49 protein-coding genes and 1 tRNA gene (1 of these 50 running past the window's edge) are annotated in these 51127 nt (G+C 73.6%); 18 read left to right on the top strand and 32 right to left on the bottom strand.

What is annotated here, in order from left to right; genetic code table 11:
* The 22 genes from nucS to argS all read right to left on the bottom strand — a co-directional run.
* Positions 1–13, bottom strand: partial view of an endonuclease NucS gene (gene nucS, locus DNL40_RS13605; RefSeq protein WP_111251804.1) — the beginning only. It extends 683 nt beyond the left edge of the window; only the first 13 of its 696 coding nucleotides appear in the window; the start codon lies at positions 11–13; the stop codon falls past the left edge of the window.
* Between the two features lie 25 nt (positions 14–38).
* The gene (locus tag DNL40_RS13610) at positions 39–458 is read right to left on the bottom strand and encodes a DUF2550 domain-containing protein (RefSeq protein ID WP_111251805.1); all 420 of its coding nucleotides are present in this window, start codon (positions 456–458) and stop codon (positions 39–41) included.
* Between the two features lie 8 nt (positions 459–466).
* Entirely contained in the window at positions 467–751 is a 285-nt protein-coding gene (locus DNL40_RS13615) for a F0F1 ATP synthase subunit epsilon (RefSeq protein WP_111251806.1), read from the bottom strand.
* Between the two features lie 92 nt (positions 752–843).
* Complete coding sequence (gene atpD, locus DNL40_RS13620; RefSeq protein WP_111251807.1) at positions 844–2325, bottom strand: F0F1 ATP synthase subunit beta; 1482 nt, start codon at positions 2323–2325, stop codon at positions 844–846.
* A gap of 69 nt (positions 2326–2394) precedes the next feature.
* Positions 2395–3291 carry a F0F1 ATP synthase subunit gamma gene (locus DNL40_RS13625; protein ID WP_111251808.1) on the bottom strand — a complete coding sequence of 299 codons (897 nt, stop codon included), beginning with the start codon at positions 3289–3291 and terminating at the stop codon, positions 2395–2397.
* A gap of 3 nt (positions 3292–3294) precedes the next feature.
* Positions 3295–4923, bottom strand: coding sequence for a F0F1 ATP synthase subunit alpha (atpA, locus tag DNL40_RS13630; RefSeq protein WP_111251809.1), 1629 nt, complete (start codon positions 4921–4923; stop codon positions 3295–3297).
* Between the two features lie 96 nt (positions 4924–5019).
* On the bottom strand, positions 5020–5832 hold the full coding sequence (locus DNL40_RS13635; protein WP_111251810.1) for a F0F1 ATP synthase subunit delta: 813 nt from the start codon (positions 5830–5832) through the stop codon (positions 5020–5022).
* On the bottom strand, positions 5832–6422 hold the full coding sequence (locus tag DNL40_RS13640; RefSeq protein ID WP_111251811.1) for a F0F1 ATP synthase subunit B: 591 nt from the start codon (positions 6420–6422) through the stop codon (positions 5832–5834). Before DNL40_RS13640 ends, DNL40_RS13635 begins: the two co-directional genes overlap by 1 nt.
* Complete coding sequence (atpE, locus tag DNL40_RS13645; protein ID WP_111251812.1) at positions 6422–6649, bottom strand: ATP synthase F0 subunit C; 228 nt, start codon at positions 6647–6649, stop codon at positions 6422–6424. The genes DNL40_RS13640 and atpE overlap by 1 nt, the downstream gene beginning before the upstream one ends.
* A gap of 104 nt (positions 6650–6753) precedes the next feature.
* The gene (atpB, locus tag DNL40_RS13650) at positions 6754–7554 is read right to left on the bottom strand and encodes a F0F1 ATP synthase subunit A (protein WP_245885934.1); all 801 of its coding nucleotides are present in this window, start codon (positions 7552–7554) and stop codon (positions 6754–6756) included.
* Positions 7555–7771: 217 nt separating this feature from the next.
* Positions 7772–8278, bottom strand: a complete 507-nt coding sequence (locus tag DNL40_RS13655; RefSeq protein ID WP_342766651.1) for a Cg1360 family ATP-synthase-associated protein — start codon at positions 8276–8278, stop codon at positions 7772–7774.
* Positions 8275–9447: a glycosyltransferase family 4 protein gene (locus DNL40_RS13660; protein WP_111251813.1), complete on the bottom strand. Its 1173-nt coding sequence runs from the start codon at positions 9445–9447 to the stop codon at positions 8275–8277. The genes DNL40_RS13655 and DNL40_RS13660 overlap by 4 nt, the downstream gene beginning before the upstream one ends.
* Positions 9444–10166, bottom strand: a complete 723-nt coding sequence (locus DNL40_RS13665) for an L-threonylcarbamoyladenylate synthase (RefSeq protein ID WP_425450786.1) — start codon at positions 10164–10166, stop codon at positions 9444–9446. Before DNL40_RS13665 ends, DNL40_RS13660 begins: the two co-directional genes overlap by 4 nt.
* A 105-nt stretch (positions 10167–10271) precedes the next feature.
* Positions 10272–11186, bottom strand: coding sequence for a peptide chain release factor N(5)-glutamine methyltransferase (gene prmC / locus DNL40_RS13670; RefSeq protein WP_111251850.1), 915 nt, complete (start codon positions 11184–11186; stop codon positions 10272–10274).
* A 40-nt stretch (positions 11187–11226) separates the two neighbouring features.
* Positions 11227–12315, bottom strand: a complete 1089-nt coding sequence (prfA, locus tag DNL40_RS13675) for a peptide chain release factor 1 (RefSeq protein WP_111251814.1) — start codon at positions 12313–12315, stop codon at positions 11227–11229.
* A 143-nt stretch (positions 12316–12458) separates the two neighbouring features.
* Positions 12459–12674, bottom strand: a complete 216-nt coding sequence (gene rpmE / locus DNL40_RS13680) for a 50S ribosomal protein L31 (RefSeq protein ID WP_111251815.1) — start codon at positions 12672–12674, stop codon at positions 12459–12461.
* Positions 12675–12834: 160 nt separating this feature from the next.
* Complete coding sequence (rho, locus tag DNL40_RS13685) at positions 12835–14751, bottom strand: transcription termination factor Rho (RefSeq protein WP_281268463.1); 1917 nt, start codon at positions 14749–14751, stop codon at positions 12835–12837.
* A 264-nt stretch (positions 14752–15015) separates the two neighbouring features.
* Positions 15016–15978, bottom strand: coding sequence for a homoserine kinase (thrB, locus tag DNL40_RS13690; protein ID WP_111251816.1), 963 nt, complete (start codon positions 15976–15978; stop codon positions 15016–15018).
* A gap of 30 nt (positions 15979–16008) precedes the next feature.
* Complete coding sequence (thrC, locus tag DNL40_RS13695; protein ID WP_111251817.1) at positions 16009–17100, bottom strand: threonine synthase; 1092 nt, start codon at positions 17098–17100, stop codon at positions 16009–16011.
* Positions 17101–17107: 7 nt separating this feature from the next.
* Positions 17108–18445: a homoserine dehydrogenase gene (locus tag DNL40_RS13700; protein ID WP_111251818.1), complete on the bottom strand. Its 1338-nt coding sequence runs from the start codon at positions 18443–18445 to the stop codon at positions 17108–17110.
* A 190-nt stretch (positions 18446–18635) separates the two neighbouring features.
* Positions 18636–20054, bottom strand: coding sequence for a diaminopimelate decarboxylase (lysA, locus tag DNL40_RS13705; protein WP_425450787.1), 1419 nt, complete (start codon positions 20052–20054; stop codon positions 18636–18638).
* Positions 20051–21718, bottom strand: a complete 1668-nt coding sequence (argS, locus tag DNL40_RS13710) for an arginine--tRNA ligase (RefSeq protein ID WP_111251819.1) — start codon at positions 21716–21718, stop codon at positions 20051–20053. The genes lysA and argS overlap by 4 nt, the downstream gene beginning before the upstream one ends.
* A 126-nt stretch (positions 21719–21844) precedes the next feature.
* Here argS and DNL40_RS13715 point away from each other — a divergent pair.
* A tRNA-Arg gene (locus tag DNL40_RS13715) sits at positions 21845–21917 on the top strand.
* 148 nt (positions 21918–22065) lie between these two features.
* Here the strand turns inward: DNL40_RS13715 and DNL40_RS13720 are convergent.
* Genes DNL40_RS13720 through DNL40_RS13730 form a run of 3 tightly spaced genes read right to left on the bottom strand, consistent with a single transcriptional unit; the run spans position 22066 to position 24523 of the window.
* A complete protein-coding gene (locus DNL40_RS13720; protein WP_111251820.1) occupies positions 22066–23490 on the bottom strand; it encodes a dihydrolipoyl dehydrogenase family protein in 1425 nt (474 codons plus the stop codon).
* Positions 23487–24062 carry a DUF308 domain-containing protein gene (locus DNL40_RS13725; protein WP_111251821.1) on the bottom strand — a complete coding sequence of 192 codons (576 nt, stop codon included), beginning with the start codon at positions 24060–24062 and terminating at the stop codon, positions 23487–23489. The genes DNL40_RS13720 and DNL40_RS13725 overlap by 4 nt, the downstream gene beginning before the upstream one ends.
* A 29-nt stretch (positions 24063–24091) precedes the next feature.
* The gene (locus DNL40_RS13730; RefSeq protein ID WP_111251822.1) at positions 24092–24523 is read right to left on the bottom strand and encodes an organic hydroperoxide resistance protein; all 432 of its coding nucleotides are present in this window, start codon (positions 24521–24523) and stop codon (positions 24092–24094) included.
* 109 nt (positions 24524–24632) lie between these two features.
* Between DNL40_RS13730 and DNL40_RS13735 the strand changes: the two genes are divergently transcribed.
* The 7 genes from DNL40_RS13735 (at position 24633) to DNL40_RS13765 (ending at position 31523) form a co-directional block, all read left to right on the top strand.
* Positions 24633–25241, top strand: a complete 609-nt coding sequence (locus tag DNL40_RS13735) for a TetR/AcrR family transcriptional regulator (RefSeq protein ID WP_111251823.1) — start codon at positions 24633–24635, stop codon at positions 25239–25241.
* A gap of 250 nt (positions 25242–25491) precedes the next feature.
* The gene (locus DNL40_RS13740; protein ID WP_111251824.1) at positions 25492–26370 is read left to right on the top strand and encodes a hypothetical protein; all 879 of its coding nucleotides are present in this window, start codon (positions 25492–25494) and stop codon (positions 26368–26370) included.
* 105 nt (positions 26371–26475) lie between these two features.
* Positions 26476–27153 carry a GntR family transcriptional regulator gene (locus DNL40_RS13745; RefSeq protein ID WP_111251825.1) on the top strand — a complete coding sequence of 226 codons (678 nt, stop codon included), beginning with the start codon at positions 26476–26478 and terminating at the stop codon, positions 27151–27153.
* Positions 27150–28667: an MmgE/PrpD family protein gene (locus DNL40_RS13750; RefSeq protein ID WP_111251826.1), complete on the top strand. Its 1518-nt coding sequence runs from the start codon at positions 27150–27152 to the stop codon at positions 28665–28667. Before DNL40_RS13745 ends, DNL40_RS13750 begins: the two co-directional genes overlap by 4 nt.
* On the top strand, positions 28667–29575 hold the full coding sequence (gene prpB / locus DNL40_RS13755; protein WP_111251827.1) for a methylisocitrate lyase: 909 nt from the start codon (positions 28667–28669) through the stop codon (positions 29573–29575). Before DNL40_RS13750 ends, prpB begins: the two co-directional genes overlap by 1 nt.
* 70 nt (positions 29576–29645) lie before the next feature.
* Entirely contained in the window at positions 29646–30824 is a 1179-nt protein-coding gene (locus DNL40_RS13760) for a bifunctional 2-methylcitrate synthase/citrate synthase (protein ID WP_111251828.1), read from the top strand.
* A gap of 60 nt (positions 30825–30884) precedes the next feature.
* Positions 30885–31523: a CYTH domain-containing protein gene (locus DNL40_RS13765; protein ID WP_111251829.1), complete on the top strand. Its 639-nt coding sequence runs from the start codon at positions 30885–30887 to the stop codon at positions 31521–31523.
* A gap of 19 nt (positions 31524–31542) precedes the next feature.
* On the opposite strand, the gene DNL40_RS16240 is transcribed toward DNL40_RS13765, so the two are convergent.
* The 3 genes from DNL40_RS16240 to DNL40_RS13780 all read right to left on the bottom strand — a co-directional run bounded on the left by DNL40_RS16240 (position 31543) and on the right by DNL40_RS13780 (position 36016).
* Positions 31543–33318, bottom strand: coding sequence for a D-alanyl-D-alanine carboxypeptidase family protein (locus DNL40_RS16240; protein ID WP_245885935.1), 1776 nt, complete (start codon positions 33316–33318; stop codon positions 31543–31545).
* 287 nt (positions 33319–33605) lie between these two features.
* A complete protein-coding gene (locus tag DNL40_RS13775; RefSeq protein WP_111251830.1) occupies positions 33606–34649 on the bottom strand; it encodes a hemolysin family protein in 1044 nt (347 codons plus the stop codon).
* Positions 34649–36016 (bottom strand): hemolysin family protein, encoded by a 1368-nt coding sequence (locus DNL40_RS13780; protein ID WP_111251831.1) that lies wholly within the window; start codon positions 36014–36016, stop codon positions 34649–34651. The genes DNL40_RS13775 and DNL40_RS13780 overlap by 1 nt, the downstream gene beginning before the upstream one ends.
* A gap of 162 nt (positions 36017–36178) precedes the next feature.
* On the opposite strand from DNL40_RS13780, the gene DNL40_RS13785 reads away from it, so the two are divergent.
* The 3 genes from DNL40_RS13785 (at position 36179) to DNL40_RS13795 (ending at position 42206) form a co-directional block, all read left to right on the top strand.
* Positions 36179–36934, top strand: a complete 756-nt coding sequence (locus tag DNL40_RS13785) for a response regulator transcription factor (RefSeq protein ID WP_245885936.1) — start codon at positions 36179–36181, stop codon at positions 36932–36934.
* A 4-nt stretch (positions 36935–36938) separates the two neighbouring features.
* A complete protein-coding gene (locus DNL40_RS13790) occupies positions 36939–38039 on the top strand; it encodes a sensor histidine kinase (RefSeq protein WP_111251832.1) in 1101 nt (366 codons plus the stop codon).
* Positions 38040–38339: 300 nt separating this feature from the next.
* Positions 38340–42206: a multifunctional oxoglutarate decarboxylase/oxoglutarate dehydrogenase thiamine pyrophosphate-binding subunit/dihydrolipoyllysine-residue succinyltransferase subunit gene (locus tag DNL40_RS13795; protein ID WP_111251833.1), complete on the top strand. Its 3867-nt coding sequence runs from the start codon at positions 38340–38342 to the stop codon at positions 42204–42206.
* 78 nt (positions 42207–42284) lie between these two features.
* Here the strand turns inward: DNL40_RS13795 and DNL40_RS13800 are convergent, their stop codons facing one another.
* Entirely contained in the window at positions 42285–43280 is a 996-nt protein-coding gene (locus DNL40_RS13800) for an aldo/keto reductase (protein WP_111251834.1), read from the bottom strand.
* Positions 43281–43356: 76 nt separating this feature from the next.
* On the opposite strand from DNL40_RS13800, the gene DNL40_RS13805 reads away from it, so the two are divergent.
* Together DNL40_RS13805 and DNL40_RS13810 are read left to right on the top strand one after the other, a co-directional pair.
* On the top strand, positions 43357–44289 hold the full coding sequence (locus DNL40_RS13805) for an aldose 1-epimerase family protein (RefSeq protein ID WP_111251855.1): 933 nt from the start codon (positions 43357–43359) through the stop codon (positions 44287–44289).
* Between the two features lie 96 nt (positions 44290–44385).
* Complete coding sequence (locus DNL40_RS13810) at positions 44386–44985, top strand: GDSL-type esterase/lipase family protein (protein WP_245885938.1); 600 nt, start codon at positions 44386–44388, stop codon at positions 44983–44985.
* A 27-nt stretch (positions 44986–45012) separates the two neighbouring features.
* Here DNL40_RS13810 and DNL40_RS13815 read toward each other — a convergent pair whose 3' ends face one another.
* Entirely contained in the window at positions 45013–45534 is a 522-nt protein-coding gene (locus tag DNL40_RS13815; protein ID WP_111251835.1) for a mycothiol transferase, read from the bottom strand.
* A 139-nt stretch (positions 45535–45673) separates the two neighbouring features.
* Between DNL40_RS13815 and DNL40_RS17030 the strand changes: the two genes are divergently transcribed.
* Positions 45674–45748 (top strand): 50S ribosomal protein bL37, encoded by a 75-nt coding sequence (locus tag DNL40_RS17030; protein WP_099052597.1) that lies wholly within the window; start codon positions 45674–45676, stop codon positions 45746–45748.
* Between the two features lie 84 nt (positions 45749–45832).
* Here the strand turns inward: DNL40_RS17030 and rsrA are convergent, their stop codons facing one another.
* On the bottom strand, positions 45833–46141 hold the full coding sequence (rsrA, locus tag DNL40_RS13825; protein WP_245885939.1) for a mycothiol system anti-sigma-R factor: 309 nt from the start codon (positions 46139–46141) through the stop codon (positions 45833–45835).
* Positions 46138–47043, bottom strand: a complete 906-nt coding sequence (locus DNL40_RS13830; RefSeq protein WP_111251837.1) for a sigma-70 family RNA polymerase sigma factor — start codon at positions 47041–47043, stop codon at positions 46138–46140. Before DNL40_RS13830 ends, rsrA begins: the two co-directional genes overlap by 4 nt.
* An 89-nt stretch (positions 47044–47132) precedes the next feature.
* Here DNL40_RS13830 and DNL40_RS13835 point away from each other — a divergent pair, with 89 nt between their 5' ends.
* The 4 genes from DNL40_RS13835 (at position 47133) to DNL40_RS13850 (ending at position 51061) form a co-directional block, all read left to right on the top strand.
* Entirely contained in the window at positions 47133–47636 is a 504-nt protein-coding gene (locus DNL40_RS13835) for a DoxX family membrane protein (RefSeq protein WP_111251838.1), read from the top strand.
* Positions 47637–47694: 58 nt separating this feature from the next.
* Positions 47695–49098, top strand: a complete 1404-nt coding sequence (gene aroA / locus DNL40_RS13840) for a 3-phosphoshikimate 1-carboxyvinyltransferase (RefSeq protein ID WP_111251839.1) — start codon at positions 47695–47697, stop codon at positions 49096–49098.
* The gene (rsgA, locus tag DNL40_RS13845) at positions 49098–50219 is read left to right on the top strand and encodes a ribosome small subunit-dependent GTPase A (protein ID WP_111251840.1); all 1122 of its coding nucleotides are present in this window, start codon (positions 49098–49100) and stop codon (positions 50217–50219) included. The genes aroA and rsgA overlap by 1 nt, the downstream gene beginning before the upstream one ends.
* Positions 50220–50302: 83 nt before the next feature.
* Positions 50303–51061: an inositol monophosphatase family protein gene (locus DNL40_RS13850; RefSeq protein ID WP_245885948.1), complete on the top strand. Its 759-nt coding sequence runs from the start codon at positions 50303–50305 to the stop codon at positions 51059–51061.
* Positions 51062–51127 lie beyond the last annotated feature (66 nt).

A 51127-nucleotide genomic window follows, 5' to 3' on the forward strand; every position in this document is an offset into this window, starting at 1 on the left:
CGACGAGGCGCAAGGAGTTCCTGTTCTTGCCGGAGTTTCTACAGCACGAGGTCGCGGCGCCCCGGGGGCGCCGCCTCGAGCCAGGAGGCGAGGCCGGCGTACGCCGCAGTGGACATCGACAGCTCGAAGTCCACGCCGTCGTACCGGCACCGCACGAGGTACTGGTCGTGCTGCCCGGCCTGGTCGAGCGGCACCCGGCCGGTGACCACCAGCCGTTCCCGGCTCCACGTCCGGGCCGGGCGGGGCGACAGCGACCAGCACCGGTACCAGTCGATGCGGCCCACCGCGTAGTGGGCGATGCCCAGAGCGAACGCCGCGCTCGGGTTGCCCGCCGAACGGGCGTGGCACGGGAAGGACCCGACCCGTCGCGACAGCGCCCGGAGCCGCGAGGCCGCCACGGCCACCACCAGCGCCGCGACGGCCACGACGGCGACGACGACCCAGGCAGCGGCAGGCACGACGATCCTCAGGCCAGGTGAGACTCGGTGCCCGAGAGGGGCGTGATGTCGTCGGCCACGATGGTCACGAGGTTGTCGTCGACGGAGACGAACCCGCCGCTGACGTGCACCTCGACCGCCGGACCGTCCGTGCCGGTCACCGACACGGTGCCAGCACGCAGCACGGCCAGGACCGGCGTGTGGTTCGCCAGGATGCCGATCTGGCCGTCGACCGAGGGGGCGCTCACCTGACGCGCCGTGCCCGACCAGACCTTGCGGTCGGTGGCCACGAGGTCCACGCTCAGCTCTGCCACGAAGTTGCTCCTATCGCTGGTGCGGTGAGGAAGGGAGGACGGCCCGCGCCCGGGGCCCGCGGGCGAGCCGGGCACGGGCCGTCACGGCGACGTCAGGCGCCGTACTCCTTCTGGATGCGGGCCCAGTTGCGCTCGAGGTCCTCGAGGCCACCGATGTTGTAGAAGGCCTGCTCGGCGACGTGGTCGAACTCGCCCTCGGCGATCTTCTTGAACGCCTCGATGGTCTCCGACAGCGGCACGGTCGAGCCGGCCACACCGGTGAACTTCTCCGCCATGTACGTGTTCTGGGAGAGGAACTGCTGGATACGACGCGCACGCGCGACGACCGTCTTGTCCTCCTCCGAGAGCTCGTCCACACCGAGGATCGCGATGATGTCCTGGAGCTCCTTGTTGCGCTGCAGGATCGACTTGACCTGCGTGGCCACCTCGTAGTGCTCCTTGCCCACGTAGCGCGGGTCGAGGATGCGCGAGGTCGACGTCAGCGGGTCCACCGCCGGGTAGAGACCCTTCGACGCGATCTCGCGGGAGAGCTCGGTCGTCGCGTCCAGGTGGGCGAACGTCGTCGCCGGCGCCGGGTCGGTGTAGTCGTCCGCCGGCACGTAGATCGCCTGCAGCGAGGTGATCGAGTGACCGCGGGTCGAGGTGATGCGCTCCTGCAGGATGCCCATCTCGTCCGCCAGGTTCGGCTGGTAGCCCACGGCCGACGGCATGCGGCCGAGCAGCGTGGAGACCTCGGAGCCGGCCTGCGTGAAGCGGAAGATGTTGTCGATGAACAGCAGCACGTCCTGCTTCTGCACGTCGCGGAAGTACTCCGCCATCGTCAGGCCCGTCAGGGCGATGCGCAGGCGGGTGCCCGGCGGCTCGTCCATCTGGCCGAAGACCAGGGCGGTCTTGTCGAAGACGCCGGCCTCCTCCATCTCGTGGATGAGGTCGTTGCCCTCACGGGTGCGCTCACCGACACCGGCGAACACCGACACACCGCCGTGGTCCTGGGCGACGCGCTGGATCATCTCCTGGATGAGGACGGTCTTGCCGACGCCCGCACCACCGAAGAGGCCGATCTTGCCACCCTGCACGTACGGGGTCAGCAGGTCGATGACCTTGATGCCCGTCTCGAACATCTGGGTCTTCGACTCGAGCTGGTCGAAGGCCGGAGCCTTGCGGTGGATCGGCCAGCGCTCGGTGACCTCGAACTGCTCGCCCTCCTTGAGGTTGAGCACGTTGCCGGTCACGTCGAACACGTGGCCCTTGGTGATGTCACCGACGGGCACCGAGATCGGCGCGCCGGTGTCGGTCACCGCGGCGCCGCGCACGAGGCCGTCGGTCGGCTTGAGCGCGATGGCGCGCACGAGCGAGTCACCCAGGTGCTGGGCGACCTCGAGCGTGAGCGTGAAGCTCTTCTCGCCCTCGCCCTGGGAGGACAGGTCGATCTCGACCGTGAGGGCGTTGTAGATGTCGGGGATCGCGTCCTCGGGGAACTCGATGTCCACGACGGGGCCGATCACCCGCGCGACGCGGCCCACGCCGGGCCCGCTGGTGTGCTCGACCGGGGAGTCCACGGTGGTGGCGGTCATTGCTTGCCTCGCTTCGAAAAGGTCGTCTTGGGTCAGTCTGGTCGTCGCCGTGGCGAGCGGTGGTCTCCGCTACGCCGAGGCGGCGAGGGCGTCCGCACCCGAGACGATCTCGCTGATCTCCTGGGTGATGTCCGCCTGGCGAGCCTGGTTCGCCAGGCGCGTGTAGGTCCGGATCAGGTCCTCGGCGTTGTCGGTCGCCGTGTGCATCGCCCGCTGGCGCGAGGCCAGCTCGGACGCTGCCGCCTCCAGCAGGAAGCTGAAGATGCGGCTGCGCACGTAGCGGGGCAGCAGGGCGTCGAGCACCTCCTCGGGGGAAGGCTCGAAGTCGTACAGCGGCTGCGTGCCCGCGGGCTCGGACACGCCCTCGACCACCTCGAGCGGCAGCATCCGCACCACGCGCGGGCGCTGGGTCACCATGTTGACGAACTGCGTGTAGACCACGTGCAGCTCGCCCACGCCGCCCTCCGCCGCCGGCGCCATGAAGGCGTCGAGGAGCGTCGTGGCGATCTCGTCGGCGACCTCGGGCGTCGGGTTGTCGGAGCCGTACGACCACTGACCCGCGATCTGACGGTTGCGGTACCGGTAGTACGTCACCGCACGACGGCCGGCCACGTACAGGTCGACCTGCTTGCCGTCAGCCGCGAGGCGCTCGAGCAGACGCTCGGCCTCACGGATGATCGCGGCCGAGTACGAGCCCGCCATGCCACGGTCCGAGGCGACGACGAGCACCGCCACCCGGTCGGTGTCGACACGCGGCCTGGTCAGCGGGTGCTCGACCGACGTGTGGGTCGCCACCGCGGACACGGCCCGCGTGATGGCCTGCGCGTAGGGGGTCGCGGCCGCGGTGCGGGCGCGAGCCTTGCCGATGCGGGAGGCCGCGATCAGCTCCTGCGCGCGGAACATCTTCTTCAGCGACTGCGTCGACTTGATCCGCTGCCTGTAGACGCGCTGGGATCCTCCGGCCATGCGTCAGGCCTTCTTGCCCGTGACGATCTGCTCCTGCTCGACCGTCACGTCGTCGTCCTCCGCAGCGCCGCCGATGAGCGGGGTGCCGTCGCCCTTCAGGAAGCCGGCACGGAACTGGTCCACGGCGGCGGCCAGCGCCTCCTCCGTGTCGCTCTCCAGCTTGCCCGACGAGGCGATCGTGGTCAGCACCTCGGAGTTGCGGCGCAGGTGCTCCAGCAGCTCGGCCTCGAAGCGCTTGATGTCCTCGACCGGGACGTCGTCGAGCTTGCCCTTGGTGCCGGCCCAGATGGACACGACCTGCTCCTCGACGGGGAACGGCGTGTACTGAGGCTGCTTGAGCAGCTCCATGAGCGCCGCGCCGCGGGCCAGCTGGCCGCGCGAGGCCGCGTCGAGGTCGGACGCGAACATCGCGAACGCCTCGAGCGAGCGGTACTGGGCCAGCTCGAGCTTCAGCGTGCCGGCGACCTTCTTCATGGCCTTGATCTGGGCGTCACCGCCGACGCGGGACACCGAGATGCCGACGTCCACGGCGGGACGCTGGTCGGCGTTGAAGAGGTCCGACTGCAGGAAGATCTGGCCGTCGGTGATGGAGATGACGTTGGTCGGGATGTACGCCGACACGTCGTTCGCCTTGGTCTCGATCATCGGCAGGCCGGTCATCGAGCCCGCGCCCAGCTCGTCGCTCAGCTTCGCGCAACGCTCGAGCAGGCGGGAGTGCAGGTAGAAGACGTCACCGGGGTACGCCTCGCGGCCCGGCGGGCGGCGCAGCAGCAGCGACACGGCACGGTAGGCCTCGGCCTGCTTCGACAGGTCGTCGAAGATGATCAGGACGTGCTTGCCGCCGTACATCCAGTGCTGGCCGATGGCCGAGCCGGTGTAGGGCGCCAGGTACTTGAAGCCCGCGGGGTCGGAGGCCGGAGCCGCGACGATCGTCGTGTACTCCAGCGCGCCGGCCTCCTCCAGGGCGCCGCGCACCGAGGCGATGGTCGAGCCCTTCTGGCCGATCGCCACGTAGATGCAGCGAACCTGCTTGGTGGGGTCGCCGCTCTCCCAGTTGGCCTTCTGGTTGATGATCGTGTCGATCGCGATCGCCGTCTTGCCCGTCTGGCGGTCACCGATGATCAGCTGACGCTGACCGCGGCCGATCGGGATCATCGAGTCGATCGCCTTGATGCCGGTCTGCAGCGGCTCGTGCACCGACTTGCGCTGCATGACGCCGGGCGCCTGCAGCTCCAGGGCACGGCGCCCCTCGGTGGCGATCTCGCCCAGGCCGTCGATGGGGTTGCCCAGCGGGTCGACCACGCGGCCGAGGTAGCCCTCGCCCACGGGGACCGAGAGCACCTCACCGGTGCGGCGGACCTCCTGGCCCTCCTCGATCCCGGTGAAGTCGCCGAGGACGACGACACCGATCTCGCGCACGTCCAGGTTGAGCGCGAGGCCGAGCGTGCCGTCCTCGAAGCGCAGCAGCTCGTTGGCCATCGCGCCGGGCAGACCCTCGACGTTGGCGATGCCGTCGGCGGCGAGGGTGACACGGCCGACCTCCTCGGTCACCGCCCCCTCGGGCTCGTAGGACTTCACGAAGCTGTCCAGCGCGGAGCGGATGTCCTCCGGCCGGATCGTCAGCTCAGCCATTGCTTGTCTCCTGTCGTAGCCGCGGTGTCGGCGGCCTCACGTTCGTTCTTCGTGCCGGCTGCGTCCGTCGACGCCGGCCGGCTGGGCCTAGTCGGTTCAGCCGGCCAGCCGACGGCGAGCACCGGCGAGGCGGGACAGCACGGTGGAGTCGACGACGTCCGCGCCGACCTGGATGCGCAGGCCGCCCACGACTGCCGGGTCGACAGTCACGTTGAGCTGGACGGCCCGACCGTAGGAGCGCTCCAGGAGAGCCCCGAGGCGGTCCGTCTGCTCCTGCGTGAGCACGGTGGCCGTGGTGACCACCGCGACGAGGCGCCGACGACGCTCCGCGATCGCGTCGCCGACGGCCAGGAGGGACGCCACGAACCGGCGGCCTCGCAGGGACGTCGTGGCACGGCGCGCGAGCACGAGCGTGACCGGGTCGGACTTGCCCGCCAGGAGCGCGTCCACCACGGCGGCGCGACGCTCGGCGGCGGTCGTCGGGTCGGACAGCACCTGCCGTGCCTCACGCTGCCCCTGGAGGGCCCGCGTGACGCGGAAGAGCTCGTCCTCGACCGTCGGCAGCGCGTCGCGGGCCTCGGCCGAGGCCAGCACCGCGTCGACGCCGAGGCGCTCGACCGCGTCGGTCAGGTCCTTGTCCGCGGACCAGCGCGAACGCACCAGCCCGGAGACGAGGTCGACCACGCGTCCGTCGAACCCGGCGAGCACCTGGCCGACGACGCCGGCCTTGGCCTCACCCGGCAGCGACGGGTCCGAGAGCGTACGGCGCAGGGCTCCGGACGAGTCCAGGGCACCGACGACGGCGAACAGCTGCTCGCCGAGCGCCAGAGCGCCCTCGCCCGCGTCGCGCAGCACCGGCTCGAAGCGCTCCTGCGCCGCGGCCAGCGATGCTCCGCTCGTCCCGCGCATCAGCCCTCCTTGCCGGTCGAGGCGCCGGCTCCCGCCGCCTGCGTCGCCTCGAGGTCGTCGAGGAAACGGTCCACGACGCGCGACTGGCGCGCGCTGTCGGCGAGGGACTCGCCGACGATCTTGGACGCGAGCTCGGTGGCGAGCGCACCGACCTCGGCACGAAGCGCCACGGCCGCAGCCTGGCGCTCGGCCTCGATCTGGCGGTGAGCCGTCTCGGTGATCCGAGCCGCCTCCTCGTTGGCCTTGGCACGGAGCTCGGCGACGATCGCCTTGCCCTCCTCGCGAGCCTCCTCGCGGGTGCGGGCGGCGTCGGACCGGGCCTCGGCGAGCAGCGCCTGCTGCTCCTCGAGGGCCTTGTCCGCAGCCTCCTGCGCGTGCTGCGCCTTGGCGATGCCGCCCTCGATCAGCTCGGACCTCTCGTCGAGGACCGCCTGGAACTTCGGCAGCACCACGCGGTAGAACACCACGGCGATGAGCACGAGCAGGATCGCCGACCAGAACCAGTCGTAGAACGGCGGCAGGAAGAGCTCGACCGGGTCTACCTCACCGCCCTCCGCGGCGAGGACCAGCAGGTGATCGGGGGCAGACATCAGTAGATGAAGCCCGCGACGAAGCCCAGCAGCGCGAGGATCTCGACGAACGCCAGACCGATGAGCATCGTGGTGCGCAGCTGACCGGCGACCTCAGGCTGGCGAGCCATGCCCTCGACGGTCTTGCCGATGAGGATGCCCAGACCGATGCCCGGACCCAGGGCCGCGATCCCGTAGCCGATGGTGTTGATGCTGCCGTCGATGGCCGCGAGGGTGGTCAGGTCCACTGTTTCTTTCCTTCCGTCGGGCACCGGGACCAGGCTGGCCCAGGTGTCTCTGTGGTGCGTCTGTGATGCGGTGGTACGGACGTGCTCGGAGGCCGACCCTCAGGTCAGTGCTCCTCCTCCAGCGACATGTTGATGTACGCGGAGGCGAGGATGGCGAAGATGTAGGCCTGCAGCCCTGCGACGAACACCTCGAAGAGCGTGATCGCGAGGCCGCCGGCGAGGGTCAGCGCGCTCAGGACCTTGAGCTCCGGGCCCGCCTCGAGCAGCAGGAAGTGCGTGGCGGCGAAGCACAGGACCAGCATGATGTGGCCCGCGACCATGTTGGCCGTGAGACGGATGACCAGCGAGGCCGGCCGGATGATCAGGATCTGCAGCAGCTCGATCGGCGCGAGGATCACGTAGATCGGCGCGGGGATCCCCGGCGGGAACATCGTGTTGCGCAGGTAGCCGAAGAACCCGTGCTTGCGGATGCCGGCGGCCCAGTAGGCGACGAACACCCACAGCGCCAGCAGGATCGCGACGCCGGCGACCGACGTGCCCGCCAGGTTGAGGCCCGGGATCACACCGGTGAGGTTGAAGGCCAGGATGGTCACGAAGATCGTCGTGATCATCGGCAGGTAGCGGCGCCCGCGCTCGACGCCCATCACCTCTTCGACGATGTTCTTGCGCACGAACCCGAGGACGAGCTCGATCGCCGCCTGGAAGCGCCCCGGCACGACCTTGGCCCGGCGCGCGGCGAGGACGAAGATCGTCAGCAGCGCGATCGTCGCGAGGATCCGGATCAGGTGGAGCCGGTTGAACTCGAACGGGGTCCCTCCGAAGAGGATCGCCGCCGGGAAGAACTCCGAGATCGACGGCACGTGGAAGCCGCCTTCACCCTCGGCGGCGAGCAGCAGAGGCGTCACTGAGGTGGACAGGAGGACTCCCGGATGTCGTGAGGCCGGACGCTCCACAGAAGGTGGGCACGCCGTCGGACCAGGCCGTCATGGATTCGCGCACAGCCTACCGGATGATGTGCGCTGCTCCGAAAGCCGGAACACCGCACACCCGCACGATTCAGCGGCTTGTGAAACAGGGCGCAAACCGTTGCCTCGGTCTCGCGACCTGCGGAGGGGCTGCGGGTCACGGCTGCACGTACGGGACCCGCCCGCGCGCGACAGCCCGGTAGTCCAGCAGCGCGGAACCCACCACGCCGACCAGCAGCACCACCATCAGCACCTCGCGCGAGTAGAAGTCCTGGCCGCGCAGCAACGCCAGCACCCCCACGAGCACCACGATCTTGACCAGCCAGGCGCCCATCACGAACACCGCCATCTGGGTCGGCGGGGCACCCACCGTGCGCAGCATCGACCAGATCGTGGTGCCGCTGAAGAACGCCGCGATACCGACGCCCACCAGGGCACCCCACACCCCCGGCGTGCCCGCGACGAGCGCTCCCACGCCCACGCCGAGCACGGCCAGCGCGGCCAGCAGCAGCCCGGTGTCACGCAGGGCCCGGCGCAGCACCGCCCGCTCGGGCGCCGTGCGGTCCTCCTCGGGGGCCGCGGAGGCCGGCGCCGTCGCGGCCTCACCGCTCTCCGGCACGGGGCGAGAGGCGTCCTGGGCGGGGTCGTGGGCGTCGTGGGTCACGGCGTGCGTCCTTCGTTCGGGGCGTCGGTCAGGGTCAGAGAGGAGAGGGGTACGGCGCCCGAGGCGACGTCGTCGTCCAGGATGCGCCCGCGCGTGCGCAGCGGTCCCAGCGTCAGCAGGACGGCCAGCACCACGGCGACACCCAGACCGCTCAGCACGGCCTGCCAGTGCCACTGCACGAGGGCGACCGCGCCGAACGCGAAGACGGCCGTCCAGACGTACAGGATCACGACCGCACGCCGGTGCGAGTGCCCGAGCGCCAGCATCCGGTGGTGCAGGTGCATCCGGTCGGGGTGGAACGGGGACTTGCCCGCCACCAGCCGCCGCACCACGGCCATGCCCATGTCGACCAGCGGCAGGAGCACCACCGCCAGCGGCAGCAGGAGCGGCAGGTAGGACGGCAGCGCCTGCGCCGGGGAGGCGACGTCGGCGAGGTTGCCGGTCACCGAGATCGTGGCACCCGCCAGCACCAGGCCGAGCACCATCGAGCCGGAGTCGCCCATGAAGATGTGCGACGGGTAGAAGTTGTGGGGCAGGAACCCCAGACAGGCCCCCACCAGGACGGCCACCATGAGCGAGGCCAGCGACGAGTAGTTGTCCGGGCTGTCCAGGCGCGTCAGGGCGTAGGTGTACAGGAAGAACGCCGAGCCGCCGATCGCGATGATCCCCGCCGCCAGCCCGTCGAGCCCGTCGACGAAGTTGACCGCGTTCATGGTGGCCACCACCACGAAGATCGTCACGTACAGCGACATCCGGGCGCCGGGGACCGTCAGCTGGCCCGGTATCGGCCAGGTGGTCAGCTGGACGTGCATGAACGCCATGAACCCTGCCGCCAGCACCTGGCCGGCCAGCTTGGTCATCCAGTCCAGGTCCCACACGTCGTCGGCCCAGCCGAGCAGGGCGACGATCACCGCTCCCCCCACGATGCCCCACACGTCCGGCTTGGTGAACACGCCCTCGAGGAACGGCATGCGGGAGGCCACGAGCACGGCCACGACGATGCCCAGCAGGATCGCCATGCCGCCCAGGCGCGGGGTGGGCAGCGTGTGGACGTCGCGCTCGCGCACCGCCGAGATGGCGTGGGTGCGCCGCGCCAGCCATCGCGCGGCAGGCGTGGACAGGTACGTCACCGCCGCCGCGACGAGCATCAGGAGGAGGTAGACCCTCACCCGGCGGCCTCGGGCTCCGTCGCCGTGGCCGGCGCAGCGGCCTCGGGCCCGGGCGCGGCACCGGTCTCGGGCTCCTCGTCGGCGCCGAGCACCGGCGCCACCTCGCGCAGCCGCTCCAGCGGGACCGCGCCCTCGCGCACCACGCGCATCGGCGTGACGGTGGCGTCCACGATGGTGGAGGCGACGCCGCCCGGCGCCGTGCCGCCGTCGAGGTAGACGGCGACAGCCTCCCCGAGCTGCTCGCGGGCGTCGGCCGCGTCCAGCGCGGCGGGGTTGCCGGTGCGGTTGGCGCTGGAGACCGCCAGCGGTCCGGTGCGCCGCAGCAGGGCCAGAGCGGCCGGGTGGTCAGGCATGCGCAGGGCCACCGTGCCGTGCGTCTCCCCCAGGTCCCACTGCAGGGACGGCTGGGCGGTGAGGATGATGGTGAAGCCGCCCGGCCAGAACGCCTCGACGAGACGGCGGGCGTCGTCCGGCACGTCGGTGGCGAGGCCGTCGAGCGTCCGCGTGTCCGCGACGAGCACGGGAGGCGGCATCTGCCGGCCGCGGCCCTTCGCGGCCAGCAGCGCGGCCACGGCCTCGGCGTCGAAGGCGTCGGCGCCGATGCCGTAGACGGTGTCGGTGGGGAGGACGACGAGCCCGCCTCGGGAGACCGTGTTGACGGCCTCGTCGATCCCAGGGCCCCAGGTGTTCGGGTCGGTGACGTCGTGCACGCTGCTCACGGAACCAGTCTGTCACGCAGCGGCGCGCCCTCGATCACCCCGGGCCGTCCGGGCGGGCGGCCCGGGGTGATCGAGGGCGCGCCGCACCACCGCACGGGACGGCCGTCACCGGCGTCGGGCCACCACCATGCGAGGACGGCCCGTGAGGTCCTCGCGGGTGGCGGCCGGCTCGAAGCCGGGACCGCCCCCGACCCGCACCGCGTCGACCATCGCGCGCGCGGCGGCGGCCTGCACCTCCGCGTGCTCCATCACGTACAGGCCCCCCGGCCGCAGCAGCCGAGCGGCGGCCGCCGTCACCCCGCGCGGCACCTCGAGGCCGTCGACCCCCAGGCCGTAGAGCGCCACGGCCGGGTCGTGGTCGGCGACCTCCGGGTCACGAGGCACCGCGCCCGGCGGTACGTACGGCGGGTTGGAGACGACGACGTCGACCGTGCCGTCGAGGTCCCCCAGCGCCGTGCGTGCGTCCCCCCGCACCAGCCGCACCCACGACTGGTCCCCGTCGGCACCGGCTCCCACCGCCGCGACGTTCCGGGCCGCCCAGGCGTGGGCGGCGGCGTCGAGCTCGACGGCGTGCACGTGCGCCCCCCGCACCTCCGTCGCCACCGCGAGAGCGATCGCCCCCGACCCCGTGCACAGGTCGACGACGACGGCGCTCCCCCGCGCGGCCACCGCGCGGCGCGCCTCGTCGATCGCCACCTGGGCCACCGTCTCCGTCTCCGGCCGCGGCACGAACACGCCCGGACCGACGTCGAGCTCGAGGTGCCGGAAGGCCGCCGTCCCCGTCAGGTGCTGCAACGGCTCCCGTGCGGCCCGCCGGACCACGAGCGCGGCGAAGCGCTCGAGGTCCGCGGCGTCCACCGCAGCGTCCAGGACCGCCAGTCGGCGCACCTCCGCACGGTCGACGTGCAGCACGTGGGCCAGCAGCAGCTCGGCGTCGACCCGCGCCGTGGCCACGCCGCGCGCCGTCAGCGCCGCCGCCGCCCAGCGCACCCACGCCGAGGGGCGAGCCCCAGCCGGCACCGGTGCCACGCCGTCTGCCACGCCGTCGGGCGCCACGGGCTCACGCACCGGCGGCCGCCAGCCGCGCAGCCTCGTCGGCGTCGATCGCCGACCGGACCACCGGCTCCAGGTCGCCGTCCAGCACGTGGTCCAGGTTGTACGCCTTGTAGCCGGTGCGGTGGTCGGCGATGCGGTTCTCGGGGAAGTTGTACGTGCGGATGCGCTCCGAGCGGTCCACCGTGCGCACCTGCGAGCGGCGCAGGTCGGCCGCCTCCGCAGCCGCCGCCTCCTGCTGCGCCGCGAGCAGCCGGGCCCGCAGCACGCGCATCGCCTGCTCCTTGTTCTGCAGCTGCGACTTCTCGTTCTGCATCGACACCACGATGCCGGTGGGCAGGTGCGTGATCCGCACCGCCGAGTCGGTCGTGTTGACCGACTGGCCACCAGGGCCCGAGGAACGGTAGACGTCGACGCGCAGGTCGTTGGGGTCGATCTCGACCTCGCCCGGGTCGTCGACCTCGGGAAACACCAGCACGCCGGCCGCCGAGGTGTGGATGCGGCCCTGCGTCTCCGTCACGGGGACTCGCTGGACACGGTGCACCCCGCCCTCGTACTTCAGGTGGGCCCACACCCCCTCGGCCGGGTCGCTCACCGAGCGCGCCTTGATCGCCACCTGGACGTCCTTGTACCCGCCCAGGTCGGTCTCGGTGGCCTCGAGCACCTGCGTGGACCACCCCTGCCGCTCGGCGTAGCGCAGGTACATGCGCAGCAGGTCGCCGGCGAACAGGGCCGACTCCTCGCCGCCCTCGCCCGCCTTGATCTCGAGGATGACGTCGCGCCCGTCGTCCGGGTCGCGCGGCACGAGCACGCGCCGCAGCGTCTCGGTGGCAGCGGTCTCGGCCTCGCGCAGCGCGGGCAGCTCGGCCGCGAGCTCCGCGTCGAGCTCCGCCAGCTCGGCGGCCGCCCCCGCGTCGTCGCGCGCCTGCTCCCACGCCCGGTAGGCGCCCACGACCCGGTTGAGCTCGGCGTACCGGCGCCCGAGCGTCCGCGCCCGGCCCGCGTCCGCGTGGACCGCCGGGTCGGCGAGCGCGCGCTCGATCTCGGCGTGCTCGGCCAGCAGGGGGCGGACGGCGGCGAACGGGTCGGTGGTCACGTGGTCTCCACGGGTGAGGTGCCGTCAGGGCGGGGGGTTCCGGGCAAAGCAACAGCGCCGGTGGTCCGACGTCCGACTCCCTGCGACTGCCCCTGGAGAGGTTGTCGAGGTCGTCGGGCGGACCACCGGCGCCGTGAGGTCTGCTACTTGGCGTCCTTCTTGCCGTAGCGGGCCTGGAAGCGGGCGACGCGACCACCGGTGTCGAGGATCTTCTGCTTGCCCGTGTAGAACGGGTGGCAGGCGCTGCAGACCTCGGCGTTGATCTTGCCCGACGGCGAGGTGCTGCGGGTGGTGAACGTGTTGCCGCAGGTGCAGCTGACCTCGGTGAGGACGTACTCGGGGTGGATACCGGACTTCATGATGCTCCTTGGTGTGGTTGCCGCCGGGTCGCCCCGCTGACTGCGGGCCGTGAACCGGCAGGCCGACGGACCATTGTGCCAGAGGCCAGGTGGCCGTGGCGACAGGTGTCGCGAGGGCCACAGCGGGACGTGCCCACCGCGGCCCTCGCGCACGCGTGCGTCAGACGGTCTCGCCGACGTTGTCGTCGGCGAACGCCGCCGGGGTGGTCTTCTGGACCTGCAGGAGGAACTCGACGTTCGTGCGGGTCTCCTTGAGCTTGCCCAGGAGCAGCTCGATGGCGGCCTGCTGGTCGAGCGCCCCGAGCAGACGGCGCAGCTTGTAGACGATCTGCAGCTCGTCGCGCGACATGAGGATCTCCTCGCGGCGCGTGCCCGACGCGTTGACGTCCACGGCCGGGAAGATGCGCTTGTCGGCGAGGTTGCGCGACAGCCGCAGCTCCATGTTGCCCGTGCCCTTGAACTCCTCGAAGATCACCTCGTCCATCTTCGAGCCCGTCTCGACGAGAGCCGAGCCGAGGATGGTGAGCGAGCCGCCGTTCTCGATGTTGCGGGCCGCCCCGAAGAACTTCTTCGGCGGGTAGAGCGCCGCGGCGTCCACACCACCGGACAGGATGCGGCCCGACGCGGGCGCGGCCAGGTTGTAGGCCCGCGACAGGCGGGTGATCGAGTCGAGCAGCACCACGACGTCCTGGCCCAGCTCCACCAGGCGCTTGGCGCGCTCGATGGCCAGCTCCGCGACGATCGTGTGGTCCGACGCCGGGCGGTCGAACGTCGAGGCGATGACCTCGCCCTTGACCGTCCGCTCCATGTCGGTGACCTCTTCGGGTCGCTCGTCGACCAGCACCACCATGAGGTGGACCTCAGGGTTGTTGGTCGTGATCGCGTTGGCGATCTGCTGCATGATGATCGTCTTGCCGGCCTTGGGCGGCGCGACGATCAGGCCGCGCTGGCCCTTGCCGATCGGGGCGACGATGTCGATCACGCGCGGCGTGAGCTTGGTGGCCTCGGGGTTCTCCAGGCGCAGCCGCTCCTGCGGGTACAGCGGCGTGAGCTTGTTGAACTCCGACCGCTGGCGCGCCTCCTCCGGCGACATGCCGTTGACCGAGTCGAGGCGCACGAGCGCGTTGTACTTGCTGCGGGCGCTGTTGCCCTGCGGCGGCTGCTCGCCCTCGCGCGGCTGACGGATGGCACCCACGATCGCGTCGCCGCGGCGCAGGCCCGACTTCTTGACCTGGTTGAGCGAGACGTACACGTCGTTCGGACCGGGCAGGTAGCCGCTGGTGCGCACGAACGCGTAGTTGTCGAGGATGTCGAGCACGCCGGCCACGGGGAGCAGGACGTCGTCCTCGCGGACCTCGACGTCCTCGCCGCCCAGCACGTCGGGCTGGCCGCCGCGGTTGCGCCCGCGCTTGCGGTCACGGCCGCGGTCGCGGCCACGACGGCGGCGCGAGCCGCGCTCGTCGTCCGGGCCGTTGCCGCCCCGGTCGTTGCGGTCGCCGCGGTCGCGGTCGTTGCGCTCGCCACGCTGGCCGCCGTCGGCGGCGCGCTCGTTGCGCGCATCGCCCGACCGCTGGCCGTCGCTGCCCTCGCCCTGGCGGCGGTCGTCGCCGCCCTGGCCGCGGGAGCGGCGCGAGCTGCGCGGCGCGGCCACGGCGTCGGCCAGCTCGGCCAGGCGCGCGGCGCGGTCGGCGTCGGACTCGGCGCCGCCGCGGCCGGAGCGCTCGCCCTGCGGCTCGGCGCTCTCGCGCGCCGAGGCCTCGGCCGGAGCGGCGTCCGTGCCCGCGGGGCGGGTGGCGCGGCGCGAGCGCTGCGGGCGCTCGGAGGCCGTCGTCTCGCCGTGGGAGGCGTCCGCACGGACACCCGGCGCCGTCGCCGTCGCGGCGGCGACGGGGGTGCTCGTGGTGCCGGACGCGGCCGGCCCGCCGGAGCGGCCGGCGCGGATGGCCTCGACGAGGTCACCCTTGCGCATCTTGGACGTGCCCTTGACCCCCATCTGGGAGGCCAGCGCCTGGAGCTCTGCGAGACGCATCGAGCTCAGGGACCCGGAGGTGCTCCGGGTGTCGGTGGTGTCTGTCACGAAGGACCCTTCCCCCTCGTTCGCGGCGGCCCCGAAGATCAGTGCTGCGGGCCGCCGGTGGGCGGGCGTCCGGCACGGTGCCGGCACGCGTGAAACCTCACGCCAGTGGTACGACGACGTCGGCTGACGGGGTTGTCGAGGCCTTCACCTCGCTGCCGTGGCTCCGACGGACAGCACGCGAACGCACTGCTCCCGCCCTGTTCGACGAAGGTCGGGTGGGGGTGGCGTCGAGGTCGGACCGAGATGTGGTCGATACCTGAAGGCTCACTGCATCGTACCACCGCGGGTCCCCGGCTCGGGAGCCCCCGCGAGGCGGCGTGCTCGCGCACCGCCCGTGTCGATGCCCGGCCGCAGCACCCGCCAGCCCGCCACGCCGTCCACCAGTCCCGCCAGCACCGCGTCCAGGTCCGCCACCTGACCCTGCTCCGTCAGCACCAGCACGGTGGGCCCCGCCCCCGAGATCGTGGCGGCGAAGCCCTCCGCACGCAGGGCGCGCAACAGCTCCGCCGACGCGGCCATCACGCCCGCCCGGTACTGCTGGTGCAGCCGGTCGTCCGTGGCGTCGAGCAGCAGCTCCGGCCGCCGGGCCAGCGCCTCGACCAGCAGCGCCGCCCGCCCCGCCGTGTACGCCGCGTCCTCGTGCGGCACCGACGCCGGCAGCGCAGCCCGGGCACGGCTCGTCGCCAGCCGGGCGTCCGGCACCAGCACGGTGGCCGTGATCGCGGGATCGAGCTCCAGGCCCACCGCCCGCGGCCCGCCCGGCCCCGACCACGCCACCGTGGCACCACCGCTGATCGCCGGCGCCGCGTTGTCCGGGTGGCCCTCGAACTCCGTGGCGATGCGCAGCACCGCGTCCGCGTCGAGCGCGTGCGGGTCGGCCAGCAGGGCTCGCGCCGCCACGACGCCGGCCACCACCGCGGCGGCCGACGAGCCCAGCCCGCGGCTGTGCGGCACGTGGTTCGAGCAGGTCAGCCGCAGCCCCGTCAGCGGCGCGCCCACCAGCTCCAGCGTGTGGTGCAGGGCGCGCACCACGAGGTGGTCGGCACCGGTGGGCACCTGGCCCGCACCCTCGCCGAAGACCTCGACGACGACGTCGTCCGACGCGACCAGACGCACGTCGAGCTCGTCGTAGAGGGCCAGCGCCAGGCCCAGGGAGTCGAACCCGGGCCCGAGGTTCGCGCTGGTGGCGGGCACCCGCACCACGACGTGGTCGGCTCCGAGCTGCACGGGTTCCTCCTGGTCCTCAGGCGGCCCGGCTCACGCCAGGTCCAGCGCGGCGGCGATCGACATGACGTCAGCCCCCACCCGGGTCGGCTCGACCTCGCCGCCGTCGGCCGTGCGCAGCGCCCACGCCGGGTCCTTGAGGCCGTGGCCGGTCACCGTGATCACGACGCGCGCGCCGGCCGGCACGAGCCCGCGCTCCGCGCGCGCCAGCACCCCCGCCACGCCGGCAGCCGACGCCGGCTCCACGAACACCCCGACCTCGCTGGACAGGATGCGGTGCGCCGCGAGGATCTGCTCGTCCGTCACCGACTCGATGACGCCGCCCGAGGTGTCGCGCGCCTCCTCGGCCTGCTGCCACGAGGCAGGGTTGCCGATGCGGATCGCCGTCGCCACCGTCTCCGGGTCCGTCACCGGGTGGCCGAGCACGATCGGCGCGGCACCCGCCGCCTGGAAGCCCCACATCTGCGGCGTGCGCGTGGCGACCGCAGGCAGCGCCGCCCCCGCGTCGAACCCCGCGTACTCGCGGTAGCCCTTCCAGTACGCGGTGATGTTCCCGGCGTTGCCCACCGGCAGCGCGTGGATGTCCGGTGCCTCGCCCAGGGCGTCGACCACCTCGAACGCGGCCGTCTTCTGGCCCTCGATGCGGTCGGGGTTCACGGAGTTGACCAGCTCGACGGGGTAGGCCTCGGCGAGCTTGCGCGCCGCCACCAGGCAGTCGTCGAAGTTGCCGTCCACCTGCAGCAGCCGCGCGCCGTGGGCGATCGCCTGGCTGAGCTTGCCCATCGCGATCTTGCCGTCCGGCACCAGCACCGCGCAGGTCATCCCCGCGCGGGTCGCGTAGGCGGCGGCCGACGCCGACGTGTTGCCCGTCGAGGCGCACACCACGGCCTTGGCACCACGGCCCGCGGCGGCAGAGATCGCCGCCGTCATGCCACGGTCCTTGAACGAGCCGGTCGGGTTCATGCCCTCGACCTTGACCCACACGTCGGCGCCGGTGCGCCGCGAGAGGGCGGGGGCCGGGACGAGCGGGGTGCCGCCCTCCCCCAGCGTCACCACGGACGCGCGCACGTGCTCCGGGAGACGTTCGGCGTACTCGGCGACGACGCCCTGCCATTGATGTGCCACTGGTGCCTCAGCTTCCCTCGACTCGCAGGACTGACGTGATCTCGCGGACCGGCTCGAGCGCGGAGACGGCGGCCACCGTGGCGGCCAGCGACGCCTCCCGCGCAGCGTGCGTGGTGACCAGCAGGTGCGCGGTGCCGTGCTCCTGCGCCAGGTCCTCGTGCACCGCCGCCGACGCCGACACCTGCCGCACCGTGTCGATCGACACCCCGTGCTCGGCCAGCACGCCGGCCACCTGCGCCAGCACGCCCGGCCGGTCCTCGACGTCGATGCGCACCTGGTAGCGCGTGATCGCCGCCTCGGCGGGCAGCACCGGGAAGTCCTGGTCCTTGGACTCCCGCAGCCCCTGGCCGCCGGTCAGGCGACGGCGTGCGGCGGACACGACGTCGCCGAGCACGGCCGACGCCGTCGGGCGCCCGCCCGCACCCTGCCCGTAGAACATGAGCGGGCCCGCGCCCTGCGCCTCGACGAACACCGCGTTGAACGCGTCGCGCACCGTGGCCAGCGGGTGGGAGACCGGGACGAGGGCCGGGTGCACGCGCACCGACACCTCGCCGTCGTCGACCGGGCCGATGACCTCCGCGACGGCCAGCAGCTTGATGACGTGGCCGGTGCGCGCCGCCCACGCGACGTCGTCGGCCGTGATGCCGCGGATGCCCTCGCGCGCCACCTGGTCGATCGAGACCCGCGTGTGGAACGCGAGGCTCGCGAGGATCGCGGCCTTGGCCGCGGCGTCGAACCCGTCGACGTCCGCCGTCGGGTCCGCCTCGGCGTACCCGAGCGCCTGGGCCTGCGCGACCGCCTCGTCGAGGTCCAGGCCCTCGGTGGTCATGCGGTCGAGCACGTAGTTGGTGGTGCCGTTGACGATGCCCAGCACCCGCCGCACGTGGTCGCCGGCGAGCGACTCGCGGATCGGGCGCACGATGGGGATCGCGCCGGCCACCGCCGCCTCGAAGGACAGGTCGACGCCGGCCGCGTCCGCCGCCTCGAACAGCTCCGGCCCGCGCTCGGCCAGCAGGGCCTTGTTCGCCGTCACGACGGCGGCGCCGCCCCGCAGCGCACGCAGGATGAGGCTGCGGGCCGGCTCGATGCCGCCCATGACCTCCACGACGAGGTCGGCGCGGTCCACCAGCGCCTCCGCGTCGGTGGTCAGCAGGTCGCGCGGGACCACCGGGTCGCGCTCCGTCGCCAGGTCGCGCACCGCCACGCCCACCAGCTCGAGCGGGGCGCCGACACGGGCCTCCAGGTCGATGGGGTTCGTGAGGATGCCCCGGGCCACCTCCGTGCCCACCACCCCGCAGCCGAGCAGCGCGACGCGCAGCGGGGAACCGTTCGCAGAGTCGGGCACGAGGTCACCTTCAGCAGGGTCGGGGGCAGGGACGTCGGGGTCAGGATAGGTGGTCGCACCGGGCGCGGGCCGGTGCGGTCCGGCGGGCGGACGAGCCGCGCCGCCGCCCACCGGCAGGGGCAGGCGACGGCGCACGGACGCCGCGCGAAGCCGCGTCAGGCGGGCACCCGGCCCGCCGGACGCCCGCGGCTCAGCCGAGGTCGAGCGCCAGCAGGTCCTCGACCGTCTCGCGGCGCACCAGCAGCCGGGAGGCGCCGTCGCGCACCGCCACCACCGGTGGTCGCGTCAGCAGGTTGTAGTTCGACGCCATCGAGCGGCCGTAGGCACCGGTCGCGGCGACCGCGAGCAGGTCCCCGGCACGCACGTCCGCGGGCAGCTCGACCTCGTGCACCACGATGTCTCCGCTCTCGCAGTGCTTGCCCACCACGCGAGCGAGCACCCCGGGCTCCGCCGAGCGGCGCCCCACGACCTCCGCGTGATAGCGGGCGCCGTACAGCGCCGGGCGGATGTTGTCGCTCATGCCGCCGTCCACCGAGACGTACAGGCGCGTGAACGTGGCACCGTCCTCGCCCGTCACCAGCACCGGCTTGACCGTGCCGACCCGGTAGAGGGTCACGCCCGCCGGCCCGACCACCGCGCGGCCCGGCTCGATCGACACGCGCGGCAGCTCCGTGCCGAGCTCCTCGCACACCGTCGCCACCGCCGCAGCGACGTCTTCGGCCACCGCCCGCGGGTCCAGGGCCTCCTCTCCCGGCAGGTACGCGATGCCGTACCCGCCACCGAGGTCGACCTCCTCGACCAGCGTGCCGGTGCGCTCCGCGAGGTCGGCACGCAGCCGCAGCACCGCGCGGGCGGCCGCCTCGAACCCGGCACCGTCGAGGATCTGCGAGCCGATGTGGGAGTGGATGCCCAGCAGCCGCAGGCTCGGACGCGCCAGCACGGCCAGCAGCGCCGCCATGGCGGGGGCGTCACCGCCGTCGGGCCCCGGGTTCACCGACAGGCCGAACTTCTGGTCCTCGTGCGCCGTGGAGATGTACTCGTGCCCACCGGCGTGCACGCCGGTGGTCACCCGGACCATGACCGGTGCGACCGCACCGCGCTCGGCGGCCAGCGCCGCCACCCGGTCCACCTCGGCGAGAGAGTCCACGATGATGCGCCCGACGCCGTGCTCCAGCGCCGCGCCGATCTCACCGTCCGACTTGTTGTTGCCGTGCAGCCCGATCTCCGCGCCCGGCACGCCGGCCCGCAGCGCCACCGCGAGCTCGCCGCCCGAGGCGGTGTCGACGCGCAGGCCCTCCTCCCTCGCCCAGCGCGCCACCGCCACGGTCAGCAGGGCCTTGCCCGCGTAGTAGACGTCCACGCCGGTACCCACCCGGGCGAACGCCGTCTCGAACGCCTCGCGATACGCGCGGGCGCGGGCGCGGAAGTCCGCCTCGTCCACCACGTAGGCGGGCGTGCCGTGCTCGGCCGCGAGCGCGTGCACGCCCACGCCGCCCAGCACCAGCTCGCCCGGGTGACCGGCGTCCGCACCAGCACGGTGCGCCGACGACGGCCAGGGCTCCCCCGGCCAGCCCTCGGCGCGCTCCACCCCGCCGGCCGGCGTCGTCACATCCGCTCCGGCGCGCTGACGCCCAGCAGGTCCAGGCCGTTGGCCAGCACCTGGCGCACCGCGTCGTTGAGCCACAGGCGCGTGCGGTGCGTGTCCGTGACGTCCTCGTCCGGGTAGGGCAGCACACGGCACTCCGCGTACCACTTGTGGTAGTCGCCGGCGAGCTGCTCGAGGTAGCGCGCCACCCGGTGCGGCTCGCGGTGCTGCGCCGCCGCCGCCACGATGCGCGGGAACTCGGTGAGCTGACCCAGCAGCACCGACTCCGTCTCGTGGGACAGCAACGACGGGTCGAACGCGTCGGAGCCGTCCTCACGCAGGCGCGCCACACCGCGGTCGGCCGCGTTGCGGTCCACCGCCGCCGTGCGCGAGTGCGCGTACTGCACGTAGAAGACCGGGTTGTCGTTGGTCTGCTTGAGCAGGTCCTCGCCCTGCAGCTCCAGCGGGGTGTCCGCGGGGAACCGGGCGAGCGAGTAGCGCACCGCGTCAGCCCCGATCCAGTCCACCAGGTCGCGCAGCTCGATGATGTTGCCGGCCCGCTTGGACAGCTTGGCGCCACCCACGTTGACGAGCTGGCCGATCAGCACCTCGATGTTCGTCTCCGGGTCGTCGCCCGCCGCGGCCGCGATGGCCTTGAGACGGTTGATGTACCCGTGGTGGTCGGCGCCCAGCAGGTAGATCTTGCCCGGGAACCCGCGGTCCTTCTTGGACAGGTAGTACGCGGCGTCCGCGGCGAAGTACGTGGGCTCCCCGTTGGCCCGGATCATCACCCGGTCCTTGTCGTCGGTGAAGTCCGTGGTGCGCAGCCACACCGCGCCGTCCTGGTCGTAGACGTGGCCCTGCTCGCGCAGGCGCTCGACCGCCTTGCCCACCGCGCCCGACTCGTGCAGCGTGCGCTCGGAGAACCAGACGTCGAAGTGGACGCCGAACGACTCCAGCACCTGCCGGATCTCCGCGAGCTGCAGGCGGTAGCCCTCCTCGCGCGCGACCTCCAGCGCCTCGTCGTCGGGCAGGTCCAGCAGGTCCGGCCGCTCGGCCAGCACCTTGGTGGCCAGCTCGGCCACGTACTGGCCCTTGTAGCCACCCTCGGGCACCTCGGTGCCTCGCGCACGGGCGAGGATCGAGCCGCCGAAGCGGTCCATCTGCGCACCGGCGTCGTTGATGTAGTACTCCGCCGCCACCTCGGCGCCGGCCGCGCGCAGGATCCGCGCCAGCGAGTCGCCCAGCGCCGCCCACCGGGTGTGACCGATGTGCAGCGGGCCCGTGGGGTTCGCCGAGATGTACTCCAGGTTGATGACCTGGCCGGCCAGGGCGTCGCCACGCCCGTACGCGGGGCCGGCGGTGACGACGGCGCGGGCCAGCTCGCCCGCCGCCGCGGCGTCGAGCGTGATGTTCAGGAAGCCCGGACCCGCGACGTCGACGGCCTTGACGCCCGGCGTCGCCTCCAGACGGCGCGCCAGGTCCTCCGCGAGCGCCCGCGGCGTCGTCCCCGCCTTCTTGGCGAGCTGGAGGGCCACGTTCGTGGCCCAGTCCCCGTGCTCTCGCTGCCGCGGTCGCTCCACGTGGACCGACGCGGGGATCGCGTCGGCAGGCAGGGCGAGGGTGCCGTCGGCCACGGCCGAGGCGAGGGCAGCGCTGAGTGCTCCGGAGAGCTCGTCGGGGGTCACCCCGCGATTCTATCGGGGGCACCTGCCGGGGCAGGGCTCGCCGTCCGGTGCGTGAGCCCGACGCCGGATTCCGGGGCACGGCCCTGGTGCTGGTAGTCTCGTTCCGGCCGTCACACGGACGGCTGCGCGCCTGTAGCTCAGTGGATAGAGCGTCTGCCTCCGGAGCAGAAGGTCGGGGGTTCGAGTCCCTTCAGGCGCACCGCACGACGAAGGCCCCTCCGGTGACGGAGGGGCCTTCGTCGTCCCTGGGCCCGGCCGGGTCCGGGGTGAGCCGCGCGGGCTCCCGTGGCGCGGGAGAGGTCTCGGCCCGTGCGGTCGAGGCCCTCCGGGTGTGGGCTGCGGTCCGGTCAGGCCGGGCGGCCGTAGGCCTCCAGCAGGCGGAGCCAGACCTCGCTGACGGTGGGGTAGGCAGGGACGGCGTGCCACAACCGGTCGATCGTGACCTCGCCGACGATCGCGATCGTGGCCGCGTGCAGCAGCTCGGCGACGTCCTGGCCGACGAAGGTCGCTCCGACGATCACGCCCCGGCCCTCGTCGACGACGATCTTCGCCCGTCCGGTGTACCCGTCCGCGTGGAGCCTGGCACCGGCCACCGCACCCAGGTCGTGCTCGACGGCGCGGACGTCGAGGCCCTGCTCACGAGCGCGGGCCTCGGTGAGGCCGACGCTCGCGACCTCGGGGTCGGTGAACACGACGCGCGGCACCGCCGCACGGTCCGCGGTGGCGGCGTGGGCTCCCCAGGGGGCGTCGTCGAGCGGCGCACCCTGGAGCCGTGCAGCGATCGCCTCACCGGCGGCCCGGGCCTGGTACTTGCCCTGGTGTGTGAGCAAGGCGCGGCCGTTGACGTCGCCGACGGCGTAGAGCCAGTCGGTGCCCTCGACGCGCATCGTCTCGTCGACGGCGAGCCCGCGGGACGGGTCGAGGCCGACCTGGTCGAGACCGAGGTCGTCGGTGCTCGGCCGACGACCGGTGGCCACGAGGATCTCCTCCGCCCGGAGCACGGCACCGTCCTCGAGGGTCACGCCGACGACCCCTTGCTGGTCCCGGTCCACACGCGTGGGCTGGACCCCGAGCCGCACGTCGACGCCCTCCGCGGCCAGCGCGGCGGCGAGGTGCTCGCCGACGAACGGCTCCTCCCCGTCGAGCAGACCGGACCGAGAGAGCAGGATCACGCGCGACCCGAGCGAGGAGTACGCGAGGGCGAGCTCGACACCGGCCACGCCGCCACCGACGACGAGGAGGCGCGGGGGCACGTGCGCGGCCGCGGTGGCCTCGCGGGTGCCCCACGGAGCAGCGGAGGCCAGGCCCGGGACGTCGGGCAGGACGGGCACGGAGCCGGTCGCCAGGGCGACGGCGCCCGCTGTGAGGAGCCGGTCTCCGACCCGCACGGCGTGCGGGCCGGCGAGCCGCCCGTGGCCACGGAGGAGGTCGATACCCGCCGAGGCGAGCCAGGCCGCCTGGCCGGCGTCGTCCCAACCGTCGGTGAACGCTGAGCGGCGCGCGAGGACGGCCGCAGCGTCGATCGTGCCCGTGACCGCCTGGCGGGCGCCGTCGAGCCGCCGCGCGGCGCGGATCGCTTGGCCGCTGCGCAGAAGAGCCTTCGACGGCATGCACGCCCAGTAGGAGCACTCGCCCCCGACGAGCGACGACTCCACGACCGCCACCCGCCGCACGCCACGCTTGGCGGCGTAGTCGGCCACGTTCTCGCCGACCGGACCGCCGCCCACCACGACCAGGTCGTAGTCGTACCGATCAGCCGCAGAGGTGCTCATGCGCGCTCCTTGCGGAGCCTCGCGGTGAGGCGCACGGCTGAGACGAGGAAGAAGACCGCACCCAGGCTCGCGTATCCCGCGGCCCCCGTCATCGACCCGGTCCCCTGGAGGCCTTGGACCACGAACGAAGCACCGGCGAGCACGGAGATGCCCCCCGAGAGCATCTGGGCGACCTGGCCGCCCGAGCGACGGTTGCGGACCGCGGCGACGAGCTGGGGGACGCCGGCCACGATCGCCCACACGCCCCAGACGGCGAGCGCACCGTGGATCGTGGCGGTCGACGTGACCCCGAGCACCACGGCGACGGCGGCGCTGACGCCGACATTGACGCGTTCCGCCGCCTTGGAGCGCTGCTTGTCAGGATCGGCGCGCAGCTGCCACAGCACCGCTCCCGCGTCGAACGCGGGGTACACGACCAGCAGCGCCGTCAGGAGGGGGTCGGGCTCGGCGGCGTCCGCCACCGTGGCGAGCATGGTGGCGACCCACGCGACGGCGAAGGCGGCACGGACGAGGTAGAGGTTGCGCAACGAACGGCCGTAGGTGAGCGCGGTGGCTCCCTCGGTGGTGGTCATGGTGCTCCTGTCCTGGGGGTCGTCGAGGCTCAGCCGACGGTCGTCGTGAGGGTGACCGAGACGTTGCCGCGGGTCGCGAGGGAGTAGGGGCAGACAGCGTGGGCCGCTGCGACCAGCTCTTCGGCCAGCCCCTGGGCGATGCCGCCCCCGATGTGGACGTGCAGCGCGGCGCCCAGCACGAGGCCGCCCTCGTCCGTCCGGCCGAGGTGCACCTCGGCGGAGACGGTGGACTGCTCCACCGGCGTCTTGCGCTGGGCGGCGACCATCTTGAGCGCGGAGTGGAAGCAGGAGGACCAGCCGGCGGCGAAGAGCTGCTCCGGGTTGGTCGCGCCGCCCGGGCCGCCCATGGAGGCGGGGATCGCCAGGGTCACGTCGAGGAGACCGTCGTCGGTGACGACGCGGCCTCCGGCGCGGCCGTCGCCCGTCGAGGTGGCGGTGGTGCTGTACAGCGGTGCAGCCATGAGGGTTCCTCCGTCGGATCGCGAATTAGTAGAGTTACTAGTTCGTCTACACGTCGAATGTAGACTACCTCGTACACCGAAGCAACACTCAGAACCACCGGAGGCAGGGATGGCAGCAGGTGTGGAGCCCGAGGCGGCGCAGGAGACCGCACCGAAGCGGTCCGCCGGAGCGACCCGCGCGCGCATCCTCGAGGCGACGAGCAGGCTGTTCTACTCGCAAGGGATCCGGGCCACGAGCGCCGACCGCATCATCGAAGAGGTCGGCATCACCAAGGTCACCTTCTACCGGCACTTCCGCACCAAGAGCGATCTCGTGGTCGCCTACCTCGACCAGCAGGCCTCCGCCGAGCGTGAGTGGTTCGAGCGCGTGCGGCGAGCCGGTGACGCGGTGACGTCGCTGCACGCCATCGCGGCAGGCATCGGCACGGTCAGCTGCAGCCCCGGGTTCCGCGGGTGCGCGTTCATCAACGCCGCGGCCGAGTTCGCCGACCCCCACGACCCCGTCCGGGCCGCCGTGGACCACCATCGCCGGTGGATGCTGGAGGAGTTCGCCGGCATCTCCGAGGACGCCGGGGTCCGCGACGCCCAGGAAGCCGCGCGGCAGCTGATGATCCTGCGCGACGGAGCCATGGTGAACGGCTACCTGGGTGCGGCGGAGTCCGTGACCGCGTCGCTCGAGGCCGCCTTCGACTCCGTCCTCGCCGCCTCGCGAACGTGACAGCCTGACCGCCGCTCTGCTACCGGCAAGCAGTCACCGTCATCGACCACTCCCTGCGGCGGTTCGTGAACGACCGGCGGCCGGAGCCTGGCTCCCCCTGCCGCACGTCCAGCACCTCACCCGCCGAGCCCTCATCTCCGGGTCGCGCGCGCCGATCGTGCAGGTCAGGCGGTGATCCGCCGGGCCGCCGCGCGGCGGCCGACACGGTGGGCAGGATGCCCGCCGGGCAAGGCCATGGACGGGAGCAGGGATGCCGAGGGGCTCGTGGGGCGACGCTGCCGCTGCCCTGCGCGGCGCACGCGCCCGCCGCAGGCGCACGACGACGGTGCTGACCCTGGTAGGGACGCTGCTCCTCGGCGCGGCCGCGGGCGTGGCGTACGCGCACGCGCAGACCCGTGACCTGACCCAGGCGCTGGTCCGGGACGTCGCCGCCGCGGCTCGTGCGCAGGAGGCGGCCGGGCATGACCTGGACCGTGCCGCACGGGACGCCGCAGCCCTGCTGACGGCGCTCGAGGAGAAGGCCGAGGGCGACCCGGCCGCGACAGCCCTGAGGAGGTCCATCGACGATGCGAGGGCGCAGGCCGCGGCGAGGGTGGACCTGGTACCGCCTGACGCGCATCTCGGCACGCTGTTCTTCGACGTGGGCGCGGCTCAGACCTATCTGGACGGCTCCGACGACGTGCTCGCCGGCACCTCGGCCGCCGAGGCCGCGCTGGAGGTGGCCATCGAGGCGGCGCAGACCCGGTACGACGAGGTGGTGCTGAAGGAGGCGCGCGCTACCGCTGCGCAGGCCCGGGCTGCTCTCGACGCCTCGCTCGCCGCCGGTGAGGAGCTCTTGGCCGGCACGGAGGGGGCGGTCGCAGACGACGAGGTCCGGGCCGGTCTACGCCGGGCCGTCGACGTGGCCGGCGCGCTGCCGGGAGCGCCTGCCGACGGCTCCCTGCAGGCGACGGAAGCCTCCGCGCGGTCGTTCGCCGAGGCGCGCGTGGCTGTCGACGCCGCCCTCGAGCGGGTGCGGGAGGAGCACGAGGCGTGGCGGGCGGAGCAGGAGCGCCTCGCCGCCGAGGAGGCAGCCCGTGCCGCCGCGGAGCTGATGTCGTACCAGCGGGCCGCGGGAGTGCCGTTCTAGCGCACCCAGTCGCGGCAGGCACGAGGACCGTCGCCCCCGGCTCTCTGTATGCACAGGGCCCGTAGGGGTAGACCTGAGGCCACCTCAGGTCTAGGTTCTGCATACATGAGCGTCACCGAGGCCGCCCCGCGCGCGAGCGAGCGCGCCTACCGCGCGCTGCGCGACGAGATCGTGCGGTGGGAGCTGGCCCCCGGCACCGTCCTGGCCGAGGTCGAGCTCGCCGCACGCCTGGGGATGTCCCGCACCCCGGTGCGCGAGGCGCTGGCCCGGCTGGTCTCGGACGGCCTGGCCGTCGCCGTCGGCGGGCGCGGCCTCGCCGTCGCACCGATGGACCTGGACCAGGTGCGCGACGTGTACGAGGTGCGCCAGGCCCTGGAGACCCACGCGGCACGCCTCGCGGCTCGGCGCGGCGACCCGGGCGTGTTCGCCGCGCTGGCCGACGAGCTGGCGGCCACCACGACGTCGGCCGACGCCGACCCCGGCCACGTCGCCTACTACGACCTGGTGGCCCGGCTGGACGCGGCGGTGGACGCCGCAGCCGGGAACCCGTACCTGGCCGCCGCGCTGGCCCCCGTGCGCACGCACCTGGCGCGAATCCGCCGCGCCGCCCAGCACGACCCGGCGCGCCTGGCCGCGGCCGCCGTCGAGCACCGCACCATCGCGGCGGCGATCGCCGCCGGGGACGCGGACCTCGCCGCGCACGCCACGCACGTCCACCTGCACCACAGCCTCCAGCACGCCGTGGCGAACGTCGCCCGCACCACCCAGGAGCCGCCGGCATGATCGAGCACGAGGTCCGCGTCCACCGCAGCGACGAGCCGCTCCCCCGCGAGGAGCAGCTCGCGTGGAAGATCGCCGAGGTGGCGGCCGAGCACGTCGAACCCACCGCCGACGTGGTGGACATGGTGATCAACCGGGTCATCGACAACGCGGCCGTGGCGACGGCGTCGCTGGGCCGGGCGTCGGTGCTCGCCGCCCGGGCCCAGGCGGAGGCGCACCCACCGTCGTCGGGAGGCGCAGGCGCCACGGTGGTGGGCAGCAGCCACCGCACCTCCCCCGAGTGGGCCGCCTGGGCGAACGGCGTCGCGGTGCGCGAGCTGGACTACCACGACACGTTCCTCGCCGCCGACTACTCGCACCCGGGGGACAACATCCCGCCGCTGCTCGCCGTCGCGCAGCACCTGGGGTGCACCGGCGAGGCGCTCGTACGCGGCATCGTCACCGGGTACGAGGTGCAGGTCGACCTGGTGCGGGCCATCTCGCTGCACCGGCACAAGATCGACCACGTGGCCCACCTGGGCCCGAGCGCGGCGGCCGGCATCGGCACGCTGCTCGGCCTGCCGCCCGAGACCGTCTACCAGGCCGTGGGCCAGGCGCTGCACACCACCACGGCCACCCGGCAGTCCCGCAAGGGAGAGATCTCCACCTGGAAGGCGTACGCCCCCGCCTTCGCGGGAAAGGTGGCCGTCGAGACCGTCGACCGCGCCATGCGGGGCCAGACGAGCCCCAGCCCCGTCTACGAGGGCGAGGACGGCGTGATCGCCTGGCTGCTCGACGGCCCGGACGCCCGCTACACGGTGCCCCTGCCGGGCGAGGGCGAGCCCCGCACCGCCATCCTCGACACGTACACCAAGGAGCACTCGGCCGAGTACCAGGCCCAGGCGTGGATCGACCTGGCCCGACGGCTGGGCCGCGAGCGCCCCGACCTGCGCGACCCCGCGAACGTCGTCTCCGTGGTGCTGCACACCAGCCACCACACCCACCACGTGATCGGGTCCGGCTCGGGCGACCCGCAGAAGTACGACCCGGCGGCGAGCCGCGAGACGCTCGACCACTCGATCCCGTACATCTTCACGGTCGCACTCCAGGACGGCGCCTGGCACCACGTGGACAGCTACGCGCCGCAGCGGGCGGCCCGCCCGGACACGGTGGGGCTGTGGCACAAGGTGACCACCACGGAGGACCCGGGGTGGACGCGCCGGTACCACGCCACGGACCCGGACGAGAAGGCGTTCGGGGGCCGGGTGGAGATCGAGCTGACCACGGGCGAGCGGGTGGTCGAGGAGATCGCCGTGGCGGACGCGCACCCGCTGGGCGCACGCCCGTTCGCCCGCGCCGACTACGTGCGCAAGCTACGCACGCTCGCCGAGGGCGTCCTGGCCGAGGCCGAGGTGGAGCGGTTCCTCGACGTGGCGCAGCGCCTGCCGGAGCTGGCGCCCGAGGAGCTCGCAGGGTTGACGGTGACGCCGCTGCACGACCCGGCCGCCACCTCCCCCGCCCCGAGGGGAATCTTCTGATGCTCTACTCCACGCTCACGCCGGCCGCGAAGCGCGCGGCCTTCCGCGAGCGCCTGCGCTCGGGCGACCTGCTCGAGCTGCCCGGCGCGTTCAACCCCCTCGCGGCACGGCTGATCCAGGACAAGGGGTTCGACGGCGTCTACGTCTCGGGCGCCGTCGTCGCCGCCGACCTGGGCCTGCCCGACGTCGGGCTGACGACCCTGACCGAGGTCGCCGCCCGGGCAGGGCAGGTGGCCCGCATGACCGACCTGCCCACGCTGGTCGACGCCGACACCGGGTTCGGCGAGGCGATGAACGTGGCCCGCACGGTGCAGGCCCTGGAGGACGCCGGCGTCGCCGGTCTGCACGTCGAGGACCAGGTCAACCCCAAGCGGTGCGGGCACCTGGACGGCAAGCAGGTGGTGGACGACGCCACGGCCGTGCAGCGGGTGTCTGCGGCGGCGAGGGCGCGGCGCGACCCCGACCTGCTGATCATGGCCCGCACCGACGTGCGCGCCGAGCACGGCCTGCAGGCCGTGGTGGACCGGGCCCGGCGGCTGGTCGACGCCGGCGCCGACGCCCTCTTCCCCGAGGCGCTGCGCGGCCTGGACGAGCTGGAGGCCGTGGCGAGCGCCGTCGACGTGCCCGTGCTCGCCAACATGACGGAGTTCGGCAAGACGGAGCTGTTCACCCGGCGCCAGCTCGCCGACGCCGGCGTCGCGATCGTCATCTACCCCGTCTCCCTGCTGCGCGTCGCGATGGGCGCCGCCGAGCGCGCCCTCGACACGCTGCGCGACGAGGGCTCCCTCCGTTCCCAGGTGCCCGGCATGCAGACCCGCGCCCGCCTCTACGAGCTGCTCGACTACGCCGGGTACGCCACGTTCGACGAGCACGTCTACGACTTCAGCCTGGAGCACCACCAGCGCTGAGCCCTGCGGGCACCGGCCCGCACCGCCCGGCAGCGTCGCCGGGCGCCGTCATCACCGCGAAGGAGCACCGATGACCAGCACCGCCCTCCCCCACGAGCCGCAGCAGCAGCCCGAGGTCCACCGAGGCCTGGCCGGCGTCGTCGCCGACACCACCGCCATCAGCAGGGTCAACCCTGAGACCAACTCCCTGCTGTACCGCGGGTACCCCGTGCAGGAGCTCGCCGCCACCCAGCCGTTCGAGGCCGTGGCCTGGCTGCTGTGGAACGGCGAGCTGCCCAGCGAGGACGACCTGACCTGGTTGCGGGCCAACGGCCGCCCCCACCGGCCCCTGGCCGACGACGTGCGCGCCGCGATCGACGCCCTGCCCGCCGACGCCCACCCGATGGACGAGGTGCGCACCGCCGTCAGCGTCATCGGCGCCCGCGAGACCGCCGGCGAGTCGCTGCTCGAGGCCGGGGCCAGCCCGGAGGAGAACGTGGCCCGCAGCCTGCGGCTCTTCGCCGCGCTGCCCGCCATCGTCACCTACGGCCAGCGCCGCCGCCGCGGCCTGGAGCCCGTCCCTCCCCGCGAGGACCTCACCTACGCCGAGAACTTCCTCTGGATGACCCACGGCGAGCTGCCCGACCCGGTGGTGGTCGACGCGTTCAACCGCTCGATGATCCTGTACGCCGAGCACTCCTTCAACGCCTCGACCTTCACCGCCCGCGTCATCGCCTCCACCCTGAGCGACCTGCACTCCGCCGTGGTCGGTGCCATCGGGGCGCTCAAGGGCCCGCTGCACGGCGGTGCCAACGAGATGGTCATGCACGTGCTGGAGGAGATCGGCTCCGCCGACCGCGTCGACGCCTGGCTGGACGAGGCGCTGGCCGCCCGCCGCAAGATCATGGGGTTCGGCCACCGTGTCTACAAGCACGGCGACTCCCGCGTGCCCACGATGCGCGCCGCCCTCGGCACCCTCGTGGACCACTACGGCCGCCAGGACCTGCTCGACCTGTACGAGCGGCTCGAGGCCCGGTTCGTGGAGCGCAAGGGCATCCACCCCAACCTCGACTACCCCTCCGGCCCCGCCTACCACCTCATGGGGTTCGACACCGTGACCTTCACCCCGCTGTTCGTGGCCGCCCGCGTCACCGGGTGGACGGCGCACGTCATGGAGCAGCAGGCCGCCAACTCCCTCATCCGCCCGCTCGCCGCGTACGACGGCCCCCCGGAGCGGCACGTGCCCGGGTACCAGCCCTCGGCGAGCTGAGGGCCGGCCGGCCCGCTGGCGTCCCCGGGGGCGCCGGCCCACCTGGTTACGCTGAGGCGCATGACCGACGAGACCGCCGGCTACGCGGACTTCGAGTTCGAGCGCCGCTTCCTGGTCCGGGACCTCCCGGCCACCCTGCGCGACACCCCCGCCCTCATCGTGCAGAGCTACTTCCTGTCCGACGGCGGGTACGCGCTGCGCGTGCGCTGCCAGGCCTCGGGCGTCGAGGCGCGGCTGGGGCCCGACTCCGACGCCCGCGAGGTGCTGGAGAAGCACAAGGGCGAGGTCGACTTCGCGGCCGTGACCGTCAAGGGCCCGTCCGCCGGGGGCACCCGGTACGAGGCCGAGCGCCAGATCGACGCGCGCGTGGGCGTCGAGCTCGTACGACGCGGCGGGGCGCAGATCCTCAAGACCCGGTATGCCGCCTGGCTCGGGGCCGACGGCTGGTCCGTGGACGTGTTCGGCGGGGCCAACCACCCGCTCGTCGTGGCCGAGTGCGAGCGCTCCGGCCCCGTCGTCGACCTCCAGATCCCGGACTTCTGCGTCACCGAGCTCACCGACGACCGGCGGTTCTCCAACGAGTCGCTCGCCGTGGACCCCTACAGCGCGTGGGCGGCGTCGTTCGCGCGGGAGCTGGCGGCCACCGGGCCGCTGTTCCGGCAGGACTTCGGCCCGAACACCACGATCAGCTCGGACTGAGGGAGACGGGTTCGCCCCGTCAGTGCCAGGTGGAGACTTCCTCGACACCCGGCCGGTACTCGAAGTGCCACGGCTCGTACTTGCCGGAGCCGCCACGCTGCGCCCACGGCGGGTTCTCCCAGCCGTACGCCGCACCGTTGCGGACGATCCACTTGTAGACGTCGGGGTTGCCGGTCTCCTGCGAGCTGAGGTCGATCGCCAGGCCCCAGCCGTGCATGGAGTACCCCGGCTGCGCCGCCAGGAAGCCGCGGGACGCCTTGATCGAGTGCTGCGCCCCGAGCGAGCGGTAGCTGGCCACCAGCGTCAGGTCGCGGCCGAACTCCGCCTTGAACGCCTCGTTGAGCGCGCTCAGCGCCACGGCGGCCCGCGGCTGCAGCCGGTCGCCGGAGTCCCACAGCTCGCACAGCTCCGCGGCCGTCAGCTTCCCGTTGCTGCTCGTCACCTCGACGCTGGCGTCGCAGCCCGGCAGCGGCTCACGGTCCATCGTGCGCGACGCCGCCGCGGCCTCGCGCATGACGCGGGGCGCCGCGGCGATGCCCTCGGAGGTCGCCGGGGCGGCCACGCTGTTGTTGAGCACCTCCAGCGTGGACGGGCCGGTGGGCGACTGGTCCAGGTCGAACGGCGAGCGGTCCGACGACGCACCGTGGCCCGCCATCGGCCCCAGGGGCACCGCGATCGTGGCGGCGGCGAGCGTGCTCAGCACCGCCACGCGGGGCAGCCAGCCGCCCCGCTTGCGCGGGCTGGCGACGGGGGTCTCCGCCGTCGTCGGGCGGCCGGCGCGCTCGGCCCGGGTGAGCAGCTCGCCCTCACCCCGGGAGCGCAGCTCGCGCCGCGAGCGCACGGGCGCGGCGTCGGCCGCCGCGAGAGCGTCGCCCTGCAGGGCGCCGGCCGAGGCACCCTGGCGGGTCTCGGGCCGGGGGGCCGCGACCGGGGCGGCGGCCTGAGGGGCCACGACCTGGGCAGCGGCCACCGGCACGACGTCGGCCTGCGCCGACGCTCCGGGCGCAGCCGCCCCGGCACGCGCGGCGAGACCCTCACGGAAGGCGGGGAGCGGCGCGGCGGCAGGCGAGGGCTGGGGCGCCGGGGACGACGGCAGGGCCGGCGGGGCGAACCCCCCGACCGGCGGCGGGGCAGGGGCCGCCGTGCGAGGCTCGGACCGCCGCAGGGCCGCGGGGTCCGGGGCCGCGGGACGCGACGCGGGCGCACCCTGGGGGGTGCCGTCCTCGGGCCGCCGACGACGGCGCGACGGCACCTGCACGGGAGCGCCGGGCAGCGGAGCGCCAGGGACCGGGGCGGCGCCCTGGAGCGGTGCGAGGCCGGGGCGCACCGCAGGGGTGCCGCCGGCAGGGGTCAGCGGCACGGGGGCCGCTCCAGGACGCGGCTCCTCGAAGCGGTGGCTGGTGCGGCGACGGGGAGCCGGAGGCTGCGCAGCAGCGTCGGGGACGGCCTGCCCCGGAGCCGGGGCGGGGCGCGCGACGGGCGTCCCGACCGCCGGGCTGGCGGGCGCGGGCCCGGTGAACGCGATGCCGCCGACCACGACGTCGTCCGCACGCCGGTGCATCTCCCGGCGGGACCGGACGGCGGTGGCCGTCGCTCCGGGCGCGACGGCGGGACGTGCACGCAGCGACGTCTCGGCGTGCGGTCGGGGCGGTGCGGGGGCAGTCTGGACGTGGATGCTCGGCTGGGCCGGGGATCCCTGCGTCGCGGCGGCACGTGCGGCCAGCTCGGCCTCGCGCCGCTCACGGCGCGTCATGAGGGCGGGTCGGGAACCCGGCGTCTGGGGCGCAGGCTCCACGACACCTCCCGTTCCGGCCCTGTTCAGGGCGATGAGCCCCCACGGCTCTCGAAGTCCTGATCTCGGCGACGACCGGCGGAGCGGTGCCCACCGGTCTCGTCGTCACGAGACCATAACGGCCCGTCCGGTCGCCGCCAAGCCCTTGCGTGAACGAAAGGTGACGGCGCGGAGTGGCGACGCGGCGTGTCGGTCGTCTCGTGACCGAGATCACGCGCCTCGTCACCCGGACGATTTCACCCCGCCCTCGGAGGCTCCCGCAGAGCCCTCCGGAGGCCCCTCCCGGCCCCTCAGGCCCGCGGCTGACGGCGCTGCATCGCGTCGCGCACCTCGCCCACCAGCTCTTCGAGGATGTCCTCCAGGAACACCACGCCGAGCACCCCGTCGGGCCCCTCCACGCGGGCCAGGTGAGCGCCGGAACGCTGCATCGCCCGCAGCGCGTCCTCCACCTCGTCGCCGGGCAGCACCGAGGCCAGCGCCCGCACGCGCCACGCCGGCACGCGCGCGTGGCGGTCGCCGTCGGAGGCGTACAGCACGTCCTTGAGGTGCAGGTAGCCGGCCAGGACGCCGTCCTCGACCACCGGGAACCGGGAGAAGCCGGTGCGCGCCACGAGCCGCTCCACGTCGTCGGGCGTGACGCCGTCGTCCACCGTCACCAGGTCCTCGACCGCCACCATCACCTCGCCGGCCGTGCGCTCGCTGAACTGGATGGCCGAGCCCAGGAGGCCCTGCTCGTCGCGCAGCAGGCCCTGGGCCTGCGAGTGCGCCACGATCGACTGCACCTCCTCGGCGGTGAACGCCGAGGCGACCTCGTCCTTGGGCTCCACGCCCGCCAGCCTCACCGCGTGGTTGGCCACCCAGTTCAGCGCCGTGATCACCGGCCGCAGCACGCGCCCGATCAGCACCAGGGGCGGGCCGAACCACATGACGGCGGCCTCCGGACCCGCCACCGCGAGGTTCTTGGGCACCATCTCGCCCAGCACCACGTGCAGGTAGACCACCAGCGACAGCGCCACGAGGAACGCGGCGGGGTGCACGAGCGCGTCAGGCACGCCGATCGCGTGGAACGGCCCCTCCAGCACGCTCGCCACCGCCGGCTCGGCCACGATGCCCAGGCCCGTCGAGCACACGGTCACCCCGAGCTGGGCGCACGCCAGCATGAGGGAGACGTGCTCCATCGCCCACAGCACCACCTGGGCGCGCCGGTCGCCGGCGGCCGCCCTGGGCTCGATGGCCGAGCGGCGCGCGGAGATCACGGAGAACTCGGCCCCCACGAAGAACGCGTTGCCCAGCAGCAGGAGCACGCCGATCGCGATCGCGGTCCCGGTGTCCATCAGCGCCCGCCCCCGGGGGGCTCCAGGGCACGCACGCGCACCCGCTCCGCCCGGCGGCCGGTCATCGACTCGACGCGCAGGCGCACCGCGCGCCCGCCGTCGACGACGTCGACCTCGTCCCCGGCCTCCGGCACGCGACCGAGGCGCGCCATCACGAGGCCGCCGAGGGTCTCGTACGCCGGGTCCTCCGGGACCACCAGCCCCGTGGTCTCCTCCAGCTCGTCGGGCCGCATGACGCCCGGCACCACCCACGCCCCGTCGGCGGCCCGCACCGCGCCCGCCCGGCGCGGGTCGTGCTCGTCGGCGACGTCACCGACGAGCTCCTCGACCACGTCCTCGAGCGTCACGATCCCGGAGGTGCCGCCGTACTCGTCCACCACCACGGCCATCTGCAGGCCGAAGGAGCGCAGCTCCACCAGCAGCGGTCCCAGCCGCACCGTCTCCGGCACGCGCGGCGCCTCGACCATGAGCGCGGCGGCCGGGACGTCGGCGCGACGCTCGAAGGGCACGCCGACGGCGCGGCGCAGGTGCACGATGCCGACGACGTCGTCCCGGTCGGCCCCGATGACGGGGAACCGCGAGTGGCCGGTCCGGCGCGCGGCGGCGATGACCTCCTCCGCCGTCGCGTCCCGCTCCACCACCGCCATGCGCATGCGGTCGGTCATGACGTCGCGGGCGCTGAGCTCGTCCAGCTCGATCGAGTTGGCCAGCAGGCGCGCGACCGACTGCTCGAGGGTGCCCTCCTCCGCCGACCGCTTGACCAGGCTGAGCAGCTCGCGGGCCGAGCGGGCCCCGGACAGCTCCTCGCGCGGCTCGACGCCCACCCGGCGCAGCAACGCGTTCGCGGACCCGTTGAGCACCATGACGACCGGCTTGAAGACGGTGGTGAACCCGCGCTGCAGGGGCACCACCCACGTGGCCGTGCGGTAGGGCACCGACAGCGCGAAGTTCTTGGGGACCAGCTCGCCCACCAGCATGGAGAACACGTTGACCACCACGAGCGCGAGCACTCCCGCGAGCACCGCGGCGACCCCCTGCGCCAGCGCGGTGGCCTGCAGCCCCGCCGAGAACAGGCTCAGCAGCGCCGGCTGGGCGGTGTAGCCCAGGAGGATGGTGGTGAGGGTGATGCCCACCTGCGCCGAGCTGAGCTCGGTCGACAGGTGCCGCAGGCCGGCCCGGACCGACCGGTCGCGCCACCCCAGGGGGCGGCCCCGGTGCCCGGGCCGGGGACTCTCGCCGTCCTCCTCGTCGTCCGCACCCACCACGGCCGGGTCGAGGGTGACCAGCGAGAACTCGCTCGCGACGAAGACGGCGGTGCCGGCGGTGAGCAGGACGCCGAGCGCCAGCATCGCCCAGTCGCCGCTCACCGGCGGCCTCCGGGGGCCGCCGTGCGGCGCAGGACCCGCGGGCGCCCGCAGACGCGCCCGGAGGCGCGCGCGGGGGCGGGATGCCGGGGCTCGTCCATCGTGGCTCCGATCGTAGCCGCCGCCTGCCAGCGCTCGCCCAGCCGGTGGTGCAAGATTTGTCCCATGGCACCCGACAGCTTCGGCCCCGCGAGCGGCAGCGCGCCCGCGTCCGCCGCGGTCCCCACCCAGACGGCCACCGTGCTCGTGGTCGAGGACGAGCCGGCGATCGCGACGGCGGTCGCCCAGCGCCTGACCGCGGAGGGCTGGCGCGTGGAGGTGGCGCGCGACGGGCTGTCCGCCGTCGACGCGGCCGCCCGGCTGCGCCCCGACGCGATCGTGCTCGACGTGATGCTGCCCGGCATCGACGGCCTGGAGGTCACCCGCCGCATCCAGGCGGAGCAGCCGGTGCCGATCCTGATGCTGACCGCACGGGACGACGAGACCGACATGCTCGTGGGCCTGGGCGTCGGTGCCGACGACTACATGACCAAGCCGTTCTCCATGCGCGAGCTGGTGGCGCGCGTCAAGGCGCTGCTGCGCCGCGTGGAGCGTGCGCAGCAGGCTGCGGTGACGACGCCGGCGGACCCGCCGCTGGTCATGGGCGACGTCGCGATCGACAAGGCGCAGCGCCGCGTGCACCGCGGGGGCGAGGAGGTGCACCTGACGCCCACGGAGTTCGAGCTGCTGGTCATGCTGGCCAGCTCGCCCAAGACCGTGCTGACGCGCGAGCGCCTCCTGGCCGAGGTGTGGGACTGGGCCGACGCGAGCGGCACCCGCACCGTCGACTCGCACATCAAGGCGCTGCGCCGCAAGCTCGGGCCGGACCTGATCCGCACCGTGCACGGGGTGGGCTACGCCTTCGAGCCCCCCGCAGGCTGAGCCCGTGGAGCACGGCCACCGACGCATCCCCGACGTCCGCCCGCTGGACCCGCTGCGCTCGATCAAGATCAAGCTCGGCGTGCTGGTGGCCGCGGTGGTCACCTTCGCGGCCGCGCTGACCTGGTTGGGCCTGCAGGTCCAGTGGGGGCCGAGCCGCACGTTCCCGCTGGTGATCGCGCTGTCGCTGGTGCTGACCCAGGTGCTGGCCCGGGGCATGACCTCGCCCCTGCGGGAGATGACCGCGGCGGTCGAGGCGATGGCGGCAGGCGACTACGACCAGCGGGTGACGGCCACGAGCCGGGACGAGGTGGGCACCCTCGCCGCCGCGTTCAACCAGATGGCCGAGGACCTGGCGTCGTCGGACCGCACGCGCCGCGACCTGATCGCCAACGTGTCGCACGAGCTGCGCACCCCGGTGGCCGCGCTCCAGGCGCAGCTGGAGAACATGGTGGACGGCGTCACCGAGCCCACGCCCGCGTCGTTGGAGCTGTCGCTGGCCCAGACCGAGCGGCTCACGCGACTGGTGACGTACCTGCTCGACCTGTCGCGCGTGGAGGCGGGCGCGTCGGCGCTGGCGGTGAGCGAGATCGCCGTGGGCGACTTCCTCGAGGAGTCGGCGCAGGCCCTGAGCATGGTCGACGCGGCGAAGAACCTGCGGTACGTGGTGGACGTGACGCCGCCGGACCTGGTGCTGGAGGCGGACCCCGAGCGGCTGCGCCAGATCGTGGTGAACCTGCTGCAGAACGCCATCCGGCACTCGCCGCAGGACGGCGAGGTGCGCCTGGACGCCTACCCGCAGGGGGACGACGTCGTCATCGAGGTCTCCGACGACGGGCCGGGCATCGCCCCGGAGGACAGGGACCGGATCTTCGAGCGCTTCGCGCGCGGGTCGCTGCCGTCCCACGCACAGCCGGGGGCCGGCGGGCCGACGGCGAGCGGCGGCACCGGCATCGGCCTGGCGATCGTGCGGTGGGCGGTGGACCTGCACGGAGGTCGGGTGGAGGTCGCGGACTCCCCCAGCGGCCGCGGGGCGACCATGCGCCTGACCCTGCCGGCCAGGGCGCGCCCCGCTCCCGGGGTGACGACGACGACGGCGACCGGCTGAGCCGCCCCTCCCGGTGCCGACCGGCACCCCGACCGGCGGGTCGGAGTGAGACGCACCTGCGTGAGATGCGTCACACGGGTCATGACGCGCCGCCGTCTCCTGGCCCACGGTTGACGGATGGACGACCTTCCCGGGCAGGCACGTGACCGACGTTTTGCCTTCGGGGCGTCGCACCCCAAGGGGGCCGCCCCCAGGCCGCCGCGCCCGCCCCCGGCGCCCGGACCGGACGGCCCGGAAGGCATAGGCTGGGCCCGTCGCGAGCGCTGCCACGAACGCGCCCGTGCACCGACCGAACTACCCATGCAACACGTGAAAGTGGGCGATCCGCGCGTGGTCCCGAAGGCTGAGTCAGAGTCGATCAGCGGTAGCGCTGGTGCCTCGTTCGGAGCCAATGCCTGGCTCGTGGACGAGCTGTACGAGCAGTACCTGAAGGACAAGAACGCGGTGGACCCCGCGTGGTGGGACTTCTTCGCCGACTACAAGCCGGGCGAGAACGGCGACGGCAAGGGCGAGGGCGCTGCACCGGCGCAGGCACCCGCCCAGCAGCCGGCCGCCACCTCTGCCCCGGCCGCGCCGGCGCAGACCCCCGAGGCCCAGGCCCCCGCCGCCGTCGAGTCGCAGACCTCCACCACGGCGCAGCCGCAGGCGTCGGCAGGCTCCGGCGACGCCGGCTCCGAGGCCGCCCAGCCCGTGCGCCAGGCCCCCGCGCCCGCCGAGCCGCGCCCGGTCGCCACGGCCCAGCCGACGACGGCGCCCTACGCCGAGGCCGCGCGCAGCAAGCCGAAGCCGCAGGGCCCCGCCGAGGACGAGGTCTCCAAGCTCCGCGGCCCCGCCGCGCGCGTGGTCACCAACATGGAGTCCTCGCTCGAGGTCCCCACCGCCACCTCGGTGCGCGCCGTGCCCGCCAAGCTGATGGTGGACAACCGCATCGTCATCAACAACCACCTGTCGCGCACCCGCGGCGGCAAGGTGTCGTTCACGCACCTCATCGGCTACGCGCTGGTCGAGGCGCTCGGCGACATGCCGGTGATGAACGCGCACTACGAGCTGGTCGACGGCAAGCCCGGCATCGTGCAGCCCGCCGGCATCGGGTTCGGCCTCGCGATCGACCTGGCCAAGCCCGACGGCTCCCGCCAGCTCCTGGTCCCGAGCATCAAGCGCGCGGGCGAGCTCGACTTCGCCGGCTTCGTGGCCGCCTACGAGGACCTGGTCCGCAAGGCCCGCGGCGGCAAGCTCGGCGTCGAGGACTTCCAGGGCACCACCATCTCGCTGACCAACCCCGGCGGCATCGGCACCGTGCACTCCGTGCCGCGCCTCATGCAGGGCCAGGGCACCATCGTCGGCGTCGGCGCCATGGACTACCCCGCCGAGTTCGCGGGCGCGTCCGTCGAGCAGCTGTCGAAGATGGGCGTCTCCAAGGTCATGACGCTCACCTCGACCTACGACCACCGCATCATCCAGGGTGCGCAGTCGGGCGAGTTCCTCAAGATCATCGCCGACAAGCTGCTGGGCCTCGACGGCTTCTACGACCGGGTGTTCGCCTCGCTGCGCATCCCCTACGAGCCCGTGCGCTGGGTCCGCGACAACACGCACGACTCGGACGACGAGGCTGCCAAGCCCGCCCGCATCGCGGAGCTGATCCACTCCTACCGCTCGCGCGGCCACCTCATGGCCGACACGGACCCGATCGCCTACCGCCAGCGCAAGCACCCGGACCTCGACGTCCAGAACCACGGTCTGACGCTGTGGGACCTGGACCGCACGTTCCCCACGGCCGGGTTCGGCGGCAAGCCCAAGGCGACGCTGCGCGACATCCTCGGCCTCCTGCGCGACTCGTACTGCCGCACCATCGGCATCGAGTACATGCACATCGCCGACCGCGCCCAGCGCAGGTGGCTGCAGGAGCGCCTCGAGACCGGCTACGCCAAGACGCCGCGCGAGGACCAGTTCCGCATCCTGCGCCGCCTCAACGCCGCCGAGGCGTTCGAGACGTTCCTCCAGACGAAGTTCGTGGGCCAGAAGCGCTTCTCGCTCGAGGGCGGCGAGTCGCTGATCCCGCTGCTCGACGCGATCCTGTCGAAGGCCGCCGAGAACGGCCTCGACGAGGTGGGGATCGGCATGGCCCACCGCGGCCGCCTCAACGTGCTGGCGAACATCGCGGGCAAGAGCTACGGCCAGATCTTCAAGGAGTTCGAGGGCCAGCTCGACCCCAAGTCGGTGCAGGGCTCCGGCGACGTGAAGTACCACCTGGGCACCGAGGGCGTGTTCACCGCCGAGTCGGGCGCCACCACCAAGGTGCACCTCGCGGCCAACCCGTCCCACCTGGAGGCCGTGGACCCGGTGCTCGAGGGCATCGTCCGCGCCAAGCAGGACCGCATCGACCTGGGCGGCGACGGCTTCTCCGTGCTGCCCATCCTGGTGCACGGTGACGCCGCCTTCGCGGGCCAGGGCGTGGTGCCCGAGGTGCTCAACCTCGCGCAGCTGCGCGGCTACCGCACCGGCGGCACCATCCACGTCATCGTGAACAACCAGGTCGGCTTCACCACCGGCCCGTCGAGCTCGCGCTCGACGACGTACGCGACCGACGTCGCCAAGGGCTACCAGATCCCCGTCTTCCACGTGAACGGTGACGACCCCGAGGCCGTCGTCCGCGTCGCCGAGCTCGCCTTCGCCTACCGCGAGCAGTTCGACCGCGACGTCATCATCGACATGGTCTGCTACCGCCGCCGCGGTCACAACGAGGGCGACGACCCCTCGATGACCCAGCCGCTGATGTACAACCTCATCGAGGCCAAGCGCTCGGTGCGCAAGCTGTACACCGAGAGCCTCGTGGCCCGTGGGGACATCACGGTCGAGGAGGCCGAGCAGGCGCTGCAGGACTACCAGCAGCAGCTCGAGCGCGTCTTCACCGAGACCCGCGCCGGCACCAACTCCAAGCCGACGGCCGAGCACGTCTCCGGCCTGGAGCGCCCGGAGGCCCAGCGCGAGGACGCCGGCACGATGGTGGGCTGGAAGACCGCGGTGGCCCACTCGGTCATCGAGCGGATCGGCGAGGCGCACGTCTCCCCGCCCGAGGGCTTCACCGTGCACCCCAAGCTGGGCAAGCTGCTCGAGACCCGCCAGCTCATGGCGAAGGAGGGCGGCATCGACTGGGGCTTCGGCGAGATCCTCGCGTTCGGCTCCCTGCTGGTCGAGGGCACCCCGGTCCGCCTCGCCGGGCAGGACTCGCGCCGCGGCACGTTCACGCAGCGCCACGCCGTCTTCCACGACCGCGAGACGGGTGCGGAGTGGACGCCGCTGCTGTACCTGACGCAGGACCAGGCCAAGTTCTGGGTCTACGACTCCTCGCTGTCGGAGTACGCCGCGCTCGGCTTCGAGTACGGCTACTCCGTGGAGCGTCCGGACGCGCTGGTCATGTGGGAGGCGCAGTTCGGCGACTTCGTCAACGGCGCACAGACCGTCATCGACGAGTTCGTGTCCTCCGCCGAGCAGAAGTGGGGCCAGACGTCCTCGCTGGTCATGCTGCTCCCCCACGGCTACGAGGGCCAGGGGCCGGACCACTCCTCCGGTCGCATCGAGCGGTTCCTGCAGCTCGCCGCCGAGGACAACATGATCATCGCGCAGCCGTCGACCCCGGCGTCGTACTTCCACCTGCTGCGTCAGCAGGCGTACCGCCGGCCGCGCAAGCCGCTGATCGTGTTCACGCCGAAGCAGCTGCTGCGCCTCAAGGCGGCGGCCTCGGCGGTGGAGGACTTCACCTCGGGCACGTTCCGCCCGGTGATCGCCGACCCGGCGCAGGGCCAGGTGGACCCGGCGGGCGTCGACCGCGTGATCCTGTGCACCGGCCGCGTGTACTACGACCTGCTGGCCGAGCGCACCAAGCGGGGCGACACCACGACCGCCCTGGTCCGCCTGGAGCAGCTGTACCCGCTGCCTCTGGAGGAGATCCGGGCCGAGCTGGCGAAGTACCGCACGGACGACGTCGTGTGGGTCCAGGACGAGCCGGAGAACCAGGGTGCCTGGTCCTACCTGCACCTGGCCCTGCCGGAGGACCTGCCGCGCGTGCGCGTCGTGTCGCGCCCGGCGTCGGCCGCGACGGCGGCCGGCACGGCCAAGCTGCACCAGGCCCAGCAGAAGACGCTCATCGAGCAGGCGTTCGCTCGCTGACCCGCCCTGCGCACGACGGAGGCCCGCCACCCCGAGGGGTGGCGGGCCTCCGTCGTGCGCGGGACGCCTGAGCGGCCCTCACCAGCGGTCGTGGACCGCCTCGCGGAAGTGCCGGTCGTAGATCTCCTTGACGCCGCTGCTGAAGAGCGGCGTCAGGGTCGGGGCACCGCCCGCGGCCGCGTTGAGGCGCGCCTGCTCCGGGTTGCGGGCCCCGGGGATCACCGTGGAGACGCCCGGCTGCTGCCACGCCCAGGCGATGGCGGCCTGCGCGGGGGTGAGCGACTCGCCCACCGTCTCGCCGACCAGCCGGGTGAACGCCTGCGCGGCCTCCACGCCGGACTCGAAGCCGACGCCCGAGAACGTCTCACCGACGTCGAACGCCTCACCGTTGCGGTTGTAGCTGCGGTGGTCCGACTCCGCGAACGTGGTGTCCTTCGTGTACCGGCCCGAGAGCAGGCCGGAGGCGAGCGGGACGCGGGCGATGATGCCCACCCCCGCCTCCGACGCCGCCGGCACGACCTTCTCCAGCGGCTTGAGACGGAACGCGTTGAGGATGATCTGCACCGTGGCGACCCCCGGGTGGGTGATCGCCTCGAGCGCCTCGTCCGCCGTCTCCACGCTCACGCCGTAGTGCGCCATGACCCCCTCGGCGACCAGTGTGTCGAGCGCGTCGTACACCTCGGCCGAGTGGTAGACCGCCGTGGGCGGGCAGTGCAGCTGCACCAGGTCGAGCGTGTCGACCCCGAGGTTGCGGCGCGAACGGTCCGTCCACTCGCGGAAGTGGGAGAGCACGTAGTTCTCCGGGACCTGCTCCATGCGTCGGCCCATCTTCGTGGCCACCGTGATCCCGGCGTCGGCGTGGTCGGCGAGGAAGGCACCGATGGCCTGCTCGCTGCGCCCGTCGCCGTACACGTCCGCGGTGTCGAAGAAGGTCACCCCGGCCTCGAGCGCCGCCTCCAGGACGGCCCGGGAGTCGTCGTCGCTGACGTCCCCCCAGTCACCGCCCAGCTGCCACGTGCCCAGCCCGACGACCGAGACCAGCCGGCCGGTGCGGCCGAGTACCTGTCGTTCCATCTCTCCTCCTGAAAATTCTTTGCTGGACCAACATAGGGGGGCGGCGGCCGTTCGGCCCGACGACTACGGTGTGAACGTGACCACCAGCGACGCCACCGCCCCCACCGCACCCGCCCCGTCGGGTGCCCAGCACGTCATCACCCACGGCGACCAGCGCGCCGTCGTCGTCGAGGTCGGCGCCATGGTGCGCGAGTACTCGGTGGCCGGGCACGACGTCTTCGTGCCGTTCGCCGAGCAGGACGTCGCCCCCGTGTTCAACGCCGCCGTGCTCGTGCCCTGGCCCAACCGCCTGCGCGACGGCAGCTACACGGTGGACGGAGAGACGTACCAGCTCCCCGTGAGCGAGCCCGACCGCGGCAACGCGCTGCACGGCCTGGCCTGCTGGACCCGGTGGACCACCGTGGAGACCGCACCGGACGCCGTCGTGCTCGAGCTCGCCCTGCCCGCGCAGAAGGGGTGGCCGTTCCAGCTCGTCACCCGCGTGCGCTACGCGCTGTCCGACGCCGGTCTCGAGGTCGTGCTCACCACCCGCAACGTCGGCACCGGCACCGCCCCCTACGGCGTCGGGTTCCACCCGTGGCTGTCCACCGGCGGCGCCGCCCTGGACGAGTGCACGGTGCGCCTGGACGCCACCACCCACGTCACCGTCGACCACCGCCTCCTGCCCACCGGCGTCGAGCCCGTCTCCGGCGACCACGACCTGCGCGAGACCCGGTCCCTGGCCGGCCTCGACCTCGACGACGCCTGGGTGGACGCCACCCGCGACGCCGACGGCCTCTCCTGGTGCCGCCTCGGCCGCCCCGACGGCCGCACCGCCGCCGTCTGGATGGACGGCTCCATGGACTGCTGGCAGGTGTGCAGCGCCGACCACATCCCCGGGTACGAGCGCTCCGGCCTGGCCGCCGAGCCCATGAGCTGCGTGGCCGACGCGTTCAACACCGGCGAGCGGCTCGTGCGCCTCGCCCCCGGCGAGAGCCACCAGGTCCGCTGGGGCGCCGCCCTCCTCTGAGTCGCGTCTCACCCGACGGCGTCGGCGTGGGGTGATCCGCCCGCGCCGACCCCAGGTCCACAATGTCGGGGCCATCAGAACCACGAGGAGAGGTCCGTGACGGAACGCGAGGTGCGCATCTGCGTCGTCGGCGACGAGCTGAGCGTGGGTGTCGGCGACGCCCGTGCCCTCGGCTGGGTCGGCCGTGTCATGGCCCGGTCGCGGTTCGACCGGCCCGCCATGCACTTCGTCCTCGCGGTGCCGGGCGAGAACACCAACGGCCTCGGTGCCCGCTGGGAGGCGGAGACCGCCACCCGGTTCGGGCCCGAGACCGTCGCCGAGAACCGGCTCGTGGTCGCGCTGGGCCGCCACGACGTCGAGCAGGGCCTGTCCGTGGCTCGCTCGCGCCTCAACCTCGCCAACATCCTCGACATGGCGGACTCGGCCCGCGTGCCCGCCTTCGTCGTCGGCCCTCCCCCGGGCCGCCCCGAGGACGGGCCTCGCATCGCCGAGCTCTCGGCCGCGTTCGCCGACGTCGCCTCCCGGCGGCGGGTGCCCTACGTCGACACGTACACGCCGCTGGCCCAGCACGAGCAGTGGCTGGCCGACCTCGCCCAGAACGGCTCCGTGTACCCGGGGCAGGCCGGCTACGGCCTCATGGCGTGGTTGGTGCTGCACACCGGCTGGCACGCCTGGTTGGGGCTGCCGGACGAGTGAGAGGTGCGGCGGGGGTCTCCGGGCCGCTCAGGGCCGCTCCGCCGCCCGGCGCTGGAAGACTCCGCGGAGGAAGGCGGCCTGGCCCACGTGCTGGGTGTCGTCGCCGAGCACGCTGACCAGGCGCACGCCCAGGGTCACGGGCGGGTCCCAGCCGTCGTCCACCACACGGTCCAGGTCGACGTCCGTCAGCCCTTCCACGTAGGCCACCGTGGTGGCGTGCACGGCGTCGAAGTAGCCACGCAGCAGGTCGGCGTCCGCCCGGACCTGCGCGACCTCCTCGGGCCCGTGCCCGTAGCCGGTGTCCGACGCCGGCAGCGGCAGGCCGAAGCGCTCGGCCCACCCCTGCGCCGTCCACACCTGCTCGGTGCCCGCGACGTCGGCCACGTGGTCGTCCTGCACCCTCGTCAGGTGCCACACCAGCCACGCCACGGTGTTGGCCCCCGGGTCCGCCCGGAAGGTCAGCATCTCGTCGTCGGCGCCGTCCAGCACGCCGTGGACCAGGCCGGGCAGCCGGCCGAAGGAGTCGAGCAGCACGTCACGTGAGTCCATGCGCCCAACCTCTCGCCGCCCGGACGGCCTCGCCACTCGTCCGGAGCGGCTGCCCGGGCGTCGGCGGCTTCGCAGGCACCGCCCCGGTTGTGGGACCATAGGGCGACACCTCGTCCACAGACCCAGTGGGAGAAGCATCATGAGCAAGCGCGGTCGCAAGCGTCGTAGCCGCAAGGGCAACGCCGCCAACCACGGCAAGCGTCCCAACGCCTGAGCACAGGCCTCAGACGCGCGGAAGGGCCGCGGATCCTCACGGGATCCGCGGCCCTTCGTCGTCGGGGGCACCCGCGGCGGCGGGTCAGCCGCGCAGCGTCGTCATCACCGTCAGCTGCTCGTGGATGCGCAGCCGCAGCGTCTCCGGCGCGCGCTCGTTGCACGAGCGGCGCACCAGCTGCTTGACGAGCTCCTCGACGCTCAGCTCCGCCAGGCACGGCGCGCAGTGCGCGACGTGCGCACGCATGCGGTGCTCGTCCTCCGGCGTCATCTCGGAGTCGAGGTACTCGTACAGGTGCCCCAGCGCGTGCTCGCACTCGGACTCACCCGCGGTGTCGTGCGGGATCGGCTCCACGGGTCCGGCTCCGGCCCCCGTCGGTTCCTGCTCGTTCACTGCCCACCTCCGTGCGCCTGCGCCTTCGCGCCGGCCGACGACGCCGGCACGAGCCCGCGGTCCGCGGCGTAGTCGGCGAGCAGCTCGCGCAGCTGCCGGCGTCCGCGGTGCAGCCGGGACATCACCGTCCCGATCGGCGTACCCATGATCTCGGCGATCTCCTTGTAGGGGAAGCCCTCGACGTCGGCGTAGTACACGACCATGCGCCGGTCCTCGGGCAGCTCGGCCAGCGCCCGCTTCACGTCCGAGTCGGGCAGCCGGTCCAGCGCCTCGGCCTCGGCGGAGCGCAGACCCTGCGAGGTGTGCGAGGCGGCACGGGCGATCTGCCAGTCCTCGACCTCCTCCGCCTGGGACTGCTGCGGCTCGCGCTGCTTCTTGCGGTAGCTGTTGATGAACGTGTTCGTCAGGATCCGGTACAGCCACGCCTTGAGGTTGGTGCCCGGCCGGTACTGGTGGAACGCGGCGAACGCCTTCGCGAACGTCTCCTGGACCAGGTCCTCGGCGTCCGCGGGGTTGCGCGTCATGCGCAGCGCGGCCGAGTACAGCTGGTCGAGGTGCTGGAGCGCGTCGCGCTCGAAGCGCGCGCCCCGGGCCGCGGCGTCCTCGTCCTCGGGCGCGCGGTCCGTCGCGCCCTCGTCGATCTCGTCGGGCGTCTCGGTGGGCTCGCCTGCCGGGCGGTCGGCCGCAGAGCGGTCGCCGGCCTGGCCGGCGGTCGGCTGGTTCTCCGTCATCGCCGTCGAGCCTAGCCCCGTCCCGAACGGCACGTGCGGCCAGGCGGGGGTCAGCGCGCCGTCGGCCGGCGGCGACTGCTTGGCCGCGCCGTCGAGCTGGGCGGGGAGCGCGAACAGCCGCACGTCCGGACGGGACGCGGCGGTGGGTGCGGGGCAGGGTGCGCAAGACATCGAGGACATCGACTGGGGAACGCACCGGGCGGGGCGTTCCATTCCCGGACGTCCTGCGAGGGCGGGCAGCCTCTGACATGGTGGGTCCCATGCTGCTGCGTCGTGTCGCCCGCCCCATGCTGGCCACCCCGTTCGTCTACGACGGCGTGCAGGCCGCGCTCCACCCCGCCGAGCACGTCGCCGTCGCCCGAGACGTCACCGACACGGTGACCGACCGGCTCGGCGTCGCCCGGCTCTCGGACTCCCAGCTGACGCTGGCCGTGCGCGTGCACGGCGCCGTCACCGCCGCCCTGGGCGTGGGCCTCGCCGCGGGGTTCTTCCCGCGCCTGTGCGCGATCAAGCTCGCCGCGGTCACCGTGCCGCTGGCCGTGGCCCACCAGCCGTTCACCAGCAAGGGCGAGGAGCGGGCCCGGCGCACGGTGCCGTTCGTGCGGGCCGTCGGGGCGATCGGTGCGGCGCTCATCGCCGGCGTGGACCACGAGGGCCGTCCGGGCCTGGCCTGGCGCGTCGACCACGCCCGCCACGCCGCGGCGCGCTCGACGGCGAAGACGGCCCGCAAGGCCGAGAAGAAGCTGGCGGGCGTCGCGTCCTGACGCGGGCACCCGGCGAGACGTCCCGGCCCCGCCCGGGGCCGGCGGATAGCCTTGCGGCATGACGTCTCCCGCGCCCGACGACGCCCAGGCCACCTCCCCCGCTCCCGCCTGGGAGGCACCGGTCGCGTCCGGCCCGCTCGACGCCGCGGTCGAGGTGCCCGGCAGCAAGTCGCTCACCAACCGCCTGCTGGTGCTGGCGGCGCTCGCCGAGGGCCCGGGCACGCTGCACGGGGCCCTGCGCAGCCGTGACGCCGACCTCATGATCGCCGCGCTGCGCGCCCTGGGTGCCGAGATCACCGAGGGCTCCTCGCCGAGCACCCTGCACGTGGTGCCCGGCCCCGTGCGGGGAGACACCGACGTCTTCGCCGGCCTGGCCGGCACCGTGATGCGGTTCCTGCCCCCCGTGGCCGCCCTCGCGGACGGCCCCGTGCGGTTCGACGGCGACCCCCAGGCGCGCGTGCGACCGATGCTCCCCGTGCTCGCCGCCCTGCGTGCCCTCGGGGTCGACGTGCGGGCCGGTGACGGTTCCGGCCCGCAGGCCGCCTCCCCCGCGGAGGGGTTCCCGTCCACGCTGCCGTTCACGGTGCTGGGCCAGGGCGGGCTGCGCGGCGGGGCGGTCGACGTCGACGCCTCGGCCTCGAGCCAGTTCGTCTCCGGCCTGCTGCTGGCCGCCGCACGCTTCGACGAGGGCCTGACGCTGCGCCACGTGGGCGCGACGCTGCCCAGCCTGCCGCACATCGAGATGACCGTGGCCACCCTCCGCGAGGCGGGGGTCGAGGTCGACGACTCGCGCGACGGCATCTGGGTCGTGTCCCCCGGCCCTGTCGCGGCCCGGGAGGTGCGCGTCGAGCCCGACCTGTCGAACGCCGCCCCCTTCCTCGCGGCGGCCCTCGTCGCGGGCGGCACCGTGTCGGTGCCCGGCTGGCCCGCCGCCACCACGCAGCCGGGGGCCCTGGTGCCCGAGCTCCTGACCCGGATGGGGGGCGACGCGCGCCTCACGGCCGACGGCGTGCTGCGCGTGACCGGGACGGGCCGCGTGCACGGCATCGACGTCGACCTGCGTGCCGCCGGCGAGCTCGCTCCCACCTTCGCCGCCCTCGCCGCCCTCGCCGACTCCCCCAGCCGGCTGCGCGGCATCGCCCACCTGCGCGGGCACGAGACCGACCGGCTGGCCGCGCTGGCCACCGAGATCACCCGCCTGGGCGGGCAGGCCGAGGAGACCCGCGACGGCCTGGTCATCACCCCGCGCCCGCTGCACGGCGGCACGTTCCGCACCTACGCCGACCACCGCATGGCCACCTCGGGCGCGCTGGTGGGCCTGCGCGTGCCGGGCGTGCTCGTCGAGGACGTCGAGACCACCGCCAAGACGCTGCCCGGGTTCGCCGGCATGTGGCGCGCCATGGTCTCGGGAACCTCGGACACCGCGCGGGTGGCCCCGGCCTCCCCGGAGCGGGGCCGCTGATGGCCCGGCGGCCCGCACCGGCCGGCGGTGCGCGCGGGCGCGGCGACGAGCACGAGGCGTGGGGGCGCCCGTCCAAGCGCGGAAGCCGCCCCCGCACCAAGCAGCGGCCCGAGCACACCGACGCCGTCGTCGGCCTCGTCACCGGCGTCGACCGCGGGCGGTACACGCTCCTGCTCGACGAGGGCGGCAGCGACGAGCGCCCCGTGCTGGCCATGAAGGCACGCGAGCTGACGCGCACCCGCGTCGTCGTCGGCGACCGGGTCGACGTCGTGGGCGACACCTCCGGCGACCCGGGCACCCTGGCCCGCATCGTGCGCATCGCCGAGCGCACCTCGGTGCTGCGCCGCACCGCTGACGACACCGACCCGTACGAGCGGATCGTCGTGGCCAACGCCGACCAGCTCGTCATCGTCACCGCCCTGGCCAACCCGGAGCCGCGCACCGGCATGATCGACCGCGCCGTCGTCGCCGCCTACGACGCCGGCATGGACGTGCTGCTGTGCCTCACCAAGGCCGACCTGGGCTCGCCCGAGGACCTGCGCGGCCTGTACGAGCCGCTCGGTGTCGACGTCGTGGTCACCCGGCCCGCCGACGAGGCCGCGGGCAGCGGCACGCTCGCCCTGGCGCCCCAGTCCGTCGAGGAGGTTCGCGACCGGCTGCGCGGGCGCGTGTCGGTGCTGCTCGGGCACTCGGGCGTCGGCAAGTCGACCCTCGTCAACGCGCTGGTGCCGGGCGCCGGTCGCGCCACCGGGCACGTCAACGACGTCACCGGGCGCGGCCGCCACACCTCGACCTCCGCCGTCGCCCTGCGCCTGCCGGCCCGCCCCGGCGGCGACGACGGCGGCGACGGCGCCGCCTACGACGGCTGGGTCGTCGACACCCCCGGCGTCCGTTCCCTCGGCCTCGCCCACGTCGAGGTCGCCCACCTCCTGCAGGCGTTCGAGGACCTCGACGAGGCCGCCCAGGAGTGCCCGCGCGGCTGCACGCACCTGGCCGACGCCCCCGACTGCGCCCTCGACGACTGGCTGGCGGCCGCCCCGGACGAGGCCGCACGGGCGACACGCGAGGCCCGTCTGGACTCGTTCCGTCGTCTGCTGGCCTCCCGCACCGCTAGCGTGTGACCGTGTCCTTCACCCAGCCTCCTCACTGGTCCGCAGGCTCGAACCCGGCCGGGCAGAACCCGGCACGCACCTACGAGGACGACCTGAGGCTGGCGCACGTCATCGCCGACCAGGTCGACTCGCTGACGATGTCCCGGTTCCGGTCGATCGACCTGCGCGTGGAGACCAAGCCCGACTCGACGCTCGTCTCCGACGCCGACCGCACGGCCGAGGAGTTCATCCGCGCCCAGCTCCACCGCGCGCGCACCCGCGACGCGATCGTGGGCGAGGAGTACGGCGCCGCCGGCAACGGTGCGCGGCGCTGGATCATCGACCCCATCGACGGCACCCACAACTTCGTGCGCGGCGTGCCGGTGTGGGCCACCCTCATCGCGCTCGCCGACGGCGACGAGGTGGTCATGGGCCTCGTCTCCGCGCCGGCCCTCGGCCGCCGCTGGTGGGCCGCCAAGGGCTCCGGCGCCTGGACCGGCAAGTCGCTGGCCGCCGCCTCGCGGATGACCGTCTCCGGCGTGCGCCGCATCGAGGACGCCTCGTTCTCCTACTCCTCCCTGTCCGGCTGGGAGGAGCGCGGCAAGCTCGACGGGTTCCTCGACCTGACCCGCCGCTGCTGGCGCACCCGTGGCTACGGCGACTTCTGGTCCTACATGCTCGTGGCCGAGGGTGCGGCCGAGATCGCCGCCGAGCCCGAGCTCGAGGTGTACGACATGGCTGCCCTGGTGCCCATCGTCACCGAGGCCGGCGGCCGGTTCACCTCTCTCGACGGCGCGGCCGGTCCGTGGGGCGGCAACGCGCTGGCCACCAACGGGGCGGTGCACGACGAGGTCCAGGTCTACCTCGGCTGATATGTAGGTGGTTCCTGTCAAGTGGCAGGTTGAAGCGCCCGCCCTGGGCCGTCGCTCGGGGCGGGC

The organism is Xylanimonas oleitrophica (genome assembly GCF_003244315.1).
Lineage (GTDB): Bacteria > Actinomycetota > Actinomycetes > Actinomycetales > Cellulomonadaceae > Xylanimonas_A > Xylanimonas_A oleitrophica.

Excerpts from the sequence above, each read along its gene's own strand:
- DNL40_RS13730 (WP_111251822.1), bottom strand. The coding sequence starts at position 24,523 with ATGGCTGCACCGCTGTACAGCACCACCGCCACCTCGACGGGCGACGGC.
- rpmE (WP_111251815.1), bottom strand. The coding sequence starts at position 12,674 with ATGAAGTCCGGTATCCACCCCGAGTACGTCCTCACCGAGGTCAGCTGC.
- DNL40_RS13785 (WP_245885936.1), top strand. The coding sequence starts at position 36,179 with ATGGCACCCGACAGCTTCGGCCCCGCGAGCGGCAGCGCGCCCGCGTCC.
- prpB (WP_111251827.1), top strand. The coding sequence starts at position 28,667 with ATGCTCTACTCCACGCTCACGCCGGCCGCGAAGCGCGCGGCCTTCCGC.
- rsgA (WP_111251840.1), top strand. The coding sequence starts at position 49,098 with ATGGCCCGGCGGCCCGCACCGGCCGGCGGTGCGCGCGGGCGCGGCGAC.
- DNL40_RS13800 (WP_111251834.1), bottom strand. The coding sequence starts at position 43,280 with ATGGAACGACAGGTACTCGGCCGCACCGGCCGGCTGGTCTCGGTCGTC.
- DNL40_RS13750 (WP_111251826.1), top strand. The coding sequence starts at position 27,150 with ATGATCGAGCACGAGGTCCGCGTCCACCGCAGCGACGAGCCGCTCCCC.
- DNL40_RS13815 (WP_111251835.1), bottom strand. The coding sequence starts at position 45,534 with ATGGACTCACGTGACGTGCTGCTCGACTCCTTCGGCCGGCTGCCCGGC.
- DNL40_RS13795 (WP_111251833.1), top strand. The coding sequence starts at position 38,340 with ATGCAACACGTGAAAGTGGGCGATCCGCGCGTGGTCCCGAAGGCTGAG.
- DNL40_RS13765 (WP_111251829.1), top strand. The coding sequence starts at position 30,885 with ATGACCGACGAGACCGCCGGCTACGCGGACTTCGAGTTCGAGCGCCGC.
- aroA (WP_111251839.1), top strand. The coding sequence starts at position 47,695 with ATGACGTCTCCCGCGCCCGACGACGCCCAGGCCACCTCCCCCGCTCCC.
- DNL40_RS13830 (WP_111251837.1), bottom strand. The coding sequence starts at position 47,043 with ATGTCTTGCGCACCCTGCCCCGCACCCACCGCCGCGTCCCGTCCGGAC.
- atpA (WP_111251809.1), bottom strand. The coding sequence starts at position 4,923 with ATGGCTGAGCTGACGATCCGGCCGGAGGACATCCGCTCCGCGCTGGAC.
- DNL40_RS13760 (WP_111251828.1), top strand. The coding sequence starts at position 29,646 with ATGACCAGCACCGCCCTCCCCCACGAGCCGCAGCAGCAGCCCGAGGTC.
- DNL40_RS13720 (WP_111251820.1), bottom strand. The coding sequence starts at position 23,490 with ATGAGCACCTCTGCGGCTGATCGGTACGACTACGACCTGGTCGTGGTG.
- DNL40_RS13745 (WP_111251825.1), top strand. The coding sequence starts at position 26,476 with ATGAGCGTCACCGAGGCCGCCCCGCGCGCGAGCGAGCGCGCCTACCGC.
- atpD (WP_111251807.1), bottom strand. The coding sequence starts at position 2,325 with ATGACCGCCACCACCGTGGACTCCCCGGTCGAGCACACCAGCGGGCCC.
- DNL40_RS13735 (WP_111251823.1), top strand. The coding sequence starts at position 24,633 with ATGGCAGCAGGTGTGGAGCCCGAGGCGGCGCAGGAGACCGCACCGAAG.
- DNL40_RS13725 (WP_111251821.1), bottom strand. The coding sequence starts at position 24,062 with ATGACCACCACCGAGGGAGCCACCGCGCTCACCTACGGCCGTTCGTTG.
- DNL40_RS13835 (WP_111251838.1), top strand. The coding sequence starts at position 47,133 with ATGCTGCTGCGTCGTGTCGCCCGCCCCATGCTGGCCACCCCGTTCGTC.
- DNL40_RS13775 (WP_111251830.1), bottom strand. The coding sequence starts at position 34,649 with ATGGACACCGGGACCGCGATCGCGATCGGCGTGCTCCTGCTGCTGGGC.
- DNL40_RS13635 (WP_111251810.1), bottom strand. The coding sequence starts at position 5,832 with ATGCGCGGGACGAGCGGAGCATCGCTGGCCGCGGCGCAGGAGCGCTTC.
- DNL40_RS13740 (WP_111251824.1), top strand. The coding sequence starts at position 25,492 with ATGCCGAGGGGCTCGTGGGGCGACGCTGCCGCTGCCCTGCGCGGCGCA.
- DNL40_RS13640 (WP_111251811.1), bottom strand. The coding sequence starts at position 6,422 with ATGTCTGCCCCCGATCACCTGCTGGTCCTCGCCGCGGAGGGCGGTGAG.
- DNL40_RS13625 (WP_111251808.1), bottom strand. The coding sequence starts at position 3,291 with ATGGCCGGAGGATCCCAGCGCGTCTACAGGCAGCGGATCAAGTCGACG.